53 protein-coding genes, 1 tRNA gene and 3 pseudogenes (1 of these 57 running past the window's edge) are annotated in these 57671 nt (G+C 68.0%); 24 read left to right on the forward strand and 33 right to left on the reverse strand.

What is annotated here, in order from left to right; translation table 11 throughout:
- Both ACWCRJ_RS37405 and ACWCRJ_RS37410 read left to right on the forward strand, forming a co-directional pair.
- Positions 1 to 1389 (forward strand): hypothetical protein (locus ACWCRJ_RS37405; protein ID WP_450943465.1); only part of this gene is annotated, 1389 nt, incomplete at its 5' end.
- A 97-nt stretch (positions 1390 to 1486) separates the two neighbouring features.
- The gene (locus ACWCRJ_RS37410; protein ID WP_450943466.1) at positions 1487 to 2362 is read left to right on the forward strand and encodes a hypothetical protein; all 876 of its coding nucleotides are present in this window, start codon (positions 1487 to 1489) and stop codon (positions 2360 to 2362) included.
- Positions 2363 to 2699: 337 nt separating this feature from the next.
- Here ACWCRJ_RS37410 and ACWCRJ_RS37415 read toward each other — a convergent pair whose 3' ends face one another.
- From ACWCRJ_RS37415 to ACWCRJ_RS37425, 3 genes and pseudogenes are all read right to left on the reverse strand, one after another.
- Complete coding sequence (locus tag ACWCRJ_RS37415) at positions 2700 to 3560, reverse strand: macro domain-containing protein (protein ID WP_450943467.1); 861 nt, start codon at positions 3558 to 3560, stop codon at positions 2700 to 2702.
- Positions 3561 to 3580: 20 nt separating this feature from the next.
- Positions 3581 to 3757: pseudogene (locus ACWCRJ_RS37420) on the reverse strand (Rho termination factor N-terminal domain-containing protein); the annotation flags it as partial.
- A gap of 354 nt (positions 3758 to 4111) precedes the next feature.
- Positions 4112 to 4441 (reverse strand): annotated as a pseudogene (locus ACWCRJ_RS37425) (toll/interleukin-1 receptor domain-containing protein); the annotation flags it as partial.
- Between the two features lie 864 nt (positions 4442 to 5305).
- Here ACWCRJ_RS37425 and ACWCRJ_RS37430 point away from each other — a divergent pair.
- Positions 5306 to 5770, forward strand: coding sequence for a hypothetical protein (locus tag ACWCRJ_RS37430; protein ID WP_450943468.1), 465 nt, complete (start codon positions 5306 to 5308; stop codon positions 5768 to 5770).
- A 95-nt stretch (positions 5771 to 5865) separates the two neighbouring features.
- Here the strand turns inward: ACWCRJ_RS37430 and ACWCRJ_RS37435 are convergent, their stop codons facing one another.
- Positions 5866 to 6408 (reverse strand): phosphoribosyltransferase, encoded by a 543-nt coding sequence (locus ACWCRJ_RS37435; RefSeq protein ID WP_450943469.1) that lies wholly within the window; start codon positions 6406 to 6408, stop codon positions 5866 to 5868.
- Positions 6405 to 6980, reverse strand: a complete 576-nt coding sequence (dcd, locus tag ACWCRJ_RS37440; protein WP_050398817.1) for a dCTP deaminase — start codon at positions 6978 to 6980, stop codon at positions 6405 to 6407. Before dcd ends, ACWCRJ_RS37435 begins: the two co-directional genes overlap by 4 nt.
- Positions 6981 to 7606: 626 nt before the next feature.
- Here dcd and ACWCRJ_RS37445 point away from each other — a divergent pair.
- Both ACWCRJ_RS37445 and ACWCRJ_RS37450 read left to right on the forward strand, forming a co-directional pair.
- Positions 7607 to 7680: transfer RNA gene (locus tag ACWCRJ_RS37445), tRNA-Gly, on the forward strand.
- Between the two features lie 383 nt (positions 7681 to 8063).
- Entirely contained in the window at positions 8064 to 9134 is a 1071-nt protein-coding gene (locus ACWCRJ_RS37450) for a hypothetical protein (protein ID WP_450943470.1), read from the forward strand.
- A gap of 48 nt (positions 9135 to 9182) precedes the next feature.
- Here the strand turns inward: ACWCRJ_RS37450 and ACWCRJ_RS37455 are convergent, their stop codons facing one another.
- The 5 genes from ACWCRJ_RS37455 to ACWCRJ_RS37475 form a co-directional block, all read right to left on the reverse strand.
- Positions 9183 to 9662: an ASCH domain-containing protein gene (locus tag ACWCRJ_RS37455; RefSeq protein ID WP_450943471.1), complete on the reverse strand. Its 480-nt coding sequence runs from the start codon at positions 9660 to 9662 to the stop codon at positions 9183 to 9185.
- A complete protein-coding gene (locus tag ACWCRJ_RS37460; protein ID WP_450943472.1) occupies positions 9659 to 11725 on the reverse strand; it encodes a GNAT family N-acetyltransferase in 2067 nt (688 codons plus the stop codon). The genes ACWCRJ_RS37455 and ACWCRJ_RS37460 overlap by 4 nt, the downstream gene beginning before the upstream one ends.
- A 199-nt stretch (positions 11726 to 11924) precedes the next feature.
- A complete protein-coding gene (locus ACWCRJ_RS37465; RefSeq protein WP_450943473.1) occupies positions 11925 to 13076 on the reverse strand; it encodes a tyrosine-type recombinase/integrase in 1152 nt (383 codons plus the stop codon).
- Entirely contained in the window at positions 13076 to 13288 is a 213-nt protein-coding gene (locus tag ACWCRJ_RS37470) for a helix-turn-helix domain-containing protein (RefSeq protein ID WP_358597933.1), read from the reverse strand. Before ACWCRJ_RS37470 ends, ACWCRJ_RS37465 begins: the two co-directional genes overlap by 1 nt.
- 141 nt (positions 13289 to 13429) lie before the next feature.
- Positions 13430 to 13687 (reverse strand): helix-turn-helix domain-containing protein, encoded by a 258-nt coding sequence (locus ACWCRJ_RS37475; protein ID WP_450943474.1) that lies wholly within the window; start codon positions 13685 to 13687, stop codon positions 13430 to 13432.
- A gap of 480 nt (positions 13688 to 14167) precedes the next feature.
- Between ACWCRJ_RS37475 and ACWCRJ_RS37480 the strand changes: the two genes are divergently transcribed.
- The 5 genes from ACWCRJ_RS37480 (at position 14168) to ACWCRJ_RS37500 (ending at position 18969) form a co-directional block, all read left to right on the forward strand.
- Complete coding sequence (locus ACWCRJ_RS37480) at positions 14168 to 15010, forward strand: helix-turn-helix domain-containing protein (RefSeq protein WP_450943475.1); 843 nt, start codon at positions 14168 to 14170, stop codon at positions 15008 to 15010.
- A 7-nt stretch (positions 15011 to 15017) separates the two neighbouring features.
- Entirely contained in the window at positions 15018 to 15707 is a 690-nt protein-coding gene (locus ACWCRJ_RS37485; protein ID WP_450943476.1) for a zinc finger domain-containing protein, read from the forward strand.
- 730 nt (positions 15708 to 16437) lie between these two features.
- Positions 16438 to 16836, forward strand: a complete 399-nt coding sequence (gene mobC / locus ACWCRJ_RS37490; RefSeq protein WP_450943477.1) for a plasmid mobilization relaxosome protein MobC — start codon at positions 16438 to 16440, stop codon at positions 16834 to 16836.
- Between the two features lie 4 nt (positions 16837 to 16840).
- Positions 16841 to 18511, forward strand: coding sequence for a mobilization protein (locus tag ACWCRJ_RS37495; protein ID WP_450943478.1), 1671 nt, complete (start codon positions 16841 to 16843; stop codon positions 18509 to 18511).
- Between the two features lie 65 nt (positions 18512 to 18576).
- Positions 18577 to 18969 (forward strand): hypothetical protein, encoded by a 393-nt coding sequence (locus ACWCRJ_RS37500; protein WP_450943479.1) that lies wholly within the window; start codon positions 18577 to 18579, stop codon positions 18967 to 18969.
- 357 nt (positions 18970 to 19326) lie between these two features.
- Here the strand turns inward: ACWCRJ_RS37500 and ACWCRJ_RS37505 are convergent, their stop codons facing one another.
- The 5 genes from ACWCRJ_RS37505 to ACWCRJ_RS37525 all read right to left on the reverse strand — a co-directional run bounded on the left by ACWCRJ_RS37505 (position 19327) and on the right by ACWCRJ_RS37525 (position 22330).
- Positions 19327 to 20076: a DUF317 domain-containing protein gene (locus tag ACWCRJ_RS37505; RefSeq protein ID WP_450943480.1), complete on the reverse strand. Its 750-nt coding sequence runs from the start codon at positions 20074 to 20076 to the stop codon at positions 19327 to 19329.
- Positions 20077 to 20365: 289 nt separating this feature from the next.
- Positions 20366 to 20545, reverse strand: coding sequence for a DUF397 domain-containing protein (locus ACWCRJ_RS37510; RefSeq protein ID WP_450943519.1), 180 nt, complete (start codon positions 20543 to 20545; stop codon positions 20366 to 20368).
- Between the two features lie 19 nt (positions 20546 to 20564).
- The gene (locus tag ACWCRJ_RS37515) at positions 20565 to 21419 is read right to left on the reverse strand and encodes a helix-turn-helix domain-containing protein (protein ID WP_450943481.1); all 855 of its coding nucleotides are present in this window, start codon (positions 21417 to 21419) and stop codon (positions 20565 to 20567) included.
- A 7-nt stretch (positions 21420 to 21426) separates the two neighbouring features.
- Positions 21427 to 21951 carry a DUF6879 family protein gene (locus ACWCRJ_RS37520; protein ID WP_450943482.1) on the reverse strand — a complete coding sequence of 175 codons (525 nt, stop codon included), beginning with the start codon at positions 21949 to 21951 and terminating at the stop codon, positions 21427 to 21429.
- Entirely contained in the window at positions 21911 to 22330 is a 420-nt protein-coding gene (locus tag ACWCRJ_RS37525; protein ID WP_319316268.1) for a hypothetical protein, read from the reverse strand. Before ACWCRJ_RS37525 ends, ACWCRJ_RS37520 begins: the two co-directional genes overlap by 41 nt.
- Positions 22331 to 22537: 207 nt before the next feature.
- Here ACWCRJ_RS37525 and ACWCRJ_RS37530 point away from each other — a divergent pair, with 207 nt between their 5' ends.
- From ACWCRJ_RS37530 to ACWCRJ_RS37560, 7 genes are all read left to right on the forward strand, one after another.
- Positions 22538 to 22897 carry a hypothetical protein gene (locus tag ACWCRJ_RS37530; RefSeq protein ID WP_450943483.1) on the forward strand — a complete coding sequence of 120 codons (360 nt, stop codon included), beginning with the start codon at positions 22538 to 22540 and terminating at the stop codon, positions 22895 to 22897.
- A gap of 803 nt (positions 22898 to 23700) precedes the next feature.
- On the forward strand, positions 23701 to 23871 hold the full coding sequence (locus ACWCRJ_RS37535) for a hypothetical protein (RefSeq protein ID WP_172638966.1): 171 nt from the start codon (positions 23701 to 23703) through the stop codon (positions 23869 to 23871).
- Positions 23872 to 23891: 20 nt separating this feature from the next.
- Complete coding sequence (gene fxlM, locus ACWCRJ_RS37540) at positions 23892 to 25139, forward strand: methyltransferase, FxLD system (RefSeq protein ID WP_450943484.1); 1248 nt, start codon at positions 23892 to 23894, stop codon at positions 25137 to 25139.
- Positions 25140 to 25209: 70 nt separating this feature from the next.
- Positions 25210 to 25407: an FxLD family lanthipeptide gene (locus ACWCRJ_RS37545; protein WP_359538832.1), complete on the forward strand. Its 198-nt coding sequence runs from the start codon at positions 25210 to 25212 to the stop codon at positions 25405 to 25407.
- Between the two features lie 72 nt (positions 25408 to 25479).
- Positions 25480 to 28527, forward strand: coding sequence for a lantibiotic dehydratase (locus ACWCRJ_RS37550; RefSeq protein ID WP_450943485.1), 3048 nt, complete (start codon positions 25480 to 25482; stop codon positions 28525 to 28527).
- A complete protein-coding gene (locus ACWCRJ_RS37555; protein ID WP_450943486.1) occupies positions 28524 to 29672 on the forward strand; it encodes a lanthionine synthetase LanC family protein in 1149 nt (382 codons plus the stop codon). The genes ACWCRJ_RS37550 and ACWCRJ_RS37555 overlap by 4 nt, the downstream gene beginning before the upstream one ends.
- A 23-nt stretch (positions 29673 to 29695) precedes the next feature.
- Positions 29696 to 30652, forward strand: coding sequence for a thiopeptide-type bacteriocin biosynthesis protein (locus ACWCRJ_RS37560; protein WP_450943487.1), 957 nt, complete (start codon positions 29696 to 29698; stop codon positions 30650 to 30652).
- A gap of 308 nt (positions 30653 to 30960) precedes the next feature.
- On the opposite strand, the gene ACWCRJ_RS37565 is transcribed toward ACWCRJ_RS37560, so the two are convergent.
- Both ACWCRJ_RS37565 and ACWCRJ_RS37570 read right to left on the reverse strand, forming a co-directional pair.
- Complete coding sequence (locus ACWCRJ_RS37565; RefSeq protein WP_450943520.1) at positions 30961 to 31695, reverse strand: DUF1775 domain-containing protein; 735 nt, start codon at positions 31693 to 31695, stop codon at positions 30961 to 30963.
- 109 nt (positions 31696 to 31804) lie between these two features.
- The gene (locus tag ACWCRJ_RS37570; protein WP_450943521.1) at positions 31805 to 32014 is read right to left on the reverse strand and encodes a heavy-metal-associated domain-containing protein; all 210 of its coding nucleotides are present in this window, start codon (positions 32012 to 32014) and stop codon (positions 31805 to 31807) included.
- A gap of 520 nt (positions 32015 to 32534) precedes the next feature.
- Between ACWCRJ_RS37570 and ACWCRJ_RS37575 the strand changes: the two genes are divergently transcribed.
- Positions 32535 to 32918: a copper chaperone PCu(A)C gene (locus ACWCRJ_RS37575; protein ID WP_450943488.1), complete on the forward strand. Its 384-nt coding sequence runs from the start codon at positions 32535 to 32537 to the stop codon at positions 32916 to 32918.
- 89 nt (positions 32919 to 33007) lie between these two features.
- Here the strand turns inward: ACWCRJ_RS37575 and ACWCRJ_RS37580 are convergent, their stop codons facing one another.
- The 6 genes and pseudogenes from ACWCRJ_RS37580 to ACWCRJ_RS37605 form a co-directional block, all read right to left on the reverse strand.
- A complete protein-coding gene (locus ACWCRJ_RS37580; protein WP_450943489.1) occupies positions 33008 to 33664 on the reverse strand; it encodes a sigma-70 family RNA polymerase sigma factor in 657 nt (218 codons plus the stop codon).
- A gap of 312 nt (positions 33665 to 33976) precedes the next feature.
- Positions 33977 to 34645, reverse strand: a complete 669-nt coding sequence (locus tag ACWCRJ_RS37585) for a hypothetical protein (RefSeq protein ID WP_450943490.1) — start codon at positions 34643 to 34645, stop codon at positions 33977 to 33979.
- 157 nt (positions 34646 to 34802) lie between these two features.
- Positions 34803 to 35207, reverse strand: a complete 405-nt coding sequence (locus tag ACWCRJ_RS37590) for a copper chaperone PCu(A)C (protein WP_450943491.1) — start codon at positions 35205 to 35207, stop codon at positions 34803 to 34805.
- Between the two features lie 11 nt (positions 35208 to 35218).
- On the reverse strand, positions 35219 to 35371 hold the full coding sequence (locus tag ACWCRJ_RS37595; RefSeq protein ID WP_450943492.1) for a hypothetical protein: 153 nt from the start codon (positions 35369 to 35371) through the stop codon (positions 35219 to 35221).
- Positions 35368 to 37640, reverse strand: a pseudogene (locus ACWCRJ_RS37600) (heavy metal translocating P-type ATPase). The gene ACWCRJ_RS37595 and the pseudogene ACWCRJ_RS37600 overlap by 4 nt, the downstream one beginning before the upstream one ends.
- Positions 37640 to 37897, reverse strand: coding sequence for a hypothetical protein (locus tag ACWCRJ_RS37605; protein ID WP_450943493.1), 258 nt, complete (start codon positions 37895 to 37897; stop codon positions 37640 to 37642). Before ACWCRJ_RS37605 ends, ACWCRJ_RS37600 begins: the two are co-directional and overlap by 1 nt.
- Before the next feature lie 346 nt (positions 37898 to 38243).
- Between ACWCRJ_RS37605 and ACWCRJ_RS37610 the strand changes: the two genes are divergently transcribed.
- Genes ACWCRJ_RS37610 through ACWCRJ_RS37630 form a run of 5 tightly spaced genes read left to right on the forward strand, consistent with a single transcriptional unit; the run spans position 38244 to position 43463 of the window.
- Positions 38244 to 39833 (forward strand): ABC transporter substrate-binding protein, encoded by a 1590-nt coding sequence (locus ACWCRJ_RS37610; RefSeq protein WP_450943494.1) that lies wholly within the window; start codon positions 38244 to 38246, stop codon positions 39831 to 39833.
- A 20-nt stretch (positions 39834 to 39853) separates the two neighbouring features.
- The gene (locus tag ACWCRJ_RS37615; RefSeq protein ID WP_450943495.1) at positions 39854 to 40822 is read left to right on the forward strand and encodes an ABC transporter permease; all 969 of its coding nucleotides are present in this window, start codon (positions 39854 to 39856) and stop codon (positions 40820 to 40822) included.
- Complete coding sequence (locus ACWCRJ_RS37620) at positions 40812 to 41717, forward strand: ABC transporter permease (protein WP_450943496.1); 906 nt, start codon at positions 40812 to 40814, stop codon at positions 41715 to 41717. Before ACWCRJ_RS37615 ends, ACWCRJ_RS37620 begins: the two co-directional genes overlap by 11 nt.
- A gap of 56 nt (positions 41718 to 41773) precedes the next feature.
- A complete protein-coding gene (locus ACWCRJ_RS37625; RefSeq protein WP_450943522.1) occupies positions 41774 to 42712 on the forward strand; it encodes an ABC transporter ATP-binding protein in 939 nt (312 codons plus the stop codon).
- Positions 42705 to 43463: an ABC transporter ATP-binding protein gene (locus ACWCRJ_RS37630; RefSeq protein WP_450943497.1), complete on the forward strand. Its 759-nt coding sequence runs from the start codon at positions 42705 to 42707 to the stop codon at positions 43461 to 43463. The genes ACWCRJ_RS37625 and ACWCRJ_RS37630 overlap by 8 nt, the downstream gene beginning before the upstream one ends.
- Positions 43464 to 43508: 45 nt before the next feature.
- On the opposite strand, the gene ACWCRJ_RS37635 is transcribed toward ACWCRJ_RS37630, so the two are convergent.
- Complete coding sequence (locus tag ACWCRJ_RS37635) at positions 43509 to 44147, reverse strand: superoxide dismutase (protein WP_450943498.1); 639 nt, start codon at positions 44145 to 44147, stop codon at positions 43509 to 43511.
- Between the two features lie 646 nt (positions 44148 to 44793).
- Here ACWCRJ_RS37635 and ACWCRJ_RS37640 point away from each other — a divergent pair.
- On the forward strand, positions 44794 to 45186 hold the full coding sequence (locus tag ACWCRJ_RS37640; protein ID WP_450943499.1) for a hypothetical protein: 393 nt from the start codon (positions 44794 to 44796) through the stop codon (positions 45184 to 45186).
- 547 nt (positions 45187 to 45733) lie between these two features.
- Here ACWCRJ_RS37640 and ACWCRJ_RS37645 read toward each other — a convergent pair.
- From ACWCRJ_RS37645 to kdpA, 9 genes are all read right to left on the reverse strand, one after another.
- Entirely contained in the window at positions 45734 to 46003 is a 270-nt protein-coding gene (locus ACWCRJ_RS37645) for a cold-shock protein (protein ID WP_450943523.1), read from the reverse strand.
- 184 nt (positions 46004 to 46187) lie between these two features.
- Positions 46188 to 46682, reverse strand: a complete 495-nt coding sequence (locus ACWCRJ_RS37650) for a lamin tail domain-containing protein (protein ID WP_450943500.1) — start codon at positions 46680 to 46682, stop codon at positions 46188 to 46190.
- A gap of 1163 nt (positions 46683 to 47845) precedes the next feature.
- Entirely contained in the window at positions 47846 to 48022 is a 177-nt protein-coding gene (locus tag ACWCRJ_RS37655; RefSeq protein WP_450943501.1) for a hypothetical protein, read from the reverse strand.
- 52 nt (positions 48023 to 48074) lie between these two features.
- Complete coding sequence (locus ACWCRJ_RS37660; RefSeq protein WP_450943524.1) at positions 48075 to 50033, reverse strand: amino acid transporter; 1959 nt, start codon at positions 50031 to 50033, stop codon at positions 48075 to 48077.
- Positions 50034 to 50798: 765 nt separating this feature from the next.
- Positions 50799 to 53342: an ATP-binding protein gene (locus ACWCRJ_RS37665; RefSeq protein WP_450943502.1), complete on the reverse strand. Its 2544-nt coding sequence runs from the start codon at positions 53340 to 53342 to the stop codon at positions 50799 to 50801.
- A gap of 45 nt (positions 53343 to 53387) precedes the next feature.
- Positions 53388 to 54071, reverse strand: coding sequence for a response regulator (locus tag ACWCRJ_RS37670; protein WP_450943503.1), 684 nt, complete (start codon positions 54069 to 54071; stop codon positions 53388 to 53390).
- A gap of 124 nt (positions 54072 to 54195) precedes the next feature.
- Positions 54196 to 54867 carry a potassium-transporting ATPase subunit C gene (locus tag ACWCRJ_RS37675; protein WP_450943504.1) on the reverse strand — a complete coding sequence of 224 codons (672 nt, stop codon included), beginning with the start codon at positions 54865 to 54867 and terminating at the stop codon, positions 54196 to 54198.
- Positions 54868 to 54872: 5 nt separating this feature from the next.
- Positions 54873 to 57005, reverse strand: coding sequence for a potassium-transporting ATPase subunit KdpB (gene kdpB / locus ACWCRJ_RS37680; protein ID WP_450943505.1), 2133 nt, complete (start codon positions 57003 to 57005; stop codon positions 54873 to 54875).
- Positions 57002 to 57671, reverse strand: the 3' portion of a protein-coding gene (gene kdpA, locus ACWCRJ_RS37685; RefSeq protein ID WP_450943506.1) for a potassium-transporting ATPase subunit KdpA. The gene runs 995 nt beyond the window's last position; 670 of the gene's 1665 nt are visible here — the last part of the coding sequence; the start codon falls outside the window, past its right edge; the stop codon is at positions 57002 to 57004. The genes kdpB and kdpA overlap by 4 nt, the downstream gene beginning before the upstream one ends.

Genomic DNA, 57671 nt, shown 5'->3' on the forward strand with positions numbered 1-57671 from the left:
ACCACGCCATGGACCTACTTGAAGAGGCCGCCGACACCGACGCCTGACAACGCCCCCGGCCCGGCAGAGACCCTTGACTCGGTCATTGAGACTCCACCGACCTTCAGCCTGACACCCGAGCTTGAGTTACTCGAAGGAGCCACGAATGATCTTCCTGCCAATATAAAATCCACTTCCCTCGCAAACGACCCCACATGGAAGCCGGAAAACGTGACCGACGACGACACGGCAGCGAAGACCAATGAATCAACCCCCGGACGCCAGGTGAAATTTCTATGCAGAGGCGCAATAGCCCTCCTTGCACTACAACGGGAGATCGACGACCGAGTGGCCGAGGTCGAGAATTTTCGAAATCAGCTAGAGGAGGACCCTCGCGTCATCTGGGCAGAAATAGAAGGCGATCAGAATTCTGACTTCATTACAGTTTCTAGCTTCTTTCCGGATGCCGAACGCACGAGATCAAGTTGCATCATTAAAGGATCCGACGGGTTCCCTGTGATGAGATTCGATCAGCCAATTGTTTTCAAAGTGACCGTCCCCATAGAGAACCAGCCGCAGCATCACGATGCCGATGACATCCCGACCGACACTTACTGGGTGGCGTGGAACGGCATAGTTGCCCTGGTCATGTGGAGGCACGAGTCGGAATCATCCCCCTTGTCTGGTGGCCACATAGTTTTCGACATCCTCGAAAGGGCCGTGAGCAGGTGTGGACATTCTCTTTATAACCAAGCGTGCTCTCCTGGGTGCGAGAACATCTTTCTACATACAAATATCCTACTGACGCCAAGCAAAGAATGCGAAAGGGTTCATTTTGTAAAGCGTAACGGGAGCGAGATTCACCTCCTGTTCGCCGAGTGGGAGGATGAAAAGGACTCACTGATCGATGTATTTTTCGACCTCGGCAACTCATACGAGAGCTTCGCGCACCAAAAGAATACCGGACGTCGGATCATCGACTTGGAAGCTGAAGCATACGCGCAGCTCCTACAGCTAATCTCCCATTACGCCGAGCATGCCCAGATAGCAACCAAGCCCATCTTTCGCCGCGTTATTGCGAGCTGGCGCGGGCGGGGATGGAAATCGGAGGTCCGACTTCTCGGCGCTCAAACATGGCTCTGCATTTCAGGTATTGAAATCCTCAAACGGAATTGGATCGACGAGAAGAAGAGCTTCGATGACGATATTGAAGAATCCGGCATAGAGGAAATATTCATTGCCGACTACGGGGATGATGTCGCCAAGATTGAAAGCCTCGACCTGAGTAGACTTGATCGCCTATGTAGCCAGATGGAGGCAAGGATTGACAATACGGCTTCGCTGCGGACAACTGCCGGCGGAGCCGCAGCCGGCGCCGCAGCCGGCTTTCTGGCATCTCTCCTCTTCTAGGACCAGGTCGACGGCGAGCAGCCCTTGGGAAGCCGCAAGGCGGCAGCGCTGCCCCCAACTGGCACCCGTTGTCTGTATCTGCCGTTAACCTGCCACCATGGCCCTTCGAACCATCACGCTGAGCGTCCTGATCGCCTCTCCGGGCGACACGGCAGCTGAGCGCGACACCGTGGAAGATGTTGTCCGGAGCTGGAACAGCGATCACACCCTGCAACGGAGAGTTCATCTGCTGCCCCTGCGCTGGGAGATGGGTGCGGTCCCACTCGTAGGGCAGCAAGATGCGCAGGAAGTAATCAATGAGCAGTTCGCCGACGCTGCCGATATTGTCATCGCAGTCTTCAATAGCCGCCTCGGCCAAGCCACGAAACGCGCAGCCTCGGGTACAGCCGAGGAGATTCTCCGAGCCCGCGATCGTGGTGCCACCGTGCACGTCTTCTTCTCCGACGCACCAGTTCCCCGCAACCACGATCCGGAGCAGCTCAAGGCACTGAATGCTTTCCGCAAGGAGCTACAGGAGCACGGGCTCACAGGCAGCTACGCGTCGCCTGACGACCTCACTGCCAAGGTGCGGACCTGCTTGGAGCGTGACGCGTACAAGATCGGCGACGTGGGGGAAGACGATGCTTCCCCGGCGCGCTCCGGTGCTGTACTGCGGTCCAGCTACCTGTACGACACGGAGCCTAGGCAGGACAGGAGTGGTCGTATCAAGATGCGGCGAGCCAAGCAGCGCCTCCATGTTGAGAATCTGGGGGATGCAGCTGCAGAAGGCGTAGCCCTGGAGATCAAGCCTGTCGGTGATGGGAACAGCCCGATAGCGCTCGGTCCCCTGACTGCTGGCCGCATCTCACCAAAGGCTTACGTCGACTTCCCGGTAGCACTTGACGCGAGCACGGCACCGCAGGGGACGGTTACTCACCGATGGGCTGAAGACGGAGAGCCCCACTCTGAGGAACAGACGATCTCCTGGACGTAGGAGGGTCTGTCTCACCGGAGGTATGGGACGGTGCGGACAACCACGGCGATGGATCAAGTCGCACTACAACCGCATCAGATTGAGCACAGAACGCCCGGATCGTCGTTCAGTCCGAACACCACCCGCAGATGCACGAAGTCCGACGGGCAAGCCCGCGCCCGAAATCGCTCGCAGATGACGAGCTCCGTTCCAGCCACGGGCCCCGAGCGGCGCGGCCCGGACACTTTGTCCGGGCCTCTGGGCTAATGCATTTCGCGTGCAGGCTGAGCCGTCTGTGACGGGGTAAGTAGCTCCCGCTGATCCGACTGTTCTTGTACTTCCCTCGATCAGGGGACCGTCACAAGGTCCTCAAGAACCGTCTGATGTCAACCATGTCGACGGAACCTCGGTCCTTAGAATGAACAATGATTGACAGCTTTCGAGACACCATATCTTCGCGCGTGGATGCAACAAAGGACAGAGCGATCATCTTGATCAAGCTATTCCTGTCCATCGAGCCTACGCGAGCTAGCTCTGATCCAATCACCGGAACGGCAACAGGCTCAAGCGAGCCGTACGTTCGTATCGCGTTCCAGGCGCAGTCCAAGCTCTTCCAGAGAGCATCAACGGACGAAGATACTCGCAAATCGTTACCCATGCGTCCGTACGCAAGAGCATAGAATTTCGATCCGCTCAAATGCAGTACGAGAGTCGTGCCGATGGCGTAACGGGCAAGTTTTCCGGATCGTTTGGAATCCCTGCTTTCGCGGGCAATAACAGGGTGCTCACGAAGTGCAGCATCGAGTAACACGTCAAGCCGAGTAATGTCGTCCCGATAATATTGAGACTGAAACTGCCCCTGCACGCTTCCAGGGCTGATTACAATACCTCCTTCGGGGTCGGTATCGAAGGTATCAGTGAAACCGATAACCAGGTTTCCGGACTCGTTGAAAAGATCTCCGCACTTCACTTCTATCATGAAATCGGGACGACCGAAGCTCTGGCGGATACTCAATCGCGGCCAAGCATGAGCTAATCCTAAGAAGAGACAGCCGAGTGCCAGGCTGCACAGGATCCACCAACCATGGCGCGCCCATTGAGGCCAGATGGCGAGCAAGATTTGATAAATCGCGCTCAAGAGGCCGAAGGACGTCAATGCTGCACCAGCAACCTCGGCTACACCATGACCCGAAAAGATTTCACGCAGTTCGCGCCGCATGTCACACACCTACCTCAGGTCTCGGCCGTGTCGACGCTCGGCGAACTACTCTGCTGCTCCTTGATTGCATCGATCAGCTGGGATTTTCTCATTCGGTGAGCATCACGGATTCCCAACCCAGCTGCTACTTGGTGCAGCTCGGCCAGGACCATTCCTTCCAATCCCGTACCTCGTCGCCGCCGCCCTCTGGGACCTGACTCGATATCCTCAGACTGGTTTACAATGGTCCGAATGTATCGATCGGGGGAGTCCACCATGGCCTGCGCCAGTTGGTGACTGGAATACATCAGAGCGTCTTCCAATTGCACCAGTCGGCGCTCTTGCTGTCGCATCAATAGGAGCATCTCGGAGAGCATGTCAGAATTGCTCCTATTGGAGCTACTTCGACTGCCAGTCGACGATGCGCGGACCTTTCCCAACTGACTTTCCAAGTCTGGCCAAAGTCGATCGAATGTGCGCGCCAAGCGCTCCTGGGTGATGGCTGAATCTTTCAGCGCAGAATTCATGTCCTGCATGAGTTTGCCGACATCGCTCTTGCTGGAGCTATCGGTGGCTTGGAATTGGGCCATAGGGCCTGTCAGATCGGATGGCTTCATATCCAGCAGAAGGGGGATCACGAGTGCACTTTCGACCTGCTTTGACAATGCGCCGGCCTCGAAGTTCACCCATTGTGAATTCTGATTATCTGCCGTAACACACAGGATTCCGAAGTTACATTCCTCGAGTTCGTCGGCTATTTCTCGCAGACCCCTTCCGCCTTTGCCAATGTCGTGCTCTGACATCCACGGCTCTACTGCTTGAATCACGTCCGGAAGCCACGTTCTGAGAACGACTGCCATCTTCTTAGATCGCTCGCCCGACCAACTCAAAAAAGCCTTCACGCCCGTTCCTTCCCTGCGCAGGGTGATCTAGTGGTCAAAGTGTATTGTTGAGCGAGTTCACATGAGTCGCGTTGCGCAAAATCTGATGCGAGGCCCGCCCCTACATTGCCTTCGGCGCGCGAGCGTAGCGCTAGTCACCTGTCACGCCGGGTTGCAAGCACGCGGGGGTGTCTGGGCCGCTGTCGCCACCTCGCGGGGCATCTCCGACGTGATCGAACGTCGAGCGCTGGGGGTCGAGCCGAGGCGCGAAGCCGACGGACAGGTCGAGATGGAATGTTGAGCCCCGAGCCGTCGGTGTCCAACCTTCACGCAGAGCAAGGCGAACAGCAGAGGCAACACACGCCGGCCTTACAGGCTCAGCCTCTCGACTGATCCAGTTGCTCGGATGCGGCTTGTTCGTCGTGACCACCAATGTCGCCCCGGAGAGTCCGCATCCTCCACCGCGAACGTGCACGGCGACCAGACAAGCCCCTGGAAGTACGTCGGCCTGCCTCGCAGTCGCCAGCAAGAGGCCGTACCGTCGATGACGATCCGTCGTGCCCCCTTGCGGACCAGCGCCATAGCTCCCCTTCAACAGCGGCGATGCCAGCGAGCCCGATCCCGCCGTCCGTCTCAGTTTCCGTCTCGTTCAGCGCCGTTCGCGCCCGTTCAGACGAGGCAGAAGCCCGTAGCCGTTCTTGCGATCGACCGTCCACAAACGCAGGTGAACGCTCCTGTACACAACCCAGCACCGCACCAACACAGTTGGAAAGCGTGCGCCCTACGTCGTGGCTCCGGGGACCAGCCCAGAACGGCGAGGACACCGCGGTAGCATCCCGCATGCCCATCCCATGGAGATCCAGCGCCGAGGTATTCGCGCAGATCTTGAGACAGCGCGGGATCGAGCCCGATGCCGTACACAACGTCGATGCCGCCTGGGATGCCTTCGGCGAGTTCTGCCAGGTCGAGGTCGACGGGATCGAGCGCCCCAGGGACGACGGCGACGGCTTCATCGCCGAATGGGGCCGGTGGGACTGGAACGACGACCAGCCTTCGCTGTCCTTCGGGCGGCTGCTCGCTGTCACGGGAGCCGGCGGACGTGATGATCCCGAGTGGCAGCCTGAGTACTGGAAGGTGGAACTGCAGCTCGTCTTCGCCGAGGACCCGGCATGGGCCGATCTCGGCAGCCTCAGGTGTCAGGACACCGGGTACAACTTCGACGAGATCGGTACCCCGAGGGCGGCCGCACTCGTGAAGGTGCGCCGGTTCATCACGTCCTGTCCCCAGCTGGCAGCCATGTGGCGAGCCGAGCCCACTCGCAGTGAACTGACCTTTGAGCAAGCGGGGTAGTTGCCGCGCCCTGTAGAGCGGGTATGCCGAAGCCCTCGGCGATCGCCGAGGGCTTCTTGCGTTGCCGGTCCGCTGTGGCCCGCAATACCCGCAGGTCAGACCGCTTCCTTGTTCTCCTTGGGCGCCCCGCCCAACCTATGTACCGGAGGCAAGACACTCCACGGGAAGTTGATCCAGTCGTCCGTCCGCTTCCACACGTACTCGCACTTCACGAGGGACTGGGGCTTCTCGTAGATCACGGCGGAGCGGACCTCGGCCACGGCGTCGAGGCAGAAGTCGTGGACGAGCTTGAGCGTCTTGCCCGTGTCGGCGACGTCGTCCGTGATCAGGACCTTCTTGTCGGAGAAGTCGATCGCGTTCGGGACGGGCGCGAGCATGACGGGCATGTCGAGGGTCGTGCCGACGCCGGTGTAGAACTCCACGTTCACGAGGTGGATGTTCTTGCAGTCCAGGGCGTAGGCCAGCCCGCCGGCGACGAAGACGCCGCCGCGGGCGATGGAGAGGATGATGTCGGGCTCGTACCCGTCGTCGGCGATCGTCTGCGCGAGTTCGCGTACGGCGGTGCCGAACGCCTCGTAGGTGAGGTTCTCGCGGGCGGGCGCGTCGTCGCTCGCCCCGGCCGTCTGCTCGGCGCTCACACCTGGGTCCGGTGGAAGTTGAGGAAGGACCGTGAGGCGGTCGGCCCGCGCTGCCCCTGGTAGCGGGAGCCGTAGCGCTCGCTGCCGTACGGGAACTCGGCCGGCGAACTGAGCCGGAACAGGCACAGCTGCCCGATCTTCATACCCGGCCAGAGCTTGATCGGAAGCGTCGCGAGGTTCGACAGCTCAAGGGTCACGTGCCCGGAGAAACCGGGGTCGATGAACCCGGCGGTGGAGTGCGTGACGAGCCCGAGCCGCCCGAGGGAACTCTTGCCCTCCAGTCGCGAGGCGAGATCGTCGGGGAGGGTGATGACCTCGTACGTACTCGCGAGCACGAACTCGCCCGGATGCAGGATGAACGGCTCGTCGCCCTCGGGCTCCACGAGCCGCGTGAGGTCGGACTGTTCGACTGACGGGTCGATGTGGGGGTACCGGTGGTTCTCGAACACCCGGAAGAACCGGTCGAGACGCACGTCGACGCTCGACGGCTGCACCATGGATTCGTCGTACGGATCGATGCGAACCCGTCCGGCGTCGATCTCGGCCCGGATGTCCTTGTCTGAGAGAAGCACGCCCCGAGGATACGCAAGACGCGCGGACCGCCCCTAACCAGCCGGACGAACCCGCGCGCCTGTCTGCTCCTGCTGTGCCCGCTTCTAATGCATCAGCTGCTTCTACTGCACCTGCTGCTTCTACTGCATCAGCTGCATCTACCGCTTCTGCTACATCTACCGCTTCTGCTACATCTACCGCTTCTGCAGCGCCACCGGTACGACACTGCGCAACCGTGCGCAGCGTGGGCAGCGCATGAGGCGACCGGGGCCGAGGCGTTCGGCCTGCTGCATCGGGAACGAAGCGGTGCTGAACATGTGCCCATCGGCACAGCGGACGACGGTGCGCTCCATCAAGTCCAAGAGTCCCTTCCCCAAGAGGCGCGTCTGGCTGTCGACCTACGTCGACCTGACGACGAACCGCCACATTACGGGATACTCGGGACGGCCCTCCAGGCGGCACTCCGATCCCGCCGAAGCCCCACCCGGAGCCTCTTCCGCACCTCCACCGTACGCCCCAACTCCCGCGCCCCGCAGCCCCGTCCCCGCCCCACAAACACAACGGGGCCCCACGCCTTCAGCGCGCGGGGCCCGACATGAGGTAAAGTAACGACGCGTTCCGACACCGGCACCGACCGGCGTCTTACGCGGGTGTAGTTTAATGGTAGAACATCAGCTTCCCAAGCTGAGAGCGCGAGTTCGATTCTCGTCACCCGCTCCATGCGAAACCCCCAGGCCAGAGGCCCGGGGGCTCTTTGTTGTCTAGACCATTTTTGGGGTTCCGTGCCCTCCACGTGCCCTAAGTCGCGCGAATGTGCCCACCAGGGGACCGTCAGAGGGTTTTTCTGACGACACGTCAGCCAATCGTCTTGAATGGTGAGACGTATTTTCTGTGACCTGGGTCACAGGTGGCGCAAATGGCGAGCAAGTCGCGCGCGCAAAGTCTCAGTTCAGTAGGTGCCGCACGCCGCCGTGGCCAAGTTGGTGATGCCGACTGGAACCTCGTCTTGACGATGATGAACTCACCGTCGCGCCCTTCACGGAACCTCGTTGTCAGTGGTGCTCATTAGGCTCGTCAGTGCCATCAACACCAGGAGGCGCCGCATGAGTGGATTCAAGGTCAATAGACGGGCGATCGAGAAGATGCAGCGCGATATCGCCAAGGAATTCGAGCGGGCGGCCCGTAAGCATCCGGTCCGCGCCCCGATCGAGGTGGGCACCCCAGACCTTGCCACCTGGGTTCCAGCAGGACCCATCGAGAGGGATCCACACCTCTCTCGGCTCTTGCTGTGGATCGACGACCTAGCCGCTCTCCAGCCAGCGGTCGCTGCCGATGTGGCGACGTTTGTGCAGACAGAGGGACTTCCAGAGTCCGATGCCAAGAACCTCGCACTCCAACTGGAGAAGCATGGACTGGTGAGGGTCTATCGTAATCTGACAGGAAACAACTCCGAGGTGGCCCTGATCGACGCAGGTGTCCTTGAGGCAAGACGCCTCAGAGCGCTGCGCACGGATTCGGTCACGCGGCTCATCCACGCATGCGATGCCTTGGTGCATTGGTTGTTCCAGGTAGGCCGCAGCCGGGACTACGTCGAGGTCATGGCCTTCGTGACAGCTCCAGGGTCGTACTTCGCCGGGGACTCGCTGACTGTGGACGAGATTCTCAGCGCCCTGGACTACCTGACTCAGCGGGGGCTGATTCGCCGCGCGCCCACCCGACCTGACAGCGCGACTTCGATCAAGGCCGCGATCACCGACTCAGGCACCGACTGTGTACTTTCCGGAGGATCCGTGAGCGGCTACCTCAGCCGCCAGCAGCGCGCTGGCGACACGTACAGCTTCAACAACTCTTCCGGCATCGTCGCGGGATCCCAACAGAGCGTGGTGCAGAACAACAACTTCGGCTTCGACGCCTCCGCCCTCGCCGAGTTCGCGACCCTCGTAAGGCAGATCGCCCCGACGCTCGGAGCCTCGCCCGAGCAACAGGAAGCCCTCATCCAGGACGTCGAAGTACTGGAGGAAGCGACATCCGCAGAGGAACTGGAGCCCGGACGGATCAGGGCCGCGTATCTGCGCGTACAGGAGGCCCTGGGCGCGATCACGACCACGACAGCCGGCCTCACTCTGCTGGCGCAGCAGGGGCAGGAGGCGTACCAAGCAGTATTTGGCGGCTGACCAACGGTAAGAGAACTCCGGCGACCAATCGTCCGAAGCTCTCCGCCCTTACACGTGGGCCGCGTCCGGCATCGCTCGGCGCAGCACGCTGCCCACAGTCGGCCCAGCCTCTGATACCTGACACAGTTCAGCACTCTTCAGATAGCGATAGCTCTGCGGAGGGTGGAAGGTCCCCGCAGCACGCAGCGCGCTGAGCGTCACCGGCTCGTCGAAGGACACGGGGTCCTCCAAGGTGAGACCGCTCGCTTGGGCCGCGCCGTCCATGTAGGCGTCGTACTCGCGCCGGGTGATCCCCGTCTGGCTGCGGTGGGCCGACCAGACCTCCTTGGGAGAGGCGACATGCACCGCAGCGATGCGCGCCATGCCCACCAAGGCCATGGTGGGCGCGGTCGCGTACAGCAGAACTGGGGTTCCGGGAGGGGCTGCGACGCGTTGGCGGCGGACCTCCACCGTCTTGCTGCCGGCCAGGATCGCGGTGGCGAAGCGCGGGTGGACGGACAGCAGCATCGCGCGTTCCGGATCGTTCACGTCGTTCGGTGCCCCTCTTTGTAGACCGCCTGGAACAGCTCGTTGCTGATCTTCGACAGCGAGATCAGCATGTTCGACGACCACGGTAGTCCTAGCTCCGTGGCCAGCGAGCTCAATCGCCGCAGCGTCACCGGCTTGGGAAAGATCTCGGTGTCCGAGAACCTCAGCGCCATGGCGTGGCCGGAGACATCAGCGGCTTCTTGTACCTCCGCCCGACCATATGCGCCCAGGTGTTCGAATTTCGAGAAGAGGGCGTCGGGTGTGTCGATAAGCACCTCGTCGAGGCGCGAACTGCCCACCACCATCTGGCCGTCCATGTGGGCGCCCCCGTCGCTGACGTACCAAAGGAGGCGGGCAGGAACGCTTTCGCCTCGGCGCCCCGAGGAACGGTAGTAGACGTGCTCCCTGCTGATGCCGAGGACGTGGCTGCGCAGCAGGAGCATGGCCGGAACGTTGAACAGCTCGGTGGACCAGCGCGGCTTGATCGGCAGCAGGAAGGACGGCAACTCGGAGTCGATGACCTTCGCCGGCCACCAGGCGCGCTCCACCACAGCGGCCACCTCAGCCGGCATCTGCGCGTGCAGGGCAGTTGCCTCCACGGTCAGCTCACGAGCGAGTCCGCCGGCCACCGCCTCCACCTCGGCTGCCGTACCGCACACATCCACCAGGAGAGCAACGAACTTGCCGTCGTACTCGAAGAAGCCGTCGTCCCCAGCGGCGGCCTTGGCCACAGCTGGGAGATACGGGTCGCTGATGCGTACGGTCTCCGCCCCGCAGTCGCGCCCCTGACGCTTCAGCAGGAAGAGAATCTGCCTGGCCAGTGTCTCTTCCAGCGGATGATTCGCAGTTCGGAGTACGGGGACGATCAGCGTCCGGCCGTCCAACGCCCATGCGTAGAGGGCGACCGGGTGGCCCTGGCCGTCCCTCAGCAGCTCGCGACGCCACGCGACCGTGTCATCCGTGAGCGACCGAAGGCGCTCGGCGAAAGCCGAGCCGTCGTCGCCGCCCGACTGGTTGAAGAAGGCCACCAGCTCGTCCTCCGCACCTGGTGCCACCTCGCTCGACCGGAACTCCGTGCCCATCAGATCGGCCGGGCGATACACCTGGGCTTGCCGCAACTCGTCCACGTGGAGCGTCACGGTGGAGGGCGATACGACGCGGACACGGGCGACTTCCCAAGCCACGTCGGCAAGACGGGACAGGAGCGGGTTCCGGGTGGCCAGGACTTGAAGGCCGGCGCACGATGTCTCGGCCACGTAGTGCAGGCAGCGTCGGAGTGTCGCGTCGACGGGGAGGTCTGCAAGCGACTCCGCGGCTGCCTTCAGCAGCTCAGCCGTTCGTCCGGCCACAGCCTCGGAGGCAGGGGTGAGCTGGCGTAGGCCGTGGAGCGCTGCCCGCTGATGCTGACGCTCGGCGGTATCGCCGACGTCCCGGATCTGGTGGACCAGTTGGGGCGTGTAGGCGAGTTCGACGAGGTCCGTCATCCAGCCCGCCTCCAGCGCGCGGGACTCCTCCGCATCGGTCGTTTCGGCGAGTCCGCGCAGATCGGCGAAGACACCGTGGTCGACGGTCACCACCAGCAGCGCGTCGCTCTCCACCTCCGTGAACAGGTCCGGGTGCCCGAGGTCCAGCCACCATCCGTCGAGGATCTCTCCATCCCGGCCGCGTCCGCGCACCTCACCATTCGGGACGAACCCCAGGCTCGTCCACATGTCGCTCAGTTCGTAGTCCCGTCGGCATTTGGCCTTGATGCCGAGCCGTTGGGGATAGCGCTGCTTGATGGCCTCCACCAGCAGTCGGGCGATACCCCGGCCGCGCTGTTCCTCCGCAACGCACAGGTGGGCGAGACGTATATGGGCACTCCTCTTCGGGAGCCCGAACAGCGCGTAGCCGATCACTTCGTCCGCTTCGACGGCGACCAGGAGCCCTCCGTTCTCCGCCGCCTGCCGATACGCGGGAGGCGTCAGCAGCCCCAGCGTCTTTGTGTAGCGATCGCCCAGCGCCACGGCCTTGTCGATCAACTCGACCTGCGCAGGCAACGCGGGAAGAACCTTGACCGCCATCGTTCCCCCTCCAGAAGGATCGGCCAAGGCCGACCTCAACTCCCCTGTCAGTACATACAGGGAAAGCTGATCTCAACCGAAGCCAACCCTCAAGGGGGCACGAGGGGCGCACGGTACTGCAGAGGCTGTCACGGAGCGGGTACTGCCGTACGGACCCCGGCCAAGACCTGTCCAACCGGGATCCGTACGGCCACCGTTGTCACGCTTCCTCGGCGTGCCGCCCCTCAGCGTCCGGGCTTCGCAGCTGCTGCCGTACCTCGGCGTCGATGCCTTGTGCCAGCCTCCGCTGGTGCTTCGTCGTCGAGTGCTGGTAGATCAGCTGGGCGCGCTCCGAGGACTGGCCGGCGCGGACCATGAGGTCCTTCAGCTTGGCGCCTGTGTCGGCGGCCAGGGTGTTCCCGGTGTGGCGGAGGTCGTAGAAGCGGAAGTTGTCCGGCATGCCGACCTTGGTCCTCGCCTTGCGCCATTTGCGGCCGAAGGTCGAGCGGCGGAAGGGTGCGCCCTTCTCCCCGATGAAGAGGAGTCCGTCCCGCTCCTTCTCGGCGAACCACTGAAGGTGGCGACGCAGTTCCGGGAGCAGAAAGTCGGGCAGGTAGACGGTGCGCTTTCCCGCCCGGGTCTTGGGGTCGCCGGTGACGCGCCTGCCGTTCGTCAGCTCCGGCGAAGCCTGTGTGACGCGCAGGGAGCATTCGTCGAGATCGACACTGTGACGGCGTAGTTCAGCCAGCTCCTCCGGGCGGAGGGAGGCGAAGGCGCCGAGCAGGACCATCAGGCGCCAGCGCGGTCCCATGGCGTCGGCGAGGTCGAAGACCTGCTCGATGGTGGCGGTGGGGCGTTCGTCGGCCTCCTCCTTGCCGGCGCCCTTGATGCGGCATGGGTTGTTGCGGAGGAGGTCGTCGTCGACCGCGGTCTGAAGGATGGCCTTCAGTAGGCGGTACGACTTGGCGACCGTGGTGGCGCCGGTGGCCTTCAGGCGGTCGGCTCGCCATGAGCGGACGGAGGGTGGGGTGATCTCGTCCAGGTTCTTGCCGCCGAAGGCCGGCAGGATGTGGAGGCAGAGCAGTCCGTCGTAGCGGTCGACGGTGGTGGGAGCCAGGCCGCGTTCCTCCAGCCAACGGAGTGTGTACTTCTCGAAGTTGATCGCGCCGGCGTCAGGGTCACTCCATGTGCTGCGCTCGATGTCCGCGCGGACGAGGTTGAGCCAGTCCTGGGCGTCAGACTTGGTCTCGAACGTCTCCGGTGCTTTGTGCCGCTGGCCGTCCGGTCCGAGGTAGCGGGCCTGCCATCGGCCGGAGGCGAGCTTGCGTACCGTGCCGAACTCGCGCCGCCGCTGCGGCTTGCGTGCCGCCATCAGGCCGCCTTCCCGTAGCGGGCACGGATGCGGCGGACCGGCTCGACGGTGCGCGCCTCGACGTACTCGGTGATCGCGCTCTCGGGGATGCGGACCGGGCGGCCGAGCTTCACGTAGCGGATGCGGCGCTCGGCAATCAGGCGGCGGACGAAGCGCTCGCCCGTGCCGAGCATTTCGCCGGCCTCGGCCACGGTCAGGAGGCGGTCAGCCATTCACGGTCACCTCCTGCCCGGTGTGGGCGGTGCGCTGGGAGCGGGGAAGGGCAGGGGGTATTACGGGTCGGCGCAAGGGCGTTGGGTCCTTTACTCGGGGTGGTGCGGTGTGGCAGGCCGTTCGGCGGGCGTCGCCTGGAACTACGCGGCGCGGATCCCATGGAGGAGGGTCAGGGGCGAGACGCGGAGAGCCTGGGCGAGGGCGACGAGGTCGTCGATGTCACAGCGGCGCTGGGCGCGTTCGATGCGGGACAGCATCGTGTTGGTCATCGGACGGCCGAGGGCGGTGACGCGGGCGGCGAGCTCGCGCTGGGCGAGGCCGCGTTCGGTGCGGAGAATTTCGATGGTGCGAGCGGCCCGTATTCCGGCCGGTCCGATTTCCAGGGATCGTGCTGCCATGGCTCCATTTGTAGCTTCCATTCGCCGGTTTGGTTAACCGGCGATCGTCGGCTATGTTGCGCCCGGCGGACGGGCGGGGATTACTTCGGGGCAGGGTTCTGAGTATCCGGTTGGCGGTGTCTTCGCCAGCCCGATGGCATGCTCTGACGTGGGGTGTTGTGTTGTAGCTTGCACTCTCAGCGGGAGTCAACGGGTTCCCGATGTGATGCTTCTGGCTTCACCTGACGGTGCATTATTTCGGTGACCGGCGATCCGGGTTTATGGTTCTGTTCCTGCCTCGCAGCACACGTTCGCCGTCAGCTGTCTGATTTCCCGGCGGAATGCTGGACTTGTGCGGCATGGGTGTGGCTGTCTTGGCTATACGAAGCCACCAGCCCTCCCCCGCGCCTTCGGACCGGGGCTGTGTGCAACCCCCTCCCCGTGCACCGCCCGACGAGGGTCGATCGCACCTCTCCGTACTGACCTAGGAGCCGCCGCCCGATGAGCTACGACGCCCGCGAATGGGTGTGGGACCACAGCCGCAGCAAGGGCACCGCCCGCATGGTCCTCGCCCTGATCGCCGACCGGTGCCGCGACCGGCACTGCGTCGCGTACGCGTCCGTGCCCACCCTCATGAAACGCGCCAACGCCTCCCGCACCGCCGTGCGCGACGCGCTGACCAAGCTGATCGCCAGCGGCGAGCTGGTGCAGCTCCCCCACCGCAAGGGGCCACGGGGAGAGACGTACTACCTCCTCCCGGTTGCCGCCCGGTTCCTCGCGGACCAGTCCCGGGAAGGGGGCCAAAATCCGGCCCCCCAAGGGGGTCAGGTTCCGGCCCTCGGGGGGTCGGTATCCGACCCTGCCAAGCACTTCGAGGGGGGATCGGAATCCGACCCCGGGGAACGGAATCCGACCCCCGGGGGGTACGGATTCCGACCCGATGGGGGTGCAGATTCCGGCCCCCAGAACAGAAGAGAACCGAAGGTGAACGGTAAGAGCAGCAGCTCTGCCCCGCTCATCTCCGCCACCGAGTGGCACATCGACGACGACGCCCGTGCCTGGCTGCAGCACCACGGCCACCTCGACCGACTCGGCGAGCATGCCCTGCACACCGCCGACGAGAAGTGGCGCACCTACCGGGCCACCTGGGCGCCCCGCACCGCCGCCGCGTGGGCCGCCGACTGGCGCGCGTGGATCGCCCGGGAACACACCCCCACCCCTGGCCGCGCCAACCTCTACGCCCTACCCGGCGGCACCCCCACGGCAGCCACTGGCATGACGCGCTCCGAGGCGCATATGGCCGCCCTGCTCGCCGCCCTCGACGAACCGACAGGAACGGAGTAACCCGCCTTTGAACCGACGCGAAGTCGCCGCCGTCCTCGCCTTCATCGGACGCCTCGACCCCCGCACCATCCGCACCGGCACGGGCGACGCCCGTGACCAGATCGCCCAGTGGCAGGAGCTGCTCGACGACGTGCCCTTCGCCACCGACCACGGCTGGGACGTCCGCGAAGCGATACGGTCCCACGTCCTCGACTCGCCGTACCCGATCCTGCCCGTGGACGTCGCCCGCAGATGGCGTGCCCACCGACGCGACCGCCTCGACCGGCACACCGACCCCACTCCAACTGCCGACCCCGACGACCCGGTCGCCTGGCGTGCCGAGCTGCTCCGTGCCCGGAACGCTGTCGCCGCCGGCATGGCCGCCCCGTCGACGCATCGGCAGATCACCAGCGATGGCCGGCCTCGGGACGTCGAGGAGCGCCTGCGCGAGATCGGGTCGTGCATCCCGCCGACCGTTCGTGCCGAGTTGGACCGCTACCGTCCGACCCGCGCCGCGCGCGAGGCCGCCGTCGCCGAGGGCGTCCCCGATGCGCTCGGTGTCCGGTGCGACTGGTGCCACGTCTCCGTGGGCTCCCCGTGCCGTCAACGCAGGGCGAGCCCTGACGGAGCCGCCCGGGGCAATGCCGTACGTGCGACTCCCCACCCGTCGCGCGTCGACCTCGCCGCTGCCCGGATGGACCGACGCCGAGCTGCGTGACGCGGCCCGGCTTCGCTCCTCGCGGCAGCTTCGTGGGACTACGGCCGTCGGTCCCGAACCGGTCGTACACGGTCCCGACGAGCACTTCGGGGACCGCGTCCCGGGGACCGTGCCGACGGCTGCCGGGGACCGGTCCCCTCTGAAACCGCAGCTCAGAGGGACTTTTATTGCGGTCCCCGGAGCGTCCCCAGCAACGGGGACCGTCCCCGGAGCAGCCCCCTTCGGTCCCTGCCGGGACCGGGACCGTGCGGTGAAAGGGGGACGGTCCCCGTGACGACGTGTCAGGGGGACCGTCCCCGATGAGCATCGCGTCCCCGTCCCCGTCCCCAATTGTCTGAGGAGCGTGCACCGCAGCGCTTTGGGGACCGGTCCCCGTTGCGCCCCTCGCAACCACAGCCCTGCCCCTGACCGCACCTACCACAGGTCCCACGACCGTCGAATCGCTCCGGGCACTGGCCTCATCTGCCATCGCTCGGCGCTTCGGCGGCTCAGCACCTCTACCGACCACACCCCCGGAGAACCACACGTGCACGACCGACACCACGAAGACACCAACCGGCAGGAGACGCCCATCGCCCCGAACAACCGCGCAGCAAGTTGTCCGGTAAGGAGTCCTTACCCGGCCCCCGCCCCGGGGGAGGCGGAGGCATCCGGCGCAGGGGCGTCGGAGTCGGCCGGCCCGGGGGGACCGACCGAGACAGGGGGCGAGACCACGTCGTCGTCGCACCCTGTGCAGCCGTCCGCTCCGCGTCGCCGCCTGCGCCAGCAGCGTCTGCGTGAGCGCCGTGTCCATCCCCGCTACAGCGACATCGAGTTCGCCGAACTCGCACGCGCCGCCGACGTCAGCCGGATGCCGGTCGGCGGCTACGTCGCCGAGGCATCACTGGCCGCCGCCCGCGCCGAGGACCCCTCGGCCGCGGTCGCCGACTACCGCGCCATGGTCAAGGCGCTGCTGGCCACCAACAGACAGCTCGGCGGCGTCGGCAACAACCTCAACCAACTCACCTGGCACCTCAACAAGGACGGCGCCTGGCCCCAGCCCGACACCGTCCTCCGCCTCCTGGCGCGCATCGAAGCGGCCATCGCCGCCGTCGACACCGCAGTCGCCCAGGTCGTAGAGGGGCGGTGAGCCGGTGATACCGAAGATCATCCTCGGCAAGGGAGACACCCGCCGCCTGATCGCCTACCTCTTCGGCAAGGGCACCGCCAACGAACACGTCGACCCGCACCTGGTGGCGTCCTGGAACGGCTTCGCCCCCGACCCCGGCCGCAGCCCTCACCGCGACCCCAAGGAGGTGGAGAAGCAGCTCCACACCCAGCTCGACCAGCCAGTGGTTATGCTCGGCCGCCGGGCACCCCAGACCACCGTCTGGCACTGCCCGGTCCGCGCCGCCCCCGAGGACCCCATCCTGACCGACGACCAGTGGGCCGAGATCGCCCGCCGGATCGTGGCAGCAGCCGGCATCGCCCCCACCGCAGACACGGAAGCATGCCGCTGGGTGGCCGTACGCCACGCCGACGACCACATCCACATCGCCGCCACCCTCGTCCGCCAGGACGGCCGCCGCCCCCGCCGAGACCACGACATACGCGCCGTTCAGAAGGAAGCCCGCCAGATCGAAATCGACTACGGGATCCGCCGGTTGAAGCCCGGCGACGGCACCGCTGCCAAACGCCCCACCAGCAAGGAGCACTTCAAAGCCAGGCGCCTGGGCCAGGACGCCACCTCCCGCGAGATCCTGCGTCTACGCGTACGCCGCGCGATGGCCGCCGCCTCCACCGAGGCCGAGTTCTTCGCCCTGCTGGAGGCCACCGGCGTGACCGTGCGCCTCAAGCTCGGCCCGTCCGGCGACGCGCTCGGCTGCAACTTCGCCCTGCCCGGCGACACCAACGACAAGGGCGGGCCCGTGTTCTACGCCGGTTCCACCCTCGCCGGCGACCTCTCCCTGCCCAAGATCCGCCAACGCATCGCCACCACCAGCCCCGAACCGGTGACTGTCCGGCCGGGCAACCCCTGGCACCAGGCCACCGCCGCCACCGAACGCATCCCCCACCACCTCACCCGCAGCAACGACGAAGCGGCCCAGGGCCAGCTGGCCGCGCTCGGCGGAGCACTCGACCTGCTCCCGCTCACCGCTCCCGCCGCGGCGAGGGCCGAACTCGAACGAGCCGCCGTCGCCTTCGAGCGCGCCACCCGCTCCCGCGTCGCCGCCGACCACGCCAGCTCCCGCGTCCTGCGTCGCAGTGTCCAGGCGATCTGGAAGGACCCCGCACAGCATGGGGACGGTGCCGGGCTGGCGATGCTGCTGGACGTGGCGCTCACCGCGGTCGCCTACGCGATGCACTGGCACCGCACCCGCCAGCACGCCCAACAGCAAGCGGCAGCCGAGCAGACCCTCATCCACCTGCAGACCGCGTACGCGCAGATCGCTGGACCGGTCCTGGCCGGCCTCGCCAGCCGGGCACCCAGCCCACAGATCAAACGCCGCTACGCCCACCAGCTCCAGCAGGCGGTTCCCGAACACGCCGAACGCATCCTGGACGACGCCGCCTGGGACGCCTTGGCCACCGTGCTCGCCGAGGCAGAAGCAGCCGGACACAACGCGACCGCGCTCCTCGATCGGGCCCTCAACCAGCGCACGCTGGACGACGCCCGCAGCCCCGCGCGAGCACTGACCTGGCGTATCCGCCGCCTCGGCGAACGCCACGCACCCGGCCCACGAGCCCAGGCAGCCAACGCTGGCCACGCCGCAGCGCACCCCACCGCTCCTCGCCCGCAGGAACCCCAGACCCGGCGGCGCTGAACGCCCCTACGCCCGGCCGCCACATCACCGACACGGCGCACACGACACAGCACAAGGAATTGCCCATGCCCCAGCCCTCTGTCCGCCCCAACATCGTCGTCCTCCTCACCGAAGTGGACAGCACCAGCGGCGACGACCCGTCGCTCCTGTATCGCCGCAATGGGACCGCGTTCACCACGGCCGAGCACGACCTGATCTGCACCGCTACCCCGGCAGAGATGACCGCCGCAAAGGCGCAGCAACGGCTTGAGAACGAGTGGGCATGTGAAACCCACGAGATGCAGAAGGCCCTCGTCGACCTCTTCACGAAGTACGCCGACCAACTCCCCGACGGCTCCCTGTGCAGCAACATCTACGCCACCATGACCGACGAGGACTACGCGGAATACGAGCGCCTGGCCAAGATCGTCGCCGCACGAACCGGCCTCGAATACCGCGCCGAGCACGAAGACAACTGACCGTACGCACACCAACGGCGGCCCACCCAGTGGGCCGCCGTTGCGGCAGGACTGAAACGGCTGCCGATTCCCCCCGTGACGATCACCGTCCCGGTACGGACGGCCGTCTCCTTGACGATGCGGCTGCGCCCGCCAGCGGCGAAGGCCAGAAGCTGGCTGCACCGCTCGTTGCCCAGCCGGGCGACGAGCACCTTCTGCGCCGTGACCGTGACGGGGGTACCGCCGGCGAGGACCTGGTGGGTGGGGCAGGAGGTCATCGCGTCGAAGATGTGGCCCACGCTCTGGGAGAGCTTGTCCTCGGCATCGCTGTTGTCATCCAGCGGGCACAGCAGCGTGCCTCTGCTCGGACAGGAGCCGTCAGCCGCGGCGGACGACGGTGAGCCGGCCCTCGGCGCTCTCGGGCACGGTGCGGCGGGGCACCGGAACCGGCGAGGCGAGCGAGGAGGCGAACGCTGCAACCAGGCCGTGGGGGACGCTGGCGCTGAAGCTGGCACACCACAGATATGGGGCGCCAAGAACGGGCTCCGCCCACGCCTGCCAGCCCACCAGGTCAGGACGCGGGTCGGCATCCTCGATGAGGGGCGGCAGCATCTCCAGGGACACACTGGAGCAGAACCCGGGGTCCACCGCGGTGGTGCGAGGCCGATCCACGTCACGCATCCAGCCGCGGGCACAGAGCGCGTCGAGGACGGTCTCGGGCCCCTCGAAGCCGACGTCGGGCGTCTTACAAGCGCCGATCTCCACGAGTAGATCGGCGAGCGCCTCGTACGGGGTGCCGACGGTGAAGTACGCGTTCCACTCCGCCATCACGGACGTGGCATGTGAGCGGGCGCTCAACTGCCAGGCAACCGGCAGCCCACCCAGCTCGAACGGGTAGGCCGCGAGGACCCACTCGGCGCCGCACAGCCCGTTGGGGCTCACGTACAGCAGGGTGCTGCGGGAGGTTGGCCACATATGCCAGTCAAGGTCGGCCAGGGTGTCGCCGATTCGCTCGGCAAGCGCGCCATCGTCACCGGCCAAGTGACGCGGCGAGACCCAGTACACCGGGTCTGGTGAGTCGGGATGGGAGGGATCGCTGGGGTGGTGCGAGTGCAGGGGCGCCTCCATAGGCTCGGAAATGGATCAGTCACCGTCGAGAGGGGATGGGCAGCAGCTATCGGTCACAGGCAGAGAGGCTGCGTATGAGGTCATGGACGTCGACCATCTGACCTGGGTCCGCTGGCGAGGTGTTGCAGGTTGCCATGCTACTGCCGCCAGGCACCAGCCCTTTCGGGATCTTTTCTGTCTGCCTGGGGCGAACTGACGTCCTCGGATGGCGACTTGCGTCGAGCAGCTCTCGCCGATCTGATAACCAAGGGATGATCGGCACCGATCATAAGGGCCTACGCGAACGACATCAGCGCTGCCTCTGCCTGGTGTGCTCCACGAAGGCCGTCCACGTGACTCGTTGGACTTCGATCATTCCCCGGCCACGTGCCTTGGTGTCCCGGATTATCACGGTGGTCGGGTCGTTGTCTGCTACTTCGACGCAGTTCTGCGTTTCTGTGTAGGAGCTGGTTCGCCAGTTCGGGGTCATCGGCTGCACGTGCGCTCTCCTAGTCGTTCGGGATCTGGTCGTAGTGCTGGATCGCCGTGGAGATGAGGTCTCGGACGGCGGTGCCGTAGACCGCTGACTGCTTCAGGAGGGCGAACGCCTTGGTGTACAGCTCGATTTCTCGGGGCTGGGAGACGGAGAACTCCGCCGAGTAGGTCTCGACGAGGACGAGTCGGCTGTCGAACATCGAGAACGCGTTGCCCGGCCAGATGAGGGTCGGGGCGGACTTGGGGACGATGCCCAGGCTGAGGCGGGGCAGGCGCATCACCGCCAGGAGGCGGTCGAGCTGTCCCTTCATCACTTCTGGGCCGCCGAAGTTGGTGTAGAGGGCTTGTTCGCCGAGGAGGACGTTGAAGATGCGCTCGCCCTGGTACAGGTACTGCTGGCGTTCGAGTCGCTTCGCCACGGCCGCTTCGGTGTCGTTGGGTATCTCGTAGTAGCTGACGCCCTGTTGGAAGACCTCGGCGGCGTAGTCCGCGGTCTGGAGGGTTCCCCAGATGAGTGTGGGGTGCCAGATGCGGAAGACCTTGGTCTTGGCGTAGACCGGGATGGCTTGGCGTTGTCGTTTCTCGACGCCGGTCTGGAGTTGCCGGCGCCATTCGAGCCACAGTTCGTCGACGTGGCGGACGATCGCGACCAGGTCGCCGAGTTGGTCGCCCTGGCCGGTCGTCTCGCACCAGACTCGGATGTCGTCCTCGCTGGGGCGCTGCTTGCCGTTCTCGATGCGGGAGACCTTCGACTCCTGCCACGTGGTGGCGCGCGCGAATGCCCGGCCGCTGGCGAATCCGGCATCTTTGCGGAAGCCGCGCAGCCGGGCACCGAGCGCTTGCAGTGCCTCTTGTACTTGGGTGCTCACGGGTCGGTCAGGGCTTGTACTCGGGGTGCGGGGTGGCGGCGGACCACAGCAGGTCCCTTAGGCGTACGCACTCGGCCACGATGTCCGGGTCCTCGATCAGTTCCGACCCGAGCACCCTGCCGTCGGGTGCGAAGTGGCCCACGGCGAGCAGGCGGTCGTCGTACAGCCACCAGTCGTTGCCTCCCACGGGGAAGGTGACGTCCTCCGGCAGGCGGTGCCGGGGCAGCCAGCGGATCTCCTCGCCGGCCTCCTCGTTGAGGGCGGTGGTGGCGTGCTCCCACTGGATGTAGGGGGTGTGCGGCTCGGTGATGACTCGGACGCGTCGGACGGTTTTCTCTTCTCCGGTGACGCGCCGGATGAGCTGCGTCCAGGGCTCCATGTAGGAGTAGTCGACGGTCTCGCCGCGGAGCCAGCTCGTGAACGGGCTGTCCTCGTCGGGGACGGAGTAGTCGTCCCTCAGCTCCAGATGGAATGCGTCCTGCGCGAAGCTCTCAAAGAGCCGGTTGCGCTCGGCGCTGGAGATCAGCTCCACGCGGTTCCTCCAGTAGGGCGGTGATCGCGGCCTTGGGGACCTCGACCACGGTCTCGTAGTCCGGAATCTCCATCTGGGCCAACGCCTCGGGGTCGGTCACCTCGCGGCCCTGGACGACGAACGTACCGCTCGGCGTCAGGATCATGATCGGATCCTCGACGCGCCTGATCTCCCCGGCCGCCAGGCCGTCGTTGGTGAGGTGCTCGAACAGCTCTGTGGGCACCTCCACCGCCGTCTCCCCCTCCGGGATCTCAAGCTGCATCAGCAGGTCGTTCGCGAAGATCTTCCAGCCCTGGACGAGGTAGGTGTCCCGGTCCGTGGCGTACAGGGTCGGGCAGTCGCCGACCGTGGAGTTCTTACCAAGGAACCGTAGCTTCATGGCCGTTCTCCTGTCTGCTGCCTTGCTTGGGTTTGCGCGACATGACGATGGTCGACGGGCGATTGTGGGCCGTCAATCGGCTTGCTGCAAACTCGCGCAATCTCCTTGGGACTTGGATGACGGCCGCTCTACGTTCGTCTCCGAACCCGAGCAACCGAGGCAGTCGCCGCAGGTTGCGGTACCGAGGGGAGATGCGTGGTGACCACCGTGACTGACAGACGCAAGGCTCCAGCCGTCGACAACCAGCCCATCGACACGGAGCCGATCGCGGACAGCACCGACGCCGCCCTGAGGATGAAGCTGGGCACCTCCACCCGCGAGAGCATCGACATCAGGACCACGGCCGTCATCGAGCAGCTGAACCGGCTTCTCCGCGTGGACCTGGGCGCGGACGAGGACCCCGACATCAGGCATCTGGTCAGACGGGCGAACAAGCTGCTGGAGCTGTCAGCGCGTCCTACGAAGGAGACGCCGGCCTTTAGCGCCTTCTTCTTCATGCGCGACGTCGCCAGTCTCACCCGCCGGCTGCTGTGGGTCTGCCCGGAGGCAGGCGGCCATGCGCCCTGATCACCCCGTGCTCCTTCACGCCTCTCCCACGCCAGCACGCGCCGTCTGCGAGCCTGAGTCCGGGTTCTGGTGCGAGTGGCGTCATACGGATGGGCGGCGCATCAGCTGTGCCGCGCAGCCGACCGCCGCTTCGGCTGTCCGATGGGCACGCATTCAAGTCCGCGTCATCGCCTCGGCCGCTGAGCCAGCCTTCATCGACCTTCTCGTGGACCGACGTGCCCAGAGCTGGCGGAACGCTGTCTCAACTCTTCAACAGGGTGTGGATTTCACGCTGCCGCTCGCAGCGGGACCGTACTCCTTCGTGTGGCACGCGCGCCCCGTCGCCTTTCTGCCCCTCGTCGGCGGCAACCCGATGCCCCATCTCCCAGAAGGAACGCCATGGGGGTGAGGCCAGGAGAGTTGTGGAGCCGTTTCGACTGGGCGAACGGAAGCTGCTTCAGGTGCGAGCAGACGAACGTTCCCGTGGCCGAGGTGGGCGAGATCGCGGTGGCGGGCACGGCGTTTCCTCTCTGTGCCTGCCAGTGGTGTGTCTTCAGGCTCGAACAGCTCCACTGGACGATGAGCGAGCGTGCCGCCCGCCAGAGGAACGCCGGCCCGGCTTCCGCACAGTCCATTCCCCCCGGCCAGTGGCCCACCACGGTGCCATTCAACAGACCGCCCGCCCACGTCGCGTAGGAGAACGGCCGCGTCCTGGGCGGGCCTTCAATCCCCGCTCCCGCTGTTCGAGCTGGAGGTATCCCCAACCTCAGAAGGACAGGTCACAGCGGGAGTGGGCCGCACCGCCACGAGAAGAGAGGGCCGCCTTGGCAACCGAGGAACCAGACGACGACACGTTGTTCGACCTGATCGGCGCCGTCGGCGCCGGAATCAATGCCAGTAAGGACGAGGGACTTCCCCTTGACGTGCGCGAACTCGCCGCTGACCTGGCTGACAACACCGCAGACAGGCTGGCCCAGTTCAAGAAGACGACGTAGTGCCGAGAAGGAGAATGCCCGTGAACGACGCTCCCGACACGACGCCCGAGAACATCAACGCTCCTGCGTCCGAACAGCAGTTGCGTGATGCCATGGTGAAGCGGCTCATCGAGCTAGGTGCTGCACGTAGCACCCGCGTCGTGGCCGCGTTCCGTTCGGTACCCCGGCACCTGGCCACCCCCGAAGTGGACATGGCCAAGACCTACGAGGCCGAGTTCGCCCCGGTCACGAAGACGGACCCGACGGGCGTGAACATCAGCTCGGTGTCCGCCCCGCGCATCCAGGCCATGCAGATCGAGCAGGCCGATATCCAGCCGGGGATGAACGTCCTGGAGATCGGCTCCGGCGGCGTGAACGCGGCCTACCTCGCCGAGATGGTGGGCGAGCAGGGCCACGTCGTCACGATGGACATCGACCACGACGTCACCCAGCGTGCGGAGGACTTCCTCAAGGCGACCGGCTACGACCGGATCGTCACGGTGATCACAGCCGACGGCGAGCACGGCGTGCCCGGCCACGCGCCGTACGACCGCATCGTCGTCACCGTGCAGGCCGCCGACATCCCGCCCGCCTGGGTCCACCAGCTGAAGGAGGGCGGTCGGCTCGTTGTCCCGCTCAGGATGCGTGGCATGACCCGCACGGTGGCGTTCGTCCGCGACAGGGAGCGGCTCGTCAGTGACGGGTTCGAGCTGTGCGGGTTCGTGCCGATGCAGGGCGTCGGGGAGAACCGCGTGCGCCTGGTATTGCTCCACGACGTGGAAGGGGAGGAAATCGTCCTCCGCCTCGACGGACATCCCGAGCCCGACGCCAAGGCCCTGAGTGTGGCCCTGGGCAGGCCCCGCGTCGAGGCGTGGTCGGGCGTCACCGTGGCCGGCGACGAGTCCACCGAGCACCTGGACCTGTGGCTGACCACCGCCCTCGACAACCTGCCCCTGATGGCCGCGAAGATCGGCGCGCGACAACGTGGTCTGGTTGCCTCCGCGTCGCCGATCGGGGTGCCCACGCTGGTAGACGGAGACAGCTTCGCCTACCGCACTGCTCGCCCCACCGACGACCCCGACCGGTACGAACTCAGGGTGATCGGCCATGGGCCGCAGGCGCGCAAGGTCGCGGACCGCCTGGTGGAGGAGATCCAGGTCTGGCACAGCGACCACCGGGCCCAGCGTGCGCACATCGAGGTCCACCCGGCGGGCACGCCGGACGACCGGCTTCCCGCGGGCCGGCTCATCGACCGGCCCCACACGCGGGTCACGATCACCTGGCCGTGACGCCGTCGGCGGCGCCCCGGCCAGGCCGGCACAGCACATCCCACCCAACTCTTCCCGTGAGGAGAACGTGATGGCACCCCAGAACCCCACCACAACGCTGAAGGCCGCGACGGACTACAGCACCACCACCGCCGGGTCGGACTTCGACCTCAACATCGAGACCCTCGCCTCCGCCCCGGTCATCGGCTCGCTGCTGAACGACACCAGCGACAACTGCACCTCCACCTGCCAGTCCGCCTGCACCAACAGCACCTGCATCGGCGGCTGACCCACCAGGGGCCGGGCGAAATCCGACGCACCCGGCCCCGCGCACCGCCATGAAGAAGAAGGAGGCACAGCCATGTACCACGCAATCGATGCGAGCATGATCCGCGCATCAGTCCTCCCGCTGGCGGCGACGCTTCCTCCTTGGCCCGACCTGGATGGGGAAATCCCCGCCGACGTCGAACGCGGGCGCGACTGGATCGCCGAGGTCTGGGCGGACGACACCCGGGCTGCCGCCATCGAGTTCGCCGCGCCGCTCCTCGCCGCCGCCGTCAGAGACGTGCTCAATGGAGAGCGGCAACGGGCGCGCTCCGTCCGGCGCACCGCGGCCTCGCTCGCCCGCTACCTGCTGCGCATGCAGCACCGCGCCACACCGTTCGGGCTGTTCGCCGGCCCCGCCCCCGTGAGCATCGGCGGCACCGCTCGGGTGACATGGGGGAAAGAGCACCGTGCTTTCGCCCGGGCCGATGCCGAGTGGTTGAACGCCGCCATCACTGCCTTGGAAGGCAACCCGGAGGTGCTGCGGCGCCTGCCCGTGGTGGCAGATCCGACCTGCACGGTACGAGGCACTCGGGTGGCAGTACCGCACCAGTCCGGCACGAACGGCCCCACCGACACCACACTGCGACGAACCCGAGCCATGGAAGCGGTGCTCGCCTTGGTCCGTACGCCGATCACGGTCAGCGACCTCGTGGCCAAACTCCACAGCGACTACCCGGATACGCCGGCCGCGGTGATCGAGAACATGGTGTCCAGCCTCGTCGCCCATCGCGTCCTGCTGATGAACCTCCACGCCCCCATGACATGCGACGACGCACTCGGACATCTCATCGCGCAGCTGGACGCCACGGGTGCCGCCGCCCCATCAGGTGGAGCCGGTACAGCCGAGGAGCTGCGAAAGATCCACCAGCTGCTCACCCTGCACGACATCGCTGCCCAGGGTGAGCAGCAGGCCCTGCGCGTCCAGGCGGCTGCGCGAATGAACACCCTCACCGACACCACCACCCACACCCTGGTCGTCAATGTGCGCCCCGACTGCGACATCGTCCTGCCGACAGCGATCACACGCGAGGCGGAGCGTGCCCTGGAGGTCATCTCCCGCATCTCGCCGTACCCGAACGGCTCTCCGGCGTGGCAGGACTATCGCGCAAGGTTCCTGGAGCGCTACAGCATGGGAGCGATCGTCCCCCTGCGTGACCTCACCGACCCGGACACCGGCCTCGGCTTCCCCGTCGGCTACCGCGGCACGGTCCTGAAGCGGCCGGTGTTGGCCACGACCCGCCGCGACGAGCACCTCCTCGCTCTCGCCCAGTCTGCGGCCCTCAACGATCGGCGCGAAGTCGTCCTCACCGAGGAGGACATCGAGGCCATGTCACTCGGGGAACCCACTCAGGTGCCCGCGCACGTCGAACTGTGCTTCACCGTGCTGTCCCCCTCACTGAAAGACCTGGAGCACGGCCGGTTCGAACTGGTCACCGCCGGTCTGTCCCTCGCGGCCGGCACCACGACGGGCCGTTTCCTGACGATGCTGGACCAGCCGGACCGCGACCGGATGACCGCCGAGTACGCCGCCCTGCCAACGCTGGCCGCCGGAGCCGTACGCGGACAGGTCTCCAGCCCACCCCTGCGTATCCCGACCCGCAACGTCGGCCGCGCCCCAGTCGTCGTCCCACACGTCCTCTCGGTCGGCGAGTACAACCCGGACGCCACCCTCGTCCTGGACGACCTCGGTGTCGTCGCCGACTCCCGACGCCTCTACCTGCTCTCCCTCTCCACCGGGCAGCTCATCGAGCCCTCGGTCATGAACGCCGTGGAACTCAGCAGCGCCACCCACCCCCTCGTCCGCTTCGTCACTGAATTGCACCGCTCCCACACTGCCATCCTCACTCCCTTCGCCTGGGGCGCGGCGGCCCGGCTGCCGTTCCTGCCCGAAGTCCGCGTCGGCCGCACCATCCTGTCCGCCGCCTGCTGGCGGCTGAACGCACGGGACCTCTCCGGCGACAGTCGCGACTGGATGTTCCGTTTCACCGACTGGCGCATCCGCTACGGCGTGCCCCGCACCGTGTACGTCGGCGGCAACGACCAACGGCTCCGCCTCGACCTCGATGTCAGCGCCCACCGGCAACTCCTGCGCGCCGAACTGGACCGCCACGGAACGGTGACCCTGCACGAAGCGCCCGACGAGGCAGCGTTCGGCTGGGTCGGCCGCGCCCACGAAATCACCGCGTCCTTCGCTTCCGACCAACCGCCTTTTCCCGCGCCCATCAACCGCACGACACCCGTCGTCCGCCACGACTCCAGCCGCCTGCCCGGCGCCGGCGAGTGGGCCTACCTGAAGCTGTACGGCAACGCCGACCGGGCACCCGAACTGCTGACCGCGCACCTCCCGCGCCTCCTCCACGACTGGGACGCCGACGCACCGACGTGGTGGTTCACCCGCTACAACGACCCCGACAGCCACCTCCGGCTGCGACTCCGCCTCCCGAACCCGAACGCCTTCGGCGAAGTGGCGCAGCAGGTCGCCGCCTGGGCGAACGCACTACGTGCCGAGGGCCTGCTCCAACGCGTGCTATGGGACACCGACGAGCCGGAAACCGGCCGCTACGGCACCGGCCCCACCCTGGACGCCGCCGAACAAGTCTTCGCCGCAGACTCCGACGCCGCCCTCGCACAGATGGCCCTCCCCATCCCCGACAGCCTCCGGCCCGCAGTCACCGCCACCAGCTTCGTCGACATCGCCGACGCCTTCCTCGGCTCCCCAGCGGACGGACGGGCATGGCTCACGACGAACCTCCTGAAGAACGACGGCGAAGCCACCACCCGCGACGTATTCTCCACAACCGTCCACCTCTCCGCCCCGGGCCCCGACCACGCGGCCCTGCGAGCCTTGCCCAACGGTGAGCACCTCGTCACAACGTGGGCCCTGCGCCGCACCGCCCTGACTGCCTACCGCCAGGCTCTCGACGCGCACGGTGCCGACCCCGCCGCGGTTCTGCCGTCCCTCCTGCACATGCACCACAACCGGGCCGCCGGCATCGCCCCCGACAGCGAAGCCATCTGCCGCCGCCTGGCCCGCGCCGCCGCCCTTTCCTGGACCGCAAGAAAAGAAGGAGCCCTGCGGTGACCATCGCCCCGCCCGCCCCGGACACGGACGCCACCCTCCGGCAGTCCCTCGCCCGAGGATCCCTCGGCATCGCCCTGCTCCACGTCGAACGCGCTCGCCAGGGCACCGGATCCTGGCAGACCGCCCATCAGCAACTCGCCCACATCGGCCCGCTCCTGGACGGCAACGAAACCGGCCTGTTCCTCGGCGCGCCCGCCATGACGTACGTGCTGCACTGGACCGCCATCGACAGCAACCGGTACACCGGCGCCCTGCAAACCCTCGACCGCATCGTCGCCGCCCACATCCGACGCCGACTGACAGCAGCACACGCCCGCATCGACCGCGGCGAGCCGACCACCTTCGCCGAGTACGACCTCCTGCGCGGCCTGACCGGCCTCGGCGCCCTCCTCCTACGCCACGCCCCCGAGGGCGACGAACTAAAGGGCGTACTGGACTACCTGGTGCGCCTGACCGAGCCGCTCCACACCGCCAACGGGCGAACCCGCCTGGGCTGGTGGGTGAGCCACAGCCCCGTCAACCTCAGCGCTCCCACCCCCGGCGGCCACGCCAACGCCGGCCTCGCCCACGGCATCACCGGCCCCCTCGCCCTCCTCGCACTCGCCAAACTCCGCAGCATCACCGTGCCCGGCCACGAGAAGGCAATGCTGCGGATCTGCCGCTGGCTGGACCAGATACGCGTAAGCGATCACCGAGGCACCCGCTGGCCACGCTGGATCACCGACACCACCACCGTGCCCCCACACCTGGCCGCCCCTTCCTGGTGCTACGGCACCCCCGGCCTGGCCCGCGCCCAACAACTCGCCGCCCTCGCCCTGAACGACCCCGACCGCAAACGCATGGCCGAACGAGCACTCCTCTACTGCCTGGCCGACCCCGCCCAGCTCGACCAACTCACCAGCCGCGGCCTGTGCCACGGCCTCGGCGGCCTGCTCCGCGTCGTCCAGCGTGTCGCCCAGGACGCCGACGAACCACGAGCCTTCGTCCACCACCTGCCTCAGCTCAGCGAACGCTTCCTCACCACCGAACCTCCAGCCGAGACCGGCTTCCTCAACGGCTCGGTCGGCGCGACCCTCGCCTTCCAGAACATCCAAGAAGGCACCCTCCCCACCAGCGACTGGGACGCCTGCCTCCTCCTCATCTGACCCCGCCACCGAAAGAGATCGGGATGAACCTGCCCGACAGCAGCACCATCGAGCAGGCCATCCTGGCCGTCCTGACCGGCACCCCGCTCACGGAAGCCGCCGAACGAGCACAGACGTCGCCCAAGCGTCTCGCCAAGGCCACCGAGCGCTACCGGGACGCTGGCCGGTCAGCACTCGACCCCCAACTCGGCAGCTGGCACCAGGTGAACATCGAGTTCACCGACTACCCCACAGCGGAACGAACCTTCCGCACCTACCTCCTGCCCGCCCTGCACACCGGGCCGATCGGAGCATGGTGGTTCGTGCGCAAGCACCCCTGCTGGCGCCTACGCGTCCAGCCGGGCCCAGGGACACGGACGGAGGACGCCGTCGCGCACCTCACCGAAGTACTCGACAACACCCTGTCCTTGGGCCTCGCCAAGCGGTGGCGGCCCTTCCTATATGAGCCGGAAACCATCGCCTTCGGCGGCCCGCACGGCATGACGCTCGCCCACACCCTGTTCCACACCGACAGCATCGGAGTCCTCGACTACCACCAGCACGTGACCGACAGCACCAGCGGGCTCCCCGGCCCCAATGAGACCTCCCTCCTCGCCACCACCCTGCTGCTGCGTGCCGCCGGGCTGGAATGGGGCGAACAGGGAGACGTATGGGGGCAGGTCGAAACACGACGCCCAATGCCCGCAGACGTGCACCCCGACCAGGTCAGCGGCATAGTGGCCCCGGTACGGCGACTCTTGACGCTCGACGCCGGCCCCGCACTCACCGACGGCCCACTCGCACCGCTCGGGAACTGGGTGACCGGCTTGGAGCACTCCGGCCAAGCCCTCGCAGACGCGGCACGCGCGAGCAACCTTCAGCTCGGTCTGCGCGGCATCCTGGCCCGGCACATCCTCTTCCACTGGAACCGGATGGGCCTCACCACCCGCCAACAGGCCATCTGGGCACGCGCAGCCCGGGAAGCGATCCTCGGAAGTTGAACGTTGCCGACGTCATGCAGTGGCCGATTGTCATGAGGCTGGTGGGGTGCAACCGGCCGCACTCATTTTGGTGTGCTCCCCGGCAGTAAGAAGAGAGGACAACGGACTTGCCGCAGCGCCTACCCCCGCGCCGGTTCCGCCCACCGTCCTACCACGGCCCGGCTACCGGGATCGGTGGCGGGCCCGTCTACGCCTCTGCCACAGAGGAGCGCATCGTCAGAGCTCAGAATGCGGCCACCGAGCTCGGGCACACAGGCTGTCGTCAGCGGCAGTCCCGCCCAGGGACGTGCCGGAATCGCAGCCGGCACTCAGGCAGATTCGCTTCGCCGACTCCGGAACCACCACGCTCCGCCGCCAAGCACGAGAATGCCCGCGCCGATGCCGAGGGGAACGGCGATGGGCATGCCGTCGTCCTCTTCCGCGCTGTCCGCGGCGGGCTCCGCCGAAGGCGTCTCGTTGCTCGGCTCAGGCGAGGAAGGGCCCGTAGTGGGCTCTTCCGAAGGGCTGGGGCTGGGGCTCCCGAGCTTCGCGCCGGGGGCGGCGGCCTTCAGGTCAAGGCGGGGTGCGGGATGGCCGTGGCCGTGGCCGTCCGCACTCTCCTCGTCGTCCAGTTCGATCCAGCGGTCCACCTGGCCGTCGCTGTAAGACTGCAGCGTCTTGAAGACCAGCGACTTCGCATCGGGCAACTGCCGTACGGTGACGACGTACTCGGCGTCCTCCCCCACGGCGAGCTTCGGCCCCGAGACGGTGTAGCCCCGGCTGGTGGTGGCGAACTTCCAGCCGTCCGGGCCCTCTTCGAAGGTGATGTCGGCGGGGGCGATGCCCTCGGGCAGGATCACCTCCAGCTTGCTGATGCCGGCGTTGCCTGACTCCGACGCCGCGTGGAAGGTCAGCTCGACGTTCTGATCCAGGGCCCGGGCCCCCTCCGCCTCGACCTCCGCGTGGGCCGCGGCCGGGCCGGCGGTGACGACGGCGACCGCGAACGCGGCCGCCGTGAGGACGCCTGTACGGCGCAGGCTGCGTGCGAAGGTCGGGCGGTGCACTGAAGACTCCATGATGGCGATGGGGTGGTGGTTGCATTCAAGCGCAGGGCACAGCCTGTGGCCAGGCCGGTGATGTGCACGGCGCGACCGGGGTTGGCAACAAATGGGCTCAGCCGTCCGGCTCCGGCCGCAGCCTGCGGCCGTACGACCTCCGCGACCTCGTAGCCCGTCTCGACGATCGACGCCCGTACGGCCTGGTCGTCGACCGACTCTCGCGTACGGTCACCAGGCCCGACCGGACATCGACGTCTACGCCCGTGACACCGAGTGCCTGCGTCACCTCATCGGTAACGCTCGCCGCGCAGTGACCGCAGCTCATTCCGGACACCAACAGAGAGAGCAACCCGCTCAGCACAAACCCCGCCACACAGCCCACCAGAGCACCGAGAAGGCCGCAGAACACGGAGCCCAGCCAGGCGTAACCGCCCGCCAGCACGGCCAGGGTGGCAGATGTCAGGGGCCAGGCCCCACCGACGCCTGTACGACGGTGTGCGGACCGGGCGGCAGTCTCTTCTTCCCACGGCCATCCCCGCGACGGTTCTTCCCTCGGCTCTCGCACAGGCCCCAGCACGTGACCACCCCTGCCGGCCGCGGCCACGCAGTTCCGCAACCACGTTCGATCCGGGCTTCGGTGGAGTTCCTTCCCCGCCACCACGGCAAGGAACCGGCCACCTCGGCACAGACCGGGAACCACCCTGGCCCGCCCCCCGACCACTGACACATAAGCCGAGAAGCCCGATGCGCATGACGCTCAGCGCATGACGCGCCGGTCGCGGAACACACCATCCGGAAACGACCCGCCGTCCCTCGCGGTCCGATCGGCGAACGTACTGCGAGCCGTGGTGGCGCCGTTGGGCGCCTCCTTCGGCACGCTGGCCCTGCTGGTGGCCTATACCGCGACCGGTGCGGCCGGGGACGCGCCGCCCAGGATCACGGTCGGCTACGCGCGCATCGTCGCGGCACCCACAGGCTCCGACTCGGCGGAACTGGGCGTCAGCGTCATCCGCCGTACCGTCCGCCGGACCGGGACGGGGCGTACGGAGCCGGCCTGGGCCGTCGACGTCCCTGCGGGTGGCGCGGTACGCATGGCACCGGGCGGACTCGGGGTCGTGATCCTGGACCCACCCGTACTGAAGGCCGGGCAGAGAGTGCCGTACACCTTGTGGTTCCGGAAGATCGGGAAAGTCGTCGTCCGGGCGACGGTGACCGAGAGTGTGAAGTGACCCCGGGAGAGCGGGGTCGGCCGGAGGACCGGGAGGGATGCCCGGCGTCCCGCGCGAGCGGCGAGCACCGGCACCCCTTCGTCACACGGTCACGCGGCCACCGCGACGGGAACGTGCGGTTCCCCGGCAACGGCGTCCGCGCCGGCATCCGCCTGGGCGAGAAGCTCGATCAGGGTCGCCCGGGCCCGAGCCACCCGCGAGCGGATCGTCCCGACAGGGCAGCCGCTGATCTCGGCGGCCTCCTCATAGGACAGCCCTGCCAGTTGAGTGAGGACGAACGCCTGACGGCGCTCGGCGGGCAGCGCGTCCAGCAGGTCGAGCAGGGCCACGCCCTCGTCGAAGCCGGGCAGCCCGATCGGCCGCGCCCGCTCGGCCGAGATCGTCCAGTCGTCTGCGTCGACCAGGCGAGGCCGCGCGGCGGCGTACCGCAGGTTGTCGGCCACCGTGCGGCGGGCGATGGACAGAAGCCAGGTGCGTGCCGAGGAACGACCCTCGAACCGGTGCAGGCTGCCGAGCGCCCGCAGGAACGTGTCCTGCGCGAGGTCGTCGGCAAGCTGACGGTCGGCGGAGAGGTAAGTGATGTAGCGGACGACATCGGGACGCAGTGCTCGCACAAACCGGTCGACGGCTTCGGGGTCACCTCCACGGGCGGCCAGTGCCCAGGCGGTGGACAACTCGTCGTGCGATACCCGCTGATGCCCCTCTTCGCGTATCGCGCGCGGGGCGGCCAGGACAGGAGTGATCACCTGTATGTCCTTCTCGGGTTGTCCGGGACCCGGCACCGCGGCGCACGCGACCACGCACTGACACAGCGGCACACGTGCCCAGGCATGGGCACGGCGGTGAACTGGACCGCGCCCCGGCACACCTGGCGCGCCGGGCGCGTGGTGCGCCATCGCGGAAACATCCCGGAACGGGAGGGAAGTGGGGGAAGGGGCCGTACGCCTTGCGACGTGAACGGCCCTGGCCCGAAGACCTGTCCCTGTCCCCGCCCCCGGGCACCGACGTCGCGGCGCACTTGCGGAGAGGAAGGGGACTGCCTCGGGGAACCGGCTGTCTCAGACGACAGCGGTCCCGGCCGGAGGCCCCCGAGAAATGATCGTGTGGGCGAGCGTCAGCCGCGGCACCCGCTCCGCCCGCTCGCGCATCGGCCGCGGGCGCGGCCAGTGCGGCGGCGGGGTGTTCAGGGCAGTCGGCAGCCGCAGTGGAGTGGCCAGCCATCCCGCGATGGCCCGCAGCACACGGAACGCGGCCCGTTCGCCGTGGGCCAGCCACAAGCCGGTCAGCAGAGCGGCCAGAGCGTGGGCGGCGAGCATGCCGAACGACGACGAGCCGCCGCCCATGTCATGCGCCACGTGCCCGAAGTGCCCCGCGTGCGCCGAGTGGCCCGTGCCCATGGCACCCATCGGGCCCAGGTCCATCGCGTCCATGGACATGGAGCTGGTGGAGGAGGGCGTGGAGTCCGCCGAGGCCACCGACTGGACCAGCGAGAAGGCAGAGTGGAGAGCGCCCTGGGCGAGCACGACGACGGACACCACCAGCGGGAGCCCGCGTTCGCGGCCCGCCAGAGACCAGCCGACGGCGCACGTGCCGACGAGACCGGCCGCCATGGTCCACCACGGCACGGTGGAGCCCGACATCAGCACGTGGCCGAGGGCGGCGAGCAGCACGCAGACGGCCGCGAACACCGCGGCCCGTACCGTGCGCGCACACCACCCAGCAGTCATGACGGCTCATCCTCGCATTCGGGCTTGGCCCGCCACAGGTGGGTACGCACAACGCCCGGTCCCACGACTCAACTCCGAGCCAGTGATATGGACCACACCACCCTGCCGAAACTCGACGAACGTATCGGCCGACGTCACAAGGGTAAGGACGGAGGGGTCATGTCCCGGCCCCACCCGGACGATCCACGACCGCGAGGGCCCGCACGGCCCCGCTGTGCTCGAAGTGCAGCGTGAAGTCGACGAGGTCGCCGACCTTCCAGTCCGCGTTCGCCGGAAGGATCACGTCGAGGCCGGTCGGAGACATGGTGAGGGTGCCACCGGCCGGGACGGCGACCGAGGCCACCGTCCCGCTGACGGCAGAGCTGGTGCCGGTCATGCGATGTCGGCTGAGGCTGCCGGCGCCCTGGACGTCATCGGAGGTCACCTTCAACAGCCGGTCGGCCGAGCCTCCCTTGTTGGTGATCCGGAAGAAGGCCGCCGTCTCCGGGGTGTCGCCGGTGGGCAGGAACACCCGGCCGTCGGTGACGGCGATACGGGCCGGGGTGCCCGCGTTGCCGTACACGGCCCACAGGCTCAGGCCGCTGAGGGCGAGGGCGCAGGCGACGACGGGGCCAGGGCGGTGAGCAGCGAGTCGGTGAGCCGACTGCGCGTCGGGCGCCAGAGGACCTGGTCGGTCATCGGGTTCGTCTCCGGGCGGGCCCGGGCAGCCGAGGGGCTGCCGGTCATCGGGTACGTCTCCGGGTGGCGGGCGAGGGCTGCCAGGCGCGCAGTCGCAGGCTGTTGGCGACGACCAGCACGGAGCTGGCCGACATGGCAGCGGCGGCGACCATCGGGTTGAGCAGGCCGACCATGGCGAGCGGGACGGTGACGACGTTGTAGCCAAAGGCCCAGACGAGGTTGACGCGAATGGTGCCCAGTGTGCGCCGGGCAAGCAGGATCGCGTCCGCGAGGGCCTCGATGTCGCCGCGCACCAGCGTGACGTCGGCCGCTCCGATGGCCACGTCCGTACCGGTGCCCATGGCGATGCCCAGATCGGCGCCGGCCAGCGCGGCGGCGGCGTTCACCCCGTCGCCGACGACCGCGACGCGGTACCCCTGCTCCTGGAGGTCCAGTACGAGATCGGCCTTGTCCTCGGGTGTACGGCGGGCGTGCACCTCCTCGATGCCCAACGCGGACGCGACGGCCCGGGCTGGCGCCTCGCGGTCACCGGTGGCGAGCACGGGCAGGACACCGAGCTTCCGGAGCCGCTCGACGGCCCGGTAGCTGCCGGGCCGGACGACGTCACCGATCTCGATCAGGGCTTCGGCCGTACCGTCCACGCGTACCACCACGGGCGTGCGGGCAGCGGCCTCGGTCGCCGCCTGCGCGTCCGAGAGCGCGGCGGGCAACTCGTCGTCCGGGGCGAGCACTTCGACGAGCCGTCCCTCGACCCGGCCGCTCACTCCCCGCCCCGGCAGCGCGCCGAACCCGCTCACGTCGGGTAGCCGCCGCCCGTCCGACTCCCGCCGGGCGTACGCGGTCACGGCCCGGCCGAGCGGATGCTCCGAGCCCTGCTCGACGGCACCGGCCAGCCGCAGTACGGCGTCGCGCCCGAGCCCGTCCGGTACGGCGGTGACCTTGGCGACGCTCATGTGCCCGGTGGTCAGGGTGCCGGTCTTGTCCAGGACGACGGCGTCGATGTGCTGAAGTCCCTCCAACGGCTGCGGGCCAGTGACAAGCACACCCAACTGGGCGCCCCGCCCGGTCGCCGCCATCAGCGCGGTCGGCGTCGCGAGACCCAGCGCACACGGGCAGGCCACGACCAAGACGGCCACACACGCGGTGATGGCCGCCTGCGGATCGGCCCCGGCACCCAGCCAGAACCCGAACGTGGTGGCGGCCAGCGCCAGCACGACGGGCACGAAGACCCCGGCCACGGTGTCGGCCAGCCGCTGGGCGCGCGCCTTGCCGGCCTGCGCCTCGGTGACCAGGCGAGTGATGCGGGCGAGTTGCGTGTCGGCGCCCACGGCGGTGGCCCGTACGAGCAGCAGCCCACCGGCGTTGACGGCCCCGCCGACTACGGCCGACCGCGGCCCGACCTCGACCGGCTCGCTCTCTCCCGTCACCAGGGACAGATCCACGGCGGAACTGCCCTCCACCACCTCACCGTCGGTGGCCACCCGCTCCCCCGGCCGCACGACGAAGACCTGCCCGGCCCTCAGCTCGTCGATGGGGACGAGCCGTTCGGTACCGTCACCGTCGCGGACCGACACCTCCTTGGCTGCGAGCCGGGCCAGCGACCTCAGCGCCGCCCCGGTCCCGCGCCGTGCCCGCGCCTCCAGGAATCGACCCGCCAGCACGAACAGCGGTACGCCGACGGCCGCTTCGAGATAGATGTGCGCGGCCCCGTCCGAGGCTGACGGTACGAGCGAGAACGGCATCCGCATCCCGGGGTCGCCCGCTCCACCGAGGAAGAGCGCGTAGGCCGACCAGGAGAAGGAGGCCACCACGCCCAGCGACACCAGGGTGTCCATGGTCGCCGCAGAGTGCCGCAGCCCTCGTACCGCCCGTACATGGAAGGGCCGGGAACCCCACACGGCGACGGGTGCGGTGAGGGCGAAACACAGCCACTGCCAGTTGCGAAACTGAAGATCGGGCACCATCGACAGCACGAGCACGGGCACCGAGAGCAGGGCCGTCACGACCAGCCGGTCACGCTCCAGCCTCATGTCCCGGGACTCGTCACCGTCCGCAGGCTCCTGCTCCTCACTCATGCTCTTGGGCGGCTCGGACAGGGCCGCCGTGTAGCCGGCCTTCTCCACCGTCGCGACGAGTTCGTCGGGCCGATGTCCGCCGGATGAGTCACCCGGGCCCGACCGGTGGCCAGATTGACAGTCGCCGTGACCCCGTCCAGCTTGCCGAGCTTCTTCTCGACGCGATTGACGCAGGCCGCGCAGGTCGTGCCGCCGACGGTCAGATCCGTGGTCACCAGCGCGGTAACCGAATCCGCACTCATCAGCGCCCCTCCTCGGTCATGCCTTCCATGCCACCCATCCCGCCCATGTCACCCATGTCCTCCACCCCTCCGCCACCGTCCCCGCTCGTGCTGGTGCCGCGCATACCGGGCGCCACGGGGCCCGCGGCGGCACCGGCGTACGACACCGTGAAGATCAGGGCCAACAGCAGGACAAAGCCGCAGAGGGCGGGCGGCGGGGCCGTTTTCCGCAGGAGGGCGGCCACACCTGATAAGGAGGCTTGCCGGGACCCGTCCATCAACCGCGTCTCCAGGTCACGTCGTAGGGCGTCGTTCGATCGCGCCGTACCGATTGAGCAGTCGGAGCAGCCAGTGGCCGAGTTCCGAAGCATGCATGTGTCTCACATCACACGAGAGGTGACCGCCCCGCGCGCCACGCCGACGGACGACCGGCGGCCCGACCGACGGATTGCCATCGGCAGGGCCAGTCGACTCATGCAGCCAGTGATCCGGTGGAGCGACTCCGCAGGAGGGTGCCTTCCCCAGACCGCGATGACGGCCTGACTGACCTTGGGACGACCCGGGTAGCCCTTACCTGCAACTAATATGCAACAGCGCTACTCCAGCAATAGAGGTGTGAGGTCCATGACGGTCCGACGGATACGGACAGCCGCAGCCACTGCGGCGATACTCAGCGGTGTCGCCGCCTGCACGGCCCCCGGCAGCGACGCCGGTGGCGGCAGCGCCTCGGCCGACTCCGTCGTGATCGGGGTGGGGTCCGAGCCGGACACTCTCAGTCCGCTGCTCGGCTACGGCAAGGACGGCAACTCCAAGATCTTCGACGGGCTGCTCGCCCAGGACTCCGACCTGAAGCTCAGACCGGCCCTGGCCAAGGCGCTGCCAGAGGTCGCGGGCGACGGCCTCACCTACACCTACACACTGCGCGACGGCGTGGAGTTCAGTGACGGTGAGCCGCTGACCTCAGCCGATGTGGTCTTCACGTACGAGACGATCCTCGACGAGAAGACGAACAACACCGCCCGCAGCGAGCTGGACGCCATCAAGGAGGTGCGTGCGGACGGCGACGACAAGATCGTCTTCACCCTCAAGTACCCGTATGCGCCGTTCGCGGGCCGCACGGTCCTGCCCGTCGTCCCCGAGCACATCGCCGGCAAACAGGACCCCAACACCGGCTCCTTCAACACCGAGCCCATCGGTACCGGCCCCTACCTCCTCGCCTCCTGGAGCAAGGGCGAGAAGCTCACCTTCAAGGCCAACCCCAACTACTGGGGCGGCACGCCGAAGGTGAAGAAGGTGACCATGGCGGTCATCGAGGACGACGACGTGCGCGCCACCCGGCTGCGCTCCGGCGACCTCGACGGCGCGGTCCTGCCGCCCAACCTCGCCGCCACCTTCAAGGGCGACAAGGCGAGGAAGACGTACGACGCGAAGACGTACGACTTCCGTACCGTCACCCTTCCCCAGGAGAACAAGGTCACCGGCGACCGTGCCGTCCGGCAGGCCCTCGATGCCGCCGTGGATCGGCAGGCCATGGTCGACAAGATCCTCGACGGGGCCGGGCGGCCGGCGTACGGGCCGCTGCCGGTCGACGATCCCTGGTTCGCCCAGGGAATCGAGCGCGAGCAGGACCTCGCCAAGGCCGAGCGGATCCTGGACCGGGCGGGCTGGAAGGCCGGTGACGGCGGCATCCGCGCCAAGGACGGCCGGCGGGCCTCCTTCACCCTCCTCTACCCCTCGGGCGACAAGGTCCGCCAGGACCACGCCCTCGCCTACGCCTCCGACGCCAAGAAGGCCGGTATCGAGGTGAAGGTGGAGAGCGCCACCTGGGAGGTCATCGAACCGCGGATGAAGGACGACGCGGTACTCGCCGGCTTCGGCAGCAACGGCGACCCCGACTTCGGCCTCTACACCCTGCTGCACTCCTCCCTCGCCGGCGACGGCTTCAACAACATGGGCCGCTACGACAACACGGCCGTGGACAAGGCGCTCGACACCGGCCGCCGCAGCCAGGACCGGGCCACACGCGAGGCCGCCTACGACACGCTCCAGCGTGAGCTGGTGAAGGACCCCGGCTACACCTTCCTCACCCACATCGACCACGTCTACGTACTCGCCGACCGCTGGAACGGTCTGACCACGCAGGTGGAACCTCACGAGCACGGCTTCGCCAGCGGCCCGTGGTGGAACCTCGAGACCTGGCAGCCGAAGAAGTGACCCGACTCCCCTGGGGAGCGATGGCACGACTGGCGGGACGGCGGGCCCTGTTCGCCGTCCCCGTCCTCCTCGTCGTCACCTTCGGTGTCTTCGCGGTCGCCGCCGCCTCCCCTTTCGACCCGGTCAAGGCTTACGCGGGCACGGCCGCCCTCGGCGCCGACAAGCAGACCTTGGAGCGGCTGCGTGAGAACCTCGGCGTGGACCGGCCGTTCACCTCTCGGTGGTGGGACTGGCTGACCTCCGCGCTCGGCGGCGACCTCGGGCAGTCGAGCGTGATGCGGCAGCCGGTCGCCGAGGTCATCGGCGAACGCCTCGTCTGGTCCAGCCTGTTGTGCGCGGTCGCCTTCGTGGCGGCCGTGCTGGCCGGCACGGTGCTCGGGGTGCTCGCCGCCCGCCGCCCTGGCTCCCTGGTGGACCGGGCCGTCACCTCGCTCTCCTACTCCCTGGAAGCGGCCCCCGTCTTCTGGATCGCCCTGCTCGTGATCTGGCTGTTCGCCCTCCAGTGGGGCGTGCTCCCGGCGGGCGGTCTCACCGACACCGCCAGCGAGCGGGTCACCCCGGGCCAAGTGGTCAGCCATCTCGTGCTGCCTGCCGGAGTGCTCGCGCTCTCCCAACTCCCCTGGTTCGCCCTCTACGTTCGCCAGGGTGTCGGCGATGCGCTCGCCGAGGATCCCGTACGCGGGGCCCGGGCAAGGGGGTTGAGCGAGCACACCGTCCTGCTCGGCCACGCCCTGCGCTCCGGACTGCTGCCGGTCCTCACCCTGGTCGGCTCCCGCGTGCCCGAACTCATCACCGGCGCCCTGCTGGTGGAGACCGTCTTCAGCTGGCCCGGCATCGCGGCGGCCACGGTGGAGGCGGCCACCGCCATCGACTTCCCGCTGCTCGCCGCCCTCACCACCCTGGCCACCGCCGCCGTACTCGTTGGGAACCTCCTCGCGGACCTGCTCTACGGCCTCTTCGACCCGAGGGTGAAGTTCAGTGACATGTGAATCCCCCGCCGACTCCCGTACCGCCTCCCCTGCCAAGACGGCCTGGCGGTCCTACGGCACCGACCGCCGCTCCACCCGGGCCGTGCGCGTGTGCGTATCGGCGGCGCTGGTCACCGCGACCCTCCTCGCCGTGCTCCTCGTACCGCCGCTCGTGCGACTCGACCAGCAAGCCGTCGACCTGGCCGCGAAACTGCTGCCACCGAGCTGGTCACACCCCTTCGGCACCGACGACCTCGGGCGCGACCTGCTCCTGCGCTGCGTCTACGGCCTGCGGGTCTCCCTGCTGGTCGGGGTCGCGGCGGCCCTCACGGCGACCGTGATCGGCACGGCCGTCGGGGCCACCGCCGGGGCACTGGGCGGCTGGGTCGACCGCCTCGTCATGCGGCTGGTCGACACGTTCTCGTCCGTCCCCCATCTACTGATGGGCATCTTCATCGTGGCCATGTTCCGGCCCGGTGTCTGGCCGGTGGTGGTCTCGGTCGCGCTCACCCACTGGCTGTCGACCGCGCGGATCGTGCGCGCCGAGGTGCTCTCCCTGCGCTCGCGGCCGTACATCGACGCCGCCGTCTCGGGGGGTGCGTCCAGGTGGCGGGTGGCGGTACGGCATCTACTGCCCGCCGTCCTGCCCCAGGCGGCGCTGGCCGCCGTACTGATGGTGCCGCACGCCATGTGGCACGAGTCCGCCCTGTCCTTCCTCGGACTCGGCCTGCCCACCCACACGGCCAGCCTCGGCACGCTCATCCAGAGCGCCCGGGGCTCCCTGCTCGCCGGTCAGTGGTGGCCGACCCTCTTCCCCGGCCTCTTCATCATCATCCCGACCCTCGCCATCGCCGGTCTCGCCGGCGTCTGGCGGGAGCGGATCAACCCCCGCCGCCGATCGGAGCTGATGCTGTGACTCCCGCTGAGCGACCTCCCGTCCTCTCGGTACGCGGACTGTCGGTGCGCTTCCTGATGCCGGGCGGACGCCGGATCGCCGCCGTCACCGACGCGCACTTCGACGTGGCTGCGGGCGAGTGCCTGGCCCTGGTGGGCGAGAGCGGCTGCGGCAAGTCCGTCCTCGCCTCCGCCCTCCTCGGTCTGCTTCCCGCCAACGCCCAGGCCACGGGCCGGGCGAGTCTCAGTGACCTCGATCTGGTCTCCGCCGACGAGCGGACCCTCGCCCGGACCGTACGGGGCCGCCTGATCGGGCTCATCCCGCAGAGCCCCTCCGCACATCTCACGCCGGTGCGGACCGTCAGGGCCCAACTGGCGGAGGCTGTTGGCGCGTTGACCGGGCTTCGCGGGCGTGCCGCCGTACGGGCCGCGACCGAGTCGGCCGCCGTACGGGCCGCGTTTCCCCTCGGCCATCTGGACCGCCACCCGCACCAGCTCTCCGGCGGACTCGCCCAGCGAGCCGCCACCGCCCTCGCCCTCGTCGGCGACACGCCCCTGCTGCTCGCCGACGAGCCCACCACCGGGCTCGACCGCGACCTGGTGGAGCACACCGTGGACGAGCTACGGCGTCACGTCGACGCCGGGAGCGGACGCGCCCTGCTGATGATCACCCACGACCTGGCAGCCGCCGAACGCATCGCCGACCGAGTTGCCGTGATGTACGCGGGTCGCATCGTCGAACTCACCGACGCGGACGTCTTCTTCGGCGCCCCCGGCCCCCGCCACCCCTACAGCCGCGGTCTCCTGCGCGCCCTCCCCGACCGCGACTTCGCCCCCATCCGGGGCATGCCGCCCGAACTCGGCGACCTCCCCGACGGCTGCGCCTTCGCCCCGCGCTGCGAGCGGGTCACCGACGCCTGCGGCGATCTGCCACCCATCACCGGCACGGTGGCCTGCCACCATCCGCGCGCGCCGGAGGACGTCTGTGCCAGACCGGAGGAGGACATCCGTGCTTGACCAGAGAGCAGCCGCGCTGGAACTGCGCGCCATCACCGCCGGATACGACAGGAAGTCCCCGGTGGTACGAAGCGCCTCCCTCGCCGTCGGGCCCGGTGAGGCGGTCGGCCTGCTCGGCCCCAGTGGCTGCGGCAAGTCCACGCTCGCCCGGGTCGCGGCCCTGCTGCACCGCCCCGACTCCGGCGACCTTCTCCTCGACGGTGAACCGGTACGACGCTGGCGCCACCGCGCCCCACGCGCCCACCGCACCGCCTTCGGCGTCGTCTTCCAGCAGCCCAGGCTCTCCGTCGACCCCCGGCTGCGGCTCACCGAACTGATCGCCGAACCTCTGCGCGCCATCGGCCGCCGCGAGGAGATACCGGAACGGGTAGCCGAACTGGCCACGGCCGTCGGCCTGACGCCGGATCTCCTCGGCCGCCGCCCCCACGAGGTCAGTGACGGCCAGCTCCAACGCGCCTGCCTCGCCCGGGCCATGGCCCTGCGCCCGCGCTGGCTGATCTGCGACGAGATGACCGCCATGCTGGACGCGTCCACCACCGCCGCACTGGTGAAGGCCGTAGAGGACTACCGCGCCTCCACCGGCGCCGCCCTGCTGGCCGTGGGCCACGACCAGCTCCTCCTGAACCGCTGGTGCGACCGCACGCTCCACTGGGACGACGTCACCGGCCGGACTCCACCGACAACGGAAGGGCTCCCACAAGTCACGTCCTTGCGGGAGCCCTCCTTTGTGCCGCCTGCGGGTGAAGGTTGAGAAGACGATCACGAGCAGGCCGTCTGTGCGAACGCCACTACGGCGTCACGGCGCGAGCAGCAGGCTGTCGCCGCGCTCCTTGGCGGCGGCGTAGCGCTTGGCCACGTCCTGCCAGTTGACGACGGCCCACATGGCGTCGATGAAGTCGACCTTCTGGTTCTTGTACTGGAGGTAGAAGGCGTGCTCCCAGGCGTCGAAGACGAGGATCGGGGTCGAGCCCTGGCCGACGTTGCCCTGGTGGTCGTAGACCTGCTCGACGATGAGCCGCCCGCTGAGCGGCTCGTACGCCAGCACACCCCAGCCGGATCCCTGCGTCGTCGCCGCCTTGGTCAGCTGCGCCTTGAAGCCGGCGAAGGAGCCGAAGGACTCGGCGATCACGTCCGCCAGCTCGCCCACACCGTCCTTCTCCAGCGGCTCGCCGCCGCCGTCTCCGGTCATGTTCTGCCAGTAGATCGAGTGCAGGATGTGGCCGGAGAGATGGAAGGCCAGGTTCTTCTCCAGGCCGTTGATCGCGCCCCAGGTCTCCTTGTCGCGCGCCTCCGCGAGCTGCTCCAGCGTGTCGTTGGCTCCCTTGACGTACGCCGCGTGGTGCTTGTCGTGGTGCAGCTCGATGATCTCGGGGCTGATCACCGGCGCCAGCGCCGTGTAGTCGTACGGAAGCTCCGGGAGCGTGTAAACCGCCATGTCCAACGTCCTCCGACGTTATTGCGAATGGTATGCAGTTGCACGCTAACAGCAGTAGCGATACCTTTTCGATCAGGCATTGGACCTAGGACCTCTGCCGTGTCGCAGGGCAGCGGTCGGCGGGCGGGCAACGATGGTGAGAAACGCTCCGCAGACGAGGTGTCCCGGATGGCGCGCAAGGCTGCCGAGGGTGCCGGGTGGGTGATCGGCTTCGGCTTCGGCCAGCCTGTGATCACGTGTCCGGGGTGCGCGGACGGCCGCCGGCCGGTCCTCGAGCGCGGTGTCTGCCAGCGGTGCATGGGCCGCATCGACGAAGGGCCCAGGTGCGTGTACTGCCTGCACCAGATTCGGCGGGCAAGACAGTGACCGCCATCGTGCCGTGTCCCACAGGCGTCATCCCGCAGGACTGAAGAACGGGACGGATGCTGACACGGGCCGTGTCCTTGTAGCCGTCGTCCCGGTTGGTGGGACGACGCGTGCACTGGTTTGGACGCCCCACGTCGAGGCCGGTGCAGTCCGCGGCCCCGATCCCGCCCGGTGTCGGGGCCGCGTCAACGCCCCTCCGGATCCCCTTCCACCGCAGCACCAAGGCGATCTTCGAGTGTCAGGGGACGTGAATGTTCCTGGCCTCTTGCACAATCTCCTCATGCAGCCGCTGCCGGTTCCCTGCCCTGCCGACCTCATCCCGGACGCCAGTGGCACCAATGCTTTCCACAAGGCATACAGGCAGGCCATGGCGCACCGCGTCGTGTTCGTCGCCATCGAATCCGACGGTCCGCGGTGGACCGTGAAGGCGGACACGCTCACTGCCGGCCCCGGACACTTTGTCGACGACACCGTGAACGACGCGGTCCGGGCCGCGATCATCCGCATGGTCCACCATCGCGAGGTCGGTGCGGACGCCTACGCAGGACCGATCTACTTCATGATGCACAGCGTGTCGAGCGAAGAGCGGGCCCGAGAACTCGCGGCCGCACTCCACGCCGCCCTGCACGGAGACCTGGAACCTCTCAACCGCGCCGTGCCTCCCACGTCCTGACCTGACGCGAGAGGCCACAAGCACAAACCACGAACGAGGAGCACAGCACAACGGCAGATTCCGCAATCAGCCGAGTGTCTGGCATGGCTGACGCATCGTGTCCGAAATCAGAAGCACGCACTCAGGACTACCGACACCGTCGCAGCGACGATCGTGGCCGCAGCCAGAGCGACCATCGCCGTCCTCACCGCCCTCATTCGTCGACCTGTGCAGGACGCGGGGGCAGTCCCGGCGGAACCATCCAGGGCGCGGGCGAACGTTTCCTCTCCACCGGCACCTGACGGGCCCGGGCGTCAGCCTCCCGCAGCTGTACGCACCACGCGCAGGTGTCCTCCTCATGGCTGGCGAGCCGGGCGTCGGGACCCGGGTCCGGGCAGTTGCCGAAGGCTTCCATGCCAGCTCAACGACCGACTTGAGCCAAGCGGTCGGCACGTCACCCATTTGCCGCGGCACCCACGCTCAGCCGGACGCAGCGCGAGGGGCCTGGCACGGCGACAGACCAGACCCCTCGGGGCGGGGAGCCTCTTGCACCATTGCAGTGGACGGGCTAACCGCCCTGCGGGCGCGCGGCCATCTCGCCTGCCAGTCCCTCGACCGGCGGACAGCCCGGTCCGCCAGTCTGTCGGATGTTGTCGGCCCGGACTCCCGCGACGTCCAGGGTGACGTCGAAGAGCACCCGGTTGCCCGCGACCAGCATGCAGTCCGCGTCGCCATGAACCGCCAAGCGGTGGGCGACCGCATCAGGACCACCGCCGTCCTGGGCGATAACACCCAGTCCCCGGCCGGGATCGAACCACTTCACCACGCCGCTCGGCACAGGCAACCCCCAGCTCTTGCACTTCAGTTGATGGATGCATCCAGCATCCGCCCGCGCCCAATCGGCCTCACATGGGTCGTCACACCTCACGTCGGCGGCGCGCCGGGCCGCCATGGCCCGGGCGCGCCGCCGTCTCACGTGCGTGGACGGGTGGCATGGTCAGCCGTCCACGCGGTGGGCAGCGTCAGTGGCGGGCGTCGCCGCGGTTGTGGTGGTGGTCGCGGCCCCAGGACTCGTCGTCGACGAAGCGGCCGCGGTCGTTGCGCAGGGTGGCGGTGTCGGAGCGGTTGTCCCACACGTAGTGGCGGCGGTCCTGGTAGAGGTCGGTGCGGGTGTCGCGGCCCTCACCGGTGTGGATACGGACCGTGGCGCGCCCGGCCAGGCGGTAGTGGTCGAAGGTGTAGGTGCGGCCGGAGGCGTCCTGGAGGGTCCAGCCGTCGAGGTTGACCGCCCTGCGGGTGGTGTTGGTGAGTTCCACCCACTCCTTGTTCAGCGAACGGTTGGAGCGGTCGTCGCGTCCCGGGGAGTCGTACTGGACGGCCGAGATCTCCACCCTCGGGTGGTGCGGGCGGGCGTGGCCGGCCGCGGACGCCGGCATGGCCGCCACCGAGACCAGAGCGCCGGCCGCGAGGGCTGCGGCGGCCAGACGACGGGCGGTGGCAGAAGCGGAAGCGGACAAGAAGTCCCCCTCATCGTTGCGGGCGCCTCTCCCCGCAAGCGGCCTTCACGGCCGCCGTGGGAATCGGTGCGGTGTGCGGGTGGCGACCGGCCGGCCGCCCACACACACCCTGTCCACCTCGTGCAGGAGTTGGGGCGAAAACATGGATGATGTTACCTATTGCCCATATTTCTGTGACTCTCAACTGCATCATCCACGTATGCCGTTGACCCTCGGCGTTGACGACCCAGCACGACCCCGCCCCCGTGCAGGAGTTGACCCAGTCCCCGCAGCCGCCACACCACGCCACCCCGCCACCGAGCGAGCCGTCACCCGAAAGTGAGTAACAGCCCCCGCGCTCACCTAAGCCGCGTGCGAGCAGGAAGCGGCACACACCAGAACCCCGGAAGAAGCCACAGCCTCATGCCGATACCGGCCGGGGCAGGGCCGCCAACCACTCTCCGGCCTCACCGAAGCCCACCAGGTCGTCCACCCGCACAAGCAGCACACACACCCGCGACGCCTCCGGCCGGTGGCGCCACCCCGCACGCCAGCACCGCGCCCGCCCCGGCCTCTCCCCCACCACCAACCGGAGAAAGACCGCTCCTGGACAGCTGCGCTCACGGAGCTGGGCGTGAACTGGGCGTGACGCCGGCCGCTGTTGGTCGTTGAACCGGGCGGTCAAGCGAAGTGCACTGAGAGGCCCCGGGCGTCATCGCCCGGGGCTTCGTGCTGTCGGCGGTTCTCTCTGTCTGAACCTGGGCACGCCTGCAACGCGAGGTGCGACACGGGTGCCTGGATCCCCTTCCCGAGGCATCGCTGCAGTTCAGGAGTGAAACACGCGACGGTGTTTCACTGGCCGCGCTTCAGTGCCAGGGGCCAGCGCCGGGCTTGGTAAAAGCCCTGCGGCCCCGGGAGTCCGGCACTGCTCTGCCGGACGCGGTCTGCGACCTGTCAGCCCGGGGCCTGGGAGAACCTGCGTCGTCGAGTGGGGACTCACAGACATCGCCCCCGGCGAAACAGGGTGTTCCCCGCCCCGAGCGACAAGTGGTGTCAGCTCCCCAGCTCCCGCATACAAGACCAGCTCACTGACTCAACTCCTTGTGCCGAAGGGCCGCCTGTCCAAGGAAGCCGCCTCGCTGCCTTGACGTGACTGTGCCGACGTTCGCCCGGGCGGCCAGACTTCAGGGCCGGTAGATCATCTCGATGAGACCGGCCGCGATCAGAGCCCAGGCGGCGAGCCCCAGAAGCCACAGCGATTCGGTGAGGACTCCGGCGGTTCCCAGGGCGGCCACGAGCAAGAAAAGGGCGTACTGGATGCGCCGGAGACCGCGGTAGGGGTCGCCGGAATCCGTCCTCACGCCTGTTCCCTTTCGGTCGACGGTCCGCCGTAATCAGGCGGAGGAGACAGGCTCAGCCGCCGACGTGGATCCCGGGGCGGCGGTCGGGGTCGGGTTCGTTGCTGCGGATGATCTCGCGGGTGACCGGGGCGGTGTCACCGCGGCCGAGGAGGAAGTAACGGATCATGTGCACCAGGGGGCTGCCCTCGGCCCAGGCGAAGTAGCAGTGCGGCCGCACCCCGGTGGCGTCGCGCAGCGCGAGAAGGATGGCCGCGATGGCGTTGGGGGCCGCCGGCGCCGCAGCGCGCAGGATGCGGTAACCGTCGACTTCGACGCCGTGGACAGTGAGGGTTTCACTGAAGTCGGACGGGTCGACCACGTCGATCTCCAAAAAGAGCACGTCAGCGAGGCCCGGTACCGGATTGGTGCCGCGTTGCTCGCGCTCCTTGGCGCTGTACTCGGCTTCGTCGCCGGCCTCGCGGCGGTTGGCGATGATGTTGATGGATTCGTCGTGGGCGAGGGTGTCGGCGATGAAGCGGCGGGCGGCCTCGTCGAAGACGAGGCGGTCGGCACGCAGTTCGGTGGTGCGGGCGACGCGGGAGATGAGCGACACGATGATGATGCCCAGGATGAAGAAGCCGGAGATGGCGATGCCGTCGGGCTTGTCGATGATGTTGGCGCCCAGGGCGTAGAGCAGGACCGCGGTGAGCAGGGCGAAGCCGACGGTGGCCGCGCGCCGGCGGCTGCGTGCGACGAAGACAGTCACGGCGAAAGCTCCGGAGACCATCATCGCCAGGATCCCGGTGGCGTAGGCGCCGGCCTGGGCATCGACGTCGGCGTCGAAGGCGATGGTGATCAAGATGCATAGAGCCGTGTAGACGATGACCACCGGGCGCACCGCGCGTCCCCACTCGGGAGCCATGCCGTAGCCGGGCAGGTAGCGGGGAACGATGTTGATCAGCCCTGCCATGGCGGAAGCACCGGCGAACCACAGGATGAGGATGGTGCTGATGTCGTAGATGGTGCCGAACGCCTCACCGAAGTGTTCGTGGGCCAGCCATGCCAGCGCCCTGCCGTTGGCGGCACCGCCGGGCTCGAACTCTTTCTCCGGAATCAGGACGGTGGTCACGAAGCTGGCGGCCAGCAGGTAGACGCTCATGATCACAGCGGCCGTGGTCAGAAGCCGGCGGGTGTTGCGGATCCTTGAGCGCAGCCGCTGCTCGGCGTCGGCACCGTCGGCCGCTACGAGCGGCATCATGCTCACACCGGTCTCGAAGCCCGACAGGCCCAGCACCAGCAGAGGGAAGGCAAGCAACGCCGGACCGGCAAGGTCACCGAAGCCCCCTCCGCCGTCAACGAGCGCGTCGCTCCAGGCCGACAGCGCGCCGTCCGTCGTGAACACCTGGACCAGGCCCACAGCGATGACCACCGCGTTGAGCACCAGGAACACCGCGACCAGCGGGATGGCGACACTGACCGCCTCACTGAACCCGAGCAGGAAAACACCCCCCAGAACCAGCAGCAGCCCCACAGTCAGGGCGACCTCGTGACCGTGGAGTACGGAGGGGAAGAAGGGGTTCTCCACCACGTGCACGGAGGCGTCCGCCGTGGACAGTGTGATCGTGATGATCCACGAGGTGGCCACGAACCCGAGCAGGACCAGAACGAACAGCTTGCCCCACCAGAACGGCAGCAGATCCTCCAGCATGGCGACCGATCCCGCACCGTGCGGACTCTCCCTGGCCACCTTCCGGTACATCGGCAGCATCCCCAGCAACGTCAACGCCACAATCAGCAGCGTCGCCAGAGGCGACACGGCCCCCGCGGCCAAAGCGGCGATCGCCGGCACATAGGCCAGACTGGAGAAGTAGTCGACCCCGGTCAGGCACATCACCTTCCACCAGGAATGCGGCTCGGCATGACTCTCACCGGCCGCCGGCCCCACAGGCTGCACTTGATGCCGCAGCAGCCACCGCGCCGCCTTGCCTGTCGGCTGTGTCCGCAACGCGGGACTGTCCACAACCTCCGGCATTATCGGCCGGTCGGCACCACTCATATCCCCCATGACCTTCCCTGTCTGACCACCGAAACGGTCGCCACAGCCACCGCCCTGACGGCAACGCAACGATCACCGAGTATGCGGCCTCCCGGCGCCGGTACCCAGTACCAAGTCGCGTATGAGCCACCGGTGGTGGAATCGCGTGCAAGGAGGGGAACTGACCGAACCTCCACATGACGCGAAGAAACACCTTGGACGCCCGGGCTGCCGCAGCCGGTGAGGGCCACAGTCATGCTCGCCGTCAGCGCTCCGCGACATCGACCCCGCCGGACTGGCTGATCCAGTACGGCCTCCACCGCACCAACGTGAACGCCCGTGCACACCGGCGACTGCTGGGCGGCCAAGAACGGTTGATGCCGCCCTGCCACCAGGCACAGGCGACCGCGGCGCTGCGCCGGCAGGTGCCGCCGTGCCGAGGTTGTGGCGAGACTCCCGGACGGTGAGCTGGTTGCTCATCTGCCGCCGGAAGGTGTCGCACACGGGGTGGACGACGAGAAGCAGGTACAGGATCGTGGCGTTTTGCCCGTACTCGGTAGGCGCGGGCCTGGTCGGTGACCAGGGAGCCGGCCACCTGCAGCATGCCGGCGTGCCGACCGGCCTCCGATGACGGGGTGGAGCGCCTTCCCGCCGACCACGCGTGAAGTCGGGCCGTATCCGCTTGCACTCGGGGACGATAGCTCTGAGCGGCTCCAACGCCGTACTGGCCTGTACATGGCGGGATGGCGGATGTTGGATTCGCTAGGAGGTGGCGGTCGCCGGAAGGCCGGAGGGGAGCGGTCTGCGGTCGGACGCGGCCGGGACGGTGAGGACCATGGTGAGGCCGCCGCCGGGGGTGTCCTCGGCGTTGAGGGTGCCGCCCATGGCTTCGGCGAAGCCGCGGGCGACCGCGAGGCCGAGGCCGACGCCGGCGCCGCGCGGGGCGTCGCCGTAGCGCTGGAACGGCTCGAAGATACGGTCCTTGGCCTCGTCCGGGACGCCCGGGCCACGGTCCACCACCCGCACCTCCACCCGGTCGGCCATGGCGCTGGCAGCCACCAGGACGCGCTCGCCGGCGGGGCTGTACTTGACGGCGTTCTCGACCAGGTTGGCCACCGACCGCTCCAGCAGGCCCGGGTCGACGGCGACCATCGGCAAGGTCTCCGGGATGTCCAGGTCCACGCTGTCCTCGGGTACGCCGCCCAGGGCCATGGGCACCACCTCGTCGACGTCGATCTCGCGGATCAGCGGGGCAACGGTGCCGGTCTGGAGCCGGGACATGTCAAGCAGGTTGCCCACCAGGTGGTCGAGGCGGTCGGCGCCGTCCTCGATGGCCTCGAGGAGTTCGGCCTGGTCTTCCTCGGACCAGGCCACGTCGTGCGACCGCAGGGAGGAGACGGCGGCTTTGATCCCGGCGAGCGGGGTGCGCAGGTCGTGGCTGACGGCGGCGAGCAGGGCGGTGCGGATGCGGTTGCCCTCGGCGAGTTCCTTGGCCTGGTCGGCCTCCAACTGCAGGCGCTGGCGGTCCAGGACCACGGCGGCCTGGGCGGCGAACGCGGCGAGGATCCGGCGGTCTGAGGCGGGCAGCACTCTGCCGGACAGTGCGAGGGCCATGTGGTCGCCGACCGGCATGTCCACGTCCGCGTCCTCGGGGTGCTGGCAGGGCTGTGGGCCCACGCTGCCCGCGCAGGTCCACGGGGTCACGTCGCTTTCCCGCTCCAGCAGGGCGACCGACTGCATGCCGAAGGTCTCCCGCATCCGCTCCAGCAGGGCCTGAAGGCTGGTCTCGCCGCGCAGCACGCTGCCCGCCAGGAAGGAGAGGATCTCGGACTCGGCGCGCAGCCGGGCCGCCTGATGCGTACGCCGGGCGGCCAGGTCCACCACGGAGGCCACCGATACCGCCACGGCGAAGAAGACCACGAGGGCGACGATGTTCTTGGGGTCGGCGATGGTGAGGCGGTGCAGGGGCGGGGTGAAGTAGTAGTTCAGCAGAAACGACCCGAAGGCCGCCGAGGCCAGCGCCGGGAGCAGGCCGCCGAGCAGGGCCGCTGCCACGGTCAGTGTCAGGAACAGCAGCATGTCGTTGGCGAGACCGAGGTCGGCGTCGACGTTGGCCAGCAGCAGCGTCAGCAGCGCAGGGCCGGCCATCCCGGCCAGCCAGCCCGAAATGATCCGCGGACGGCCGAGCCGGGCACCTCGCGCGACCGGCAGCCCGCGGCCCTTGCCGGCCTCGTCGTGGGTGATCAGGTGGACGTCGAGGTCGGGGCCCGACTCCCGGGCGACCGTGGCGCCGACACCGGGCCCGAAGACGTACTGCCATCCTCTGCGCCGCGAGACGCCGAGGACTATCTGGGTGGCGTTGACCCCCCGCGCGAAGTCCAGCAGAGCCGAGGAGACGTCGTCGCCGATGACGTGGTGGAAGGTGCCGCCCAGGTCCTCCACCAGGGTGCGCTGGACGGCCAGCTCCTTGGGCGAGGCGTTGGTCAGTCCGTCGCTGCGGGCGATGTAGACGGCCAGCACCTCGCCGCCGGCGCCCTTCTCGGCGAGCCGGGCGGCCCGGCGGATCAGCGTGCTGCCCTCGGGTCCGCCGGTCAGACCGACCACGATCCGCTCGCGCGAGCCCCAGATCTTCGACACCCGGTGTTCGCTGCGGTACTCGGTCAGATACGCGTCGACCCGGTCGGCCACCCAGAGCAGCGCCAGCTCCCGCAGCGCGGTCAGATTGCCCGGGCGGAAGTAGTTGGACAGGGCCGCGTCGACCTTGTCGGCCTTGTAGATGTTGCCGTGCGCCATCCGTCGGCGCAGGGCCTGCGGCGACATGTCGACCAGCTCGATCTGGTCGGCGCGCCGGACGACCTCGTCGGGGACGGTCTCCTGCTGCCGCACCCCGGTGATCGACTCGACGGTGTCCCCGAGTGACTCCAGATGCTGGATGTTGACGGTCGATATGACGTCGATGCCGGCCGCGAGCAGTTCCTCGACGTCCTGCCAGCGCTTGGCGTTGCGGGAGCCGGGGATGTTGGTGTGGGCGAGTTCGTCGACGAGAGCCACCTGGGGGTGCCGGGCCAGGACCGCGTCGACGTCCATCTCGGTGAAGACGCTCCCCCGGTATTCCAGGTCCCTGCGGGGTATCTGCTCCAGGCCGTGGAGCATGACCTCGGTGCGGGGCCGGTTGTGGTGTTCCAGGAAGGCGACCACGCAGTCGGTGCCCCGCTCGACACGGCGGTGCGCCTCGGACAGCATCGCGTACGTCTTGCCGACGCCCGGTGCCGCGCCGAGGTATATCCGGAACTTGCCGCGTGCCATGGCCTCGCCTCTACGTCGTATGCGGTCAGAACGGCCGGGAGCGGGTCAGCTCTCGAAGCGGTAGCCCATGCCCGGTTCGGTGATCAGGTAGCGGGGGTGGGCCGGGTCCGCCTCCAGCTTGCGCCGCAGCTGGGCCATGTACACGCGCAGATAGTTGGTTTTGTTGCTCTGGGAAGCACCCCACACCTCCTGCAGCAGGCGCTTCTGCGTGATGAGCCGGCCGGGGTTGCAGACCAGGATCTCCAGCAGATGCCACTCGGTGGGAGTGAGGCGCACATCGCGGCCGGCACGGATGGCCTTCTTGGCCAGCAGATCGATGGTGAAGTCCTCCGTGGTGACCAGCGTCGTCTCAGGAGTGAGCGGCACGGCCTCCGTGCGGCGGACGGCAGCGCGCAGCCGGGCCAGGAGTTCGTCCATGCTGAACGGCTTGGTGATGTAGTCGTCGGCGCCCGCGTCGAGCGCGGCGATCTTCTCGTCGGAGGCCCGGCGGGCGGACAGCACCAGGATCGGCACCTTTGTCCAGCCGCGCAGGGCCTTGATGACGTCCGTGCCGTCCATGTCCGGCAGCCCCAGATCGAGGAGGACCACATCGGGCTGGCGGGCGGCTGCGAGCCGGAGCGCGGTGGCGCCGTCGGGGGCCGCGTCGACGCCGTACTGCCGTGCCTGCATGTTGATCACGAGCGCCCGTACGAGCTGGGGGTCGTCCTCCACGACCAGTACCCGGGTCATCGGTGTGCGCCTTTCCTGTTGCACGGAGAGCCAGAGGATGCGGAACCCAAGTCAGGGCCGCGGGAGTTGACGGATCGGGAATACCTCCGGGCCCGCCAACTCCCGCGTGCTGCGCGTAAGGCCATCAGCTCCTGGCCACGAGTTCCTTGAGCGCGATGTTGAGTTCCAGGACGTTGACCGTCGGCTCGCCCATGAAGCCCAGGATCCGGCCGTCGGTGTGCTCATCCACGAGTCTCTGGACCTGGGCGACGGACAGACCGTTCTGCTCGGCGATCCGGTGGACCTGGATGCCGGCGTACTCCGGGGAGATGTCCGGGTCCAGGCCGGAGCCCGAAGAGGTGACCGCGTCGGCGGGCACGTCGGACGCCTCGACCTTGTAGTCCGTGGTCGAGTTGTCCTTGATGACCGCCGCCTTGGCGTCCTTGACCCACTTGATCAGGTCGGCGTTGTCACCGGAACGGTTCGTCGCGCCGGACAGGATCAGTTTGTACTGGGTGTTGACGCTGTTGGTGCCCAGACCGTTCTGGGGGCGCCCCTGGAACCACTTCAGGTCGGGCTCCGGGGTCTCCTGGCCCTTGTCCAGCGGCAGGTTGTACGACTGCCCGATCAGCGATGAGCCGACGACCTGGCCTGTGTCGTCCTTGATCTCCGAGCCGTTCGCCTTGTCACTGAACAGCGCCTGGGCGAAGCCGGTGACGACGAGCGGGTAGACGACGCCCGTCACCAGGGTCAGGACGAGGAGGGCGCGCAGGCCCGCTCCGAACAGCCGGGCGGTGTTGATGACCGTATTTTTCATGGCGCTCAGCCGATTCCGGGGATGAGGGAGATGAGCATGTCGATGAGCTTGATGCCGATGAAGGGGGCGATCAGTCCGCCGAGTCCGTAGACGGTGAGGTTGCGGCGGAGCAGCTTATCCGCGCTCACCGGCCGGTACTGCACGCCCTTCAGGGAGAGCGGCACCAGCGCGATGATGATCAGCGCGTTGAAGATGACCGCGGAGAGGATCGCGGAGTCCGGCGAGGACAGGCCCATGATGTTGAGCTTGTCCAGGCCCGGGTAGACGGCCGCGAACAGCGCCGGGATGATCGCGAAGTACTTCGCGACGTCGTTGGCGATGGAGAACGTCGTCAACGCGCCCCGGGTGATCAGCAGTTGCTTGCCGATCTCGACGATCTCGATGAGCTTGGTGGGGTTGGAGTCGAGGTCGACCATGTTGCCGGCCTCCTTCGCGGCCGACGTGCCCGTGTTCATCGCGACGCCGACGTCCGCCTGGGCGAGCGCGGGCGCGTCGTTCGTGCCGTCACCGGTCATCGCGACGAGCTTGCCGCCCGCCTGCTCGCGCTTGATGAGGGCCATCTTGTCCTCGGGGGTGGCCTCGGCGAGGAAGCCGTCGACGCCGGCCTCCTCGGCGATCGCCTTGGCCGTCAGCGGGTTGTCACCCGTGATCATGACGGTCTTGATGCCCATGCGGCGCAGTTCGTCGAACCGCTCGCGCATGCCCTCCTTGACGACGTCCTTGAGGTGGATGACGCCCAGCACCCGGGCACCGTCGGTGTCCTCGATCGCGACGAGCAGCGGAGTGCCGCCCGCCTCGGAGATCCGGTCGGTCAGCTCCTGCGCGTCGCGCGCGACTTCACCGCCCTGTTCCGCTACCCAAGCGACGATGGAACCGGCCGCGCCCTTGCGGATCTTCCGGCCGTCGACGTCCACGCCCGACATCCGGGTCTGCGCGGTGAAGGCGATCCACTCGGCGCCGGTCAGCTCGCCCTGGTGGCGCTCGCGCAGACCGTACTTCTCCTTCGCCAGTACGACGATGGAGCGGCCCTCGGGCGTCTCGTCGGCCAGCGAGGAGAGCTGGGCGGCGTCCGCCACTTCGGCCTCGGTGGTGCCGGCCACCGGCACGAACTCGGACGCCTGACGGTTGCCGAGGGTGATCGTGCCGGTCTTGTCGAGCAGCAGCGTCGACACGTCACCGGCGGCCTCGACAGCGCGACCCGACATGGCGAGCACGTTGCGCTGGACCAGGCGGTCCATGCCCGCGATGCCGATCGCCGACAGGAGCGCGCCGATCGTCGTCGGAATCAGGCAGACCAGCAGGGCCACCAGCACGACCATCGTCAGATGGGTGCCCGCGTAGTCCGCGAACGGCGGCAGGGTCGCCACCGCCAGCAGAAACACGATCGTCAGCGACGCCAGCAGGATGTTCAGCGCGATCTCGTTCGGCGTCTTCTGCCGGGCCGCGCCCTCGACCAGGCTGATCATCCGGTCGATGAAGGTCTCACCGGGCTTTGTCGTGATCTTGATGACGATCCGGTCGGAGAGGACCTTCGTGCCGCCGGTGACGGCCGAGCGGTCACCGCCGGACTCCCGGATGACCGGGGCCGACTCACCGGTGATCGCCGACTCGTCCACGGAGGCGACGCCTTCAACGACGTCACCGTCGCCGGGGATGATGTCACCGGCCTCGCAGACGACCAGGTCACCGATCCGCAACTCGGTACCGGGGACACTCTCTTCGGAGTCCCCGGCGAGGCGGCGGGCCACAGTGTCGGTCTTGGCCTTGCGCAGGGTGTCGGCCTGCGCCTTGCCCCGCCCCTCGGCGACGGCCTCCGCCAGGTTGGCGAAGATCACCGTCAGCCAGAGCCAGGCACTGATGGTCCAGCCGAACCAGTCGGTCGGGTCCTTGAAGGAGAAGACGGTCGTCAGCACGGACCCGACCAGCACCACGAACATCACGGGCGACTTGACCATCACCCGGGGGTCGAGCTTGCGGCAGGCGTCCGGCAACGACTTCAGCAGCTGCTTGGGGTCGAAGAGGCCCGCTCCCACGCGGCCCTCGGCGGGCTTGTGCCCGGTGGGGACGTCGCTGTGCGGCGCCCGGGTCGGAGTGGCTGTGGACATCGCGTCCTCTTGCTTCGTTACGTCGGTGGTCATGACGCCAGCCCCTCGGCCAGCGGACCCAGCGCGAGCGCCGGGAAGTACGTCAGCCCGGTGATGATCAGGATCGCGCCCACCAGCAGCCCGGTGAACAGCGGCTTTTCGGTGCGCAGGGTGCCCGCGGTGGCCGGGACCGGCTTCTGCTCGGCGAGCGATCCGGCCAGCGCCAGCACGAACACCATGGGCAGGAAGCGGCCGAGCAGCATCGCGATGCCGAGCGTGCTGTTGAACCACTGCGTGTCGGCGTTCAGCCCGGCGAAGGCCGAGCCGTTGTTGTTGGACGCCGAGGTGTAGGCGTACAGGATCTCGGAGAACCCGTGCGCGCCGGAGTTCGTCATCGAGTCGCCCGGGGTGGGCAGGGCCATCGCCGCGGCGGTGAGGACGAGCACCAGTGCCGGGGTGATGAGGATGTAGCAGGCCGCGAACTTGATCTCGCGGGTGCCGATCTTCTTGCCCAGGTACTCGGGTGTCCGGCCGACCATCAGGCCGGCGATGAACACCGCGATGATCGCCATGATGAGCATGCCGTAGAGGCCGGAGCCGACACCGCCGGGCGCGATCTCACCCAGCTGCATGCCCAGCATCGTGATGCCGCCGCCGAGGCCGGTGAAAGAGGAGTGGAAGGAGTTCACCGCGCCGGTCGAGGTGAGCGTGGTCGCCACC

Source organism: Streptomyces sp. NPDC002324 (assembly GCF_053593335.1).

Excerpts from the sequence above, each read along its gene's own strand:
- ACWCRJ_RS37410 (WP_450943466.1), top strand. The coding sequence starts at position 1,487 with ATGGCCCTTCGAACCATCACGCTGAGCGTCCTGATCGCCTCTCCGGGC.
- ACWCRJ_RS37415 (WP_450943467.1), bottom strand. The coding sequence starts at position 3,560 with ATGCGGCGCGAACTGCGTGAAATCTTTTCGGGTCATGGTGTAGCCGAG.
- ACWCRJ_RS37450 (WP_450943470.1), top strand. The coding sequence starts at position 8,064 with ATGAGTGGATTCAAGGTCAATAGACGGGCGATCGAGAAGATGCAGCGC.
- ACWCRJ_RS37460 (WP_450943472.1), bottom strand. The coding sequence starts at position 11,725 with ATGGCGGTCAAGGTTCTTCCCGCGTTGCCTGCGCAGGTCGAGTTGATC.
- ACWCRJ_RS37465 (WP_450943473.1), bottom strand. The coding sequence starts at position 13,076 with ATGGCGGCACGCAAGCCGCAGCGGCGGCGCGAGTTCGGCACGGTACGC.
- ACWCRJ_RS37470 (WP_358597933.1), bottom strand. The coding sequence starts at position 13,288 with ATGGCTGACCGCCTCCTGACCGTGGCCGAGGCCGGCGAAATGCTCGGC.
- ACWCRJ_RS37475 (WP_450943474.1), bottom strand. The coding sequence starts at position 13,687 with ATGGCAGCACGATCCCTGGAAATCGGACCGGCCGGAATACGGGCCGCT.
- ACWCRJ_RS37480 (WP_450943475.1), top strand. The coding sequence starts at position 14,168 with ATGAGCTACGACGCCCGCGAATGGGTGTGGGACCACAGCCGCAGCAAG.
- ACWCRJ_RS37500 (WP_450943479.1), top strand. The coding sequence starts at position 18,577 with ATGCCCCAGCCCTCTGTCCGCCCCAACATCGTCGTCCTCCTCACCGAA.
- ACWCRJ_RS37505 (WP_450943480.1), bottom strand. The coding sequence starts at position 20,076 with ATGGAGGCGCCCCTGCACTCGCACCACCCCAGCGATCCCTCCCATCCC.
- ACWCRJ_RS37510 (WP_450943519.1), bottom strand. The coding sequence starts at position 20,545 with ATGACCCCGAACTGGCGAACCAGCTCCTACACAGAAACGCAGAACTGC.
- ACWCRJ_RS37525 (WP_319316268.1), bottom strand. The coding sequence starts at position 22,330 with ATGAAGCTACGGTTCCTTGGTAAGAACTCCACGGTCGGCGACTGCCCG.
- ACWCRJ_RS37545 (WP_359538832.1), top strand. The coding sequence starts at position 25,210 with ATGGCACCCCAGAACCCCACCACAACGCTGAAGGCCGCGACGGACTAC.
- ACWCRJ_RS37550 (WP_450943485.1), top strand. The coding sequence starts at position 25,480 with ATGTACCACGCAATCGATGCGAGCATGATCCGCGCATCAGTCCTCCCG.
- ACWCRJ_RS37560 (WP_450943487.1), top strand. The coding sequence starts at position 29,696 with ATGAACCTGCCCGACAGCAGCACCATCGAGCAGGCCATCCTGGCCGTC.
- ACWCRJ_RS37570 (WP_450943521.1), bottom strand. The coding sequence starts at position 32,014 with ATGAGCTGCGGTCACTGCGCGGCGAGCGTTACCGATGAGGTGACGCAG.
- ACWCRJ_RS37585 (WP_450943490.1), bottom strand. The coding sequence starts at position 34,645 with ATGACTGCTGGGTGGTGTGCGCGCACGGTACGGGCCGCGGTGTTCGCG.
- ACWCRJ_RS37595 (WP_450943492.1), bottom strand. The coding sequence starts at position 35,371 with ATGACCGGCAGCCCCTCGGCTGCCCGGGCCCGCCCGGAGACGAACCCG.
- ACWCRJ_RS37605 (WP_450943493.1), bottom strand. The coding sequence starts at position 37,897 with ATGGACGGGTCCCGGCAAGCCTCCTTATCAGGTGTGGCCGCCCTCCTG.
- ACWCRJ_RS37610 (WP_450943494.1), top strand. The coding sequence starts at position 38,244 with ATGACGGTCCGACGGATACGGACAGCCGCAGCCACTGCGGCGATACTC.
- ACWCRJ_RS37615 (WP_450943495.1), top strand. The coding sequence starts at position 39,854 with ATGGCACGACTGGCGGGACGGCGGGCCCTGTTCGCCGTCCCCGTCCTC.
- ACWCRJ_RS37625 (WP_450943522.1), top strand. The coding sequence starts at position 41,774 with ATGCCGGGCGGACGCCGGATCGCCGCCGTCACCGACGCGCACTTCGAC.
- ACWCRJ_RS37635 (WP_450943498.1), bottom strand. The coding sequence starts at position 44,147 with ATGGCGGTTTACACGCTCCCGGAGCTTCCGTACGACTACACGGCGCTG.
- ACWCRJ_RS37640 (WP_450943499.1), top strand. The coding sequence starts at position 44,794 with ATGCAGCCGCTGCCGGTTCCCTGCCCTGCCGACCTCATCCCGGACGCC.
- ACWCRJ_RS37660 (WP_450943524.1), bottom strand. The coding sequence starts at position 50,033 with ATGCCGGAGGTTGTGGACAGTCCCGCGTTGCGGACACAGCCGACAGGC.
- ACWCRJ_RS37665 (WP_450943502.1), bottom strand. The coding sequence starts at position 53,342 with ATGGCACGCGGCAAGTTCCGGATATACCTCGGCGCGGCACCGGGCGTC.
- ACWCRJ_RS37670 (WP_450943503.1), bottom strand. The coding sequence starts at position 54,071 with ATGACCCGGGTACTGGTCGTGGAGGACGACCCCCAGCTCGTACGGGCG.
- ACWCRJ_RS37675 (WP_450943504.1), bottom strand. The coding sequence starts at position 54,867 with ATGAAAAATACGGTCATCAACACCGCCCGGCTGTTCGGAGCGGGCCTG.
- kdpB (WP_450943505.1), bottom strand. The coding sequence starts at position 57,005 with ATGACCACCGACGTAACGAAGCAAGAGGACGCGATGTCCACAGCCACT.